A 54,531-nucleotide genomic window follows, 5' to 3' on the forward strand; every position below is an offset into this window, starting at 1 on the left:
CTCGCGGCCAGCCCTCGGGTTCAGCGCAGGGCCTTCAATCCCCCAGCGCTTCCCCTTCGCGCCGTGGATCGGCGCCGCCGGCCCAGGAGGTTTTGCCCTGGGCATCACGTACGCGAACGATGGCCTGGGTGCCGCTGGTCATGTCGATCTCGTTCAGTTCATGACCCTGGGCTTTCAGCGCTTGCTTCAGCCCCGGGCTGAACTGGCCGGTCTCCAGTTCGGTGGGGCCGTTGCGGCTGCCGAAGTTGGGCAGGCCGACGGCGGCTTGCGGGTCGAGGTTCCAGTCGAGCATGCCCACCAGCGACTTGGCCACGTACTCGATGATCTGCGAGCCGCCGGGGGAGCCGACGCTGGCCAGCAGTTCACCGCTGGCGCGGTCGAAGACCAGGGTCGGCGCCATGGACGAGCGCGGGCGCTTGCCCGGTTCGACGCGGTTGGCCACCTTCTGGCCGTTTTCCTCGGGGATGAAGGAGAAGTCGGTCAGCTGGTTGTTGAGCATGAAGCCCTGGACCATCAGGTGCGAACCAAAGGCCGCTTCCACCGTGGTGGTCATGGACACCGCGCCGCCCTGGTCGTCCACCGCCACCACTTGCGAGGTGGAAATGCGCATTGGCGAACGGTCCGGTGCGTAGGCCACCTGGATGCCCCGGGGCTTGCCCGGTTCGGCCTTGCCCAGGCTGCGCTCGCCGATCAGCGCGGCGCGCTGGGCCAGGTAGTCCGGGGCGATCAGGCCGGCCACCGGCACCGGTACAAAGTCGCTGTCGGCCATGTACAGGCCGCGGTCGGCGTAGGCCAGGCGCTCGGCTTCGGCGATCAGGTGCACCGCTTGTGGCGCTGGCTCAAGGCCGGCGGGCAGGTTGGTCTTCTGCGGCTTGAGCTGGGCCAGGGCGTAGCGCGGGTCGCGTTGTTCCAGGGCTTGCAGGGTGCCGAGTATCTGCGCCACCGCCACGCCACCGGAAGAGGGTGGCGGCATGCCGCACACTTGCCAGCGCTTGTAGTCGCTGCACAGCGGCGCGCGTTCCTTGGCGCGGTAGCCCTGCAGGTCATGGAGCGACAGGCTGCCGGGGTTGGCGTGGCCCTGGACCTTGGCGACGATTTCCGCTGCCACCGGGCCTTTATAGAGGGCGTCCGGGCCTTCCTGGGCAATGCGCTTGAGCACTGCGGCCAGCTGTGGATTCTTCAGCAAGGTGCCCACGGCTTTCGGTGTGCCGTCGGCATTGAGGAAGTACGCGGCCATGTCCGGCGAGCGGGCCAGAAACGGGTCGGCGCTGATCATGCTGTGCAGCCGTGGCGAGATGGCGAAGCCTTGTTCGGCCAGGCGGATCGCCGGCTCGAACAGCTGCGCCCAGGGCAGGCGCCCGTGTTTCTGGTGAGCCAGTTCCAGGGCGCGCAATACGCCCGGGGTGCCTACCGAGCGGCCGCCGATCTGTGCCTGGGGGAAGGACATGGGCTTGCCGTCCGCCTGCAGGAAGAGTTTTTCGGTGGCGCCGGCTGGCGCGGTTTCCCGGCCGTCATAGGTGCGTACGGCCTTGCCGTCCCAGAGCACGATCATCGCGCCGCCGCCGATCCCTGAGGACTGCGGCTCCACCAGGGTCAGCACCGCTTGCATGGCAATTGCCGCATCGATGGCCGAGCCGCCTTGGCGCAGCATCTCGCGCCCGGCTTCGGCGGCCAGCGGATTGGCGGCGGCCGCCATGTGTTTGTCGGCATGGCGGGTGTGCATGTCGGTGCGGTAGCCCGAAGCGATTTCCGGAGCGGCGGGCAGGGCAGTGGAAGAGGGCGGGGTGTGGCAGGCGCCGAGGCTGAGGGCGGCGGCCAGCAGGCCGACGCTGAGGAGTCGGGGGTGACGGGGAGGGAAGATCGAGAACACGCGTTGAGCTCCGTTCACTGGGAAATGAGGTGTCGTCCGTGGAGGGGAATGTACAGCAGTGGGACAGGCGGTTGGGGTGCGGGGGATTGTCGAGTGGGTGCGCGACAACGTCGCAACTCAGGAATCTGCCGGCTGTCGCTTGATCTGAGTCAGGGTAGCCGACGTCCATAGGGCACATGGTGAGGCAAACCATAAGCCTGATGAGAGGACGCCATGCACCGTTGTAAATGGTTACTTGTGTTCGGATTGCTGCTGGGGGGCGAGGTACGGGGAGAGACGCCGAGCGAGCCGATCCTGCCGGTACAGCCGGCGAAGATCACCGATGTGGCCAAGGTGGAACTGGGCAAGCAGTTGTTCTTCGACCCGCGCTTGTCCAAGTCCGGTTTCATTTCCTGCAACTCCTGCCACAACCTGAGCATGGGCGGCAGCGACAACCTGCCCACCTCCATCGGCCACAACTGGCACCAGGGGCCGATCAACTCGCCGACGGTACTCAACTCCGGCCTGAGCTTTGCGCAGTACTGGGATGGCCGTGCGGCCACGCTCCAGGAGCAGGCCAGCGGCCCGATCACCAACCCGGGGGAAATGGGCTTCAGCCATGAACTGGCGGTGGAGGTGTTGCGTTCCATTCCGCAGTACCGGGCTTCGTTCAAGCGCGTGTATGGCAACGATGAGATCAGCTTCGAAGACGCCACCAATGCCATTGCCGCCTTCGAAGACACCCTGGTAACGCCCAATGCGCCGTTCGACCGCTGGCTCAAGGGCGACAAGGCAGCCATCAGTCCCACCGCGTTCAAGGGCTACCAGCTGTTCAAGTCCATCGGCTGCGTGGCCTGCCACAACGGCGAGGCGGTGGGCGGTGGCTCGTTCCAGAAGATGGGCATGCTCGAACCCTATGTCACTAAGAACCCGGCCCAAGGCGTGGCCGGGCTGACCGGCAAGGATGCCGACCGCATGCTGTTCAAGGTGCCGACCTTGCGCAACGTGGCGTTGACCTATCCCTACTTCCACGACGGCGCCTACTGGAAGCTGGAAGAGGCGGTGGACGTGATGGCCCGTCTGCAACTGGGACGCCAGCTGGATACCGAGGAGGTCGGTCAGATCGTGGCCTTCCTTGAGACCCTGACCGGCGATCAACCGGACTTCAAGCTGCCGATCCTGCCGCCGTCCTCGGCGCAGACACCGCGTCCGCAGCCGTTCAATTGATCCGGGAATACACCGCAGCGTGCTGCGTTTTTTTAAGCCTCGTGTTGCGATCGCTGACGATGCTGGCCCGGCCTGTCGCCGGTTGCGCAATTGAACCGATCATCGATGGGGGCTTGGCGAGCTGGCTCGAAGTAGCCGGGCGTACGACTGCTATCAGCGCGTTGCCAGCGCTGTGGATAAGACAGCATCGAATAGGGCGAGTGGTCCTTGAGCGTCTCGTAGTTCAGGGACAGGTCAATCTGCACCGCGCCGTGCAGGAAGGGGCCTTCGAGCGACAGAATGGAGCCGGTCAGCCAGGTTCGCTCCGTGCTTTCCAGGTACATGGGCGCAGTGATGTGCAGCCAGGTGCGCCCGGCGTCCTGGGAAAAGTACAGGCGCGGCAAGCCGCCTCCACCGTTGCTGAAACCCGGCCCCTGGGCAATCGGAATGACCAGGTAGTTGGAGTTGGCGGCATCGATCATCAAGTGCGAACCACGGCCGTGCACGGTGATGCCGTTGAATGAGCCAAAGGGCGCTACCGGGGTATGGATGCCGAGCCTGGTGTCGGTGTAGTGCACCATGTCACCACTGCTGGCGATGACCGGCGAGGAACCGTTGCAGAGCTTGAAGGTGGTCTGGTCGACCTCGAAAAAGCGTGATGAGTCGATGCGGTAGATGACCCGGCCGGGCAGGTACTGGATTGGCTCGGGAGTGCTGCAGGCCCCAAGTACCCCGCACGAGATCAGCAACAGCAGCTTCCTTGCCCACATGAGAAAACGACTCCTTGTTCCTGCCTGAATGCAGGGGCTGGCGTTTATGACATCCCTGGGGGTGTGGCGCAACACTGGTCATGGCGGGCCAGCGTTGCGCTGATGTTGCGGCGCCCTGTCAGGGCTTCATCTGCCAGGCCGTCGAGCTAGCCGCGGCCTTGAACTTGGCCCGATTCTCCGGAGTGGCCGGCGGTTCGGAATCACCGAAGATCGCCTTCAGCCAATGGCCATCGGTGGGGTTGGGGAAGAGGATGAACTTGCGCCCGAACTGCTCCTTGTCCTCGGTCATCAGGCTGCTGCGCTGCTTGACGTCGGCCACGTAGTACTTGCGTTTGAAGTCGTTGAGGTTGTCACCCAGCATCACCACCACATCAAAATCCTTGGCAATCTCGGTTTGCCGCGGCTCCTTGTTGGAGCTGTCGCGATACACCGTCAGGTGCTGCTCATCGGCGAATGGCAGCTTGCTGTGGCGCAGGTTGGCCAGGGCGTACTCATAGGTTTTTTCGCCTTGGTCACGGCTGGTGACATAGAACACCTCGACCCCCTTGGACTGGGCGTAGTTGAGGAAGTCCACCGCTCCGGGCGTGGCGACGGGGCCGTTCTCGGCCACCCATTGATCCCAGGCCGCGTCGTCGAAGAACTCTTTCCCCGAGTTGATCATGTAGCCCCAGTAGCTGTTGCTGCTGAGCACGGTGTCGTCGATATCGCTGATGATTGCCAGGGGGCGATCCCCCGGCTTGTGTGCTTGCAGGGCTCGATCCAGCTGCATGCGCGCTACGTTGAAGCCCTGATAGTACAGCGCCTCGAATTCGGCGGCGGTCTGTCTCCAGGCTACGGCGGCGGTCAGCAGGTTGGAGGGCGGGGTGGCGGCCTGCTCGGCAAAGGCCGAGGTACAGGTCATCGCCAGGAGCGAGAACAGCCAGGGAGCGACCGCGGTTCGGGTGGTTTTTATTTTCATTTTCGAGCCCTTGAAGTGAGGATGGCGCAGCTCTCACAAACACTGCCGCAGTGTTCTATCCCAGCCAGTGGCGGTGCTCAATGCGGGTGTCGCGTTTGTGGATCAATGCGGCGTAATCCCCGGTACTTTTTCGCGGGCATAAAAAACGGCCTACCTTGCGGTAAGCCGTTTTTAGTACTTGGTGGCTACACAGGGACTTGAACCCCGGACCCCAGCATTATGAATGCTATGCTCTAACCAACTGAGCTATGTAGCCAAGTGGCGCGCATTATTCGCTCGGAACGACGATGCGTCAAGCGTTTTTATAAAAAAATTATCTACGCTATCAACCGTTTATCCCTTCCCCCCCGAAATCAGTGGCGATGGGCAGCGCTGGAACCAGCGGCTGGCCTGTTCGTAGGCGTGCGCCAGTTGCAGCACGGCGAAGTCGGCCTGGTGCCGGCCGATGATCTGCAGGCCCATGGGCAGGCCGTCGGTGTTGAAGCCGGCCTGTACGCTGGCCACCGGGCAGCCGGACAAGGTGCCGGGAATCACCACCTCCATCCAGCGGTGATAGGTGTCCATGGCCACGCCTTCGATGCTGCGTGGCCAAGGGGTGTTCTTGTCGAAGGGGAAGACCTGGGCGCTGGGCAGCAGCAGGTAGTCGAAGCGCTCGAATAGCCGGGAGAGTGCGCGATACCAATCGCTGCGGATCACCGAGGCCTCGAACACTTGGCTGGCGCTCAGCTTGAGGCCGTTCTCCACTTCCCAGAGGGCTTCTGTCTTGAGTTGGGCGCGCTTGTGCGGCTCGGCATAGGCACTGCCCAGGGAGCCGGCGACCATCCAGTGGCGCAAGGTGCGCCAGCTGCTCCACAGGCGCTCGGGGGCAAACTCCGGGCTGGCCGGCTCGACGCTGCAGCCCAGGCTGCGAAAATCGCCCAAGGCCTTCTCGCACAGTTCCAGCAGGCCCTTTTCCATCGGCAGGTAGCCGTTGAAATCCCCCAGCCAGCCCAGGCGCGTGCCCTTGAAGTCGCGCTCCAGTGGCGCGGCGAAAGCCTGGCCGGATTCGCGGATGGACAGCGGCGCCCGGGCATCGCCACCGGCTTGCACCGACAGCAGCAGGGCGGCGTCGCGCACGCTGCGGGCCATGGGGCCTTCGTAGCCCAGTTGGTCGATGAACAGGTCGCTGCTGTCGTCGAAGGGCACCCGGCCCTGGGACGGGCGGAAACCGAAGATGTTGTTGAAGGCCGCCGGGTTGCGCAGCGAGCCCATCATGTCGCTGCCGTCGGCCACCGGCACCAGGTGCAGGGCCAGCGCCGCGGCGGCGCCGCCACTGCTGCCGCCGGCGGTCTTGCCGGGGTCATAGGCACAGCCGGTGGCGCCGAACAGCGGGTTGTAGGTCTGCGAGCCGAGGCCGAATTCCGGGGTGTTGCTCTTGCCGATAATGATCGCCCCGGCGGCCTTGATCCGTTCCACCATGATGCCGTCGCGCTGGGGGATGAAGTCCCGGTACAACGGCGAGCCCAGGGTGGTGCGGATGCCCTGGGTCAGGGACAGGTCCTTGATCGCGTGGGGCAGGCCGTGCATCCAGCCGCGGTATTCGCCACGGGCCAGTTCGGCGTCGCGCTGGTCGGCCTGGGCCAGCAGGCTGTCGGCCGGTTGCAGGCTGACCAGGGCATTGACCAGGGGGTTGTAGCGCTCGATGTGGGCAAGGTAGGTCTGCATCACTTCCCGACAGGAAACCTGACGCAGGCGGATGCGCTCGGCGAGTTCGTGGGCCTGGAGCAGGACCAGCTCGCTGGGGGGATTGGCGATCATGGCAGGGGCCTTTCAAACGGCTTTAGAAACGCCCCGGCATCCAGGCCGGGGCGGCAGAAGTCAGTGCAGGTCAGCGCATCAGGTTGGTCCACAGGCGGTCGGCGAGGCGGATCGCGCCTTCGCCGCAGGTCTGGCTGAAGACCACCTTGGTGCCCTCGGGAATATGCAGCTCGGGGGCATCCTTCAGGCCGGCGTCGAGGAAGGGCTCGACGCCCTTGATCGGGCTCTGGTGCTTGAGGAAGTTCTGGGTCATGGCGGCGTTCTCAGGCTGGCTGAGGAAGGCGATGAAGGCCTTGGCGTTCGCCGGGTTCTTGCTGCCCTTGGGGATGACCATGTTGTCTACCCAGGCCAGTACGCCCTCTTTCGGGTAGAGGTATTTCAGGCTGGGTTTCATTTCCCGGGCGCGCATCGATGAGCCGCCCCAGAAGGTCGACATGTCGATTTCCCCGGCCGCCAGGTTCTCGCGGATCGCCCCGGCCTTGGAGCTGTAGGTCTTGACGAAGGGCTTCTGCGCCTTGAGCAGGGTGAGGATCTGCTGCATCTGCTTCGGGTCCTCGCTGCACAGCGGGATGTTCAGGTAGAGGCTGGCCATGTCGATCACTTCGCCCGCCGAGTCGAACATGTTGATTCGCCCCTGCAGCTCTTTTGGCGGCTCATAGAGTACCCGGTAGCTGTCGGTGGGGCCCTGGTAGCGGGCCGTGTCGAGCACCACGCTGGTGGTGCCCCAGATAAAGGGCACCGAGTAGGCGCCTTGCGGGTCCCAGGTGGGCTGCTTGAGGTTGTCGACGATGCCGCTGTAGTAGGGCTCCTGCACCGGGTCGAAACGCTCCAGCAGCTGTTCCTTGATCAGGATCGGGATGAACTGGTGCGACGGGATCGCCACGTCATAACCGCTGCCGCCCTGTTTCAGCTTGGCCAGCAGGGTCTCGTTGGAGTCGTAGGAGTCCACCGTGACCTCGATACCGGTCTGTTTCTGGAACTTGGCGAGGATCTCCGGCGAAAAGTAGCCGCTCCAGCTGACCACGTTGAGTTTCTCGGCGGCCTGTACGGCCAATGGCAGGCTCAGCAGCAGCGTGGTACCCAAACTTGCGATCAACTTGCTCATGGCATTTCCCCAAGGTCAGTGGAAGGTTCAAGCGTGTTTCTTGCTCAGCAGGTAAGAGAGGCTGACGAACAGCACCGAGACGCCGAGGATCAGCGTCGACACAGCGTTGACGTCGGGTGTCACACCCATGCGCAACAGGCCGAAGATGAAGATCGGCAGGGTAGTGGTGCCGGCCTGGGACACCATCATCGAGATCACGAAGTTATCCAGCGAGACGATGAAGGCCAGCATCAGCCCGGAGACGATCCCTGGCATCAGCAGCGGCAGGGTCACCTTGCGAAAGGTTCGCCAGGGCCCGGCATACAGGTCCGCCGCCGCATGCTCCAGGGACAGGTCCATGTCGTTGAGGCGGGCGCGGATCGGCAAGTAGGCGAAGGGGATGCAGAACACCGTGTGGGCGATGATCAGGTTGCCGTAGCCCAGGGACAGTCCCAGCGTGGAGAACAGCGCCAGGGTGGCCACGCCAACGACGATTTCCGGCAGCACCAGGGGCAGCATGATCGCGCCCATGGACAGTTGCAGGCCCTTGAATTTCGCCCCGCGCGAGGTGCCCAGGGCGGCCAGGGTGGCGATGGCGGTGGCCGCCATGCTGGCGCACACGGCGATCAGCAGGCTGTTGCCCGCCGCCTGGCGCAGGGCCTGGTTGGCGAACGCGGCGCGGTACCAGTCGAGGCTGAAGCCGCTCCACACCGTGGCCGACTGGTTGGCGTTGAAGGAGAACACCACCAGCACCAGGATCGGTGCGTAGAGGTACAGGTAGAACAGAAAACTGAAGCCGCCGAAGCCGGGAAAGTCCTGGACGCCGAGGCCGTTGCGTTTGAACAGGCTGATCATCATGCACCTTCCTGAAGGGTGCGCTGGCGCCGGGCGCGCAGGGCGTAGAGGGTCAGTACCAGCATCACCGCGGCCATCAGCACCAGCGACAGGGCGGCGCCGAAGGGCCAGTTACGGGCATCGCTGAACTGCCGGAAGATCAGGTTGCCGAGCATCATCCGGGTGCCGCCGCCCAGCAGCTCCGGGGCGATCATGGCCCCCAGGCAAGGCACGAAGGTGAGGATCGCCCCGGCGAATATCCCCGGCTTGGCAATCGGCAGCACCACCTTGCGCAAGGTGCGCCAGCGCCCGGCGTAGAGGTCCTGGGCTGCTTCCAGCAGGCGGATGTCCATCTTTTCCAGGGTGGCGTAGATCGGCAGCACGACGAAGGGCGCGTAGGTGTAGACCAGTCCCAGCAGCACCGCGCCGTCGGTGTACAGCAGTTGCAATGGCTCGTTGATCAGCCCCAGGCCCATGAGGCTGTTGTTGATCACCCCGGTGTTGCGCAGCAGCAGGATCCAGGCGTAGGTGCGGATCAGCAGGTTGGCCCAGAACGGCACGGTGATCAGGAAGATCAGCAGGCCCCGGCGCTGCACCGGCTGCATGGCCAGCCACACCGCCACCGGAAAGCCGATCAGCAGGGTGACGACGGTGGTCAACCCAGCGATGCCGATGGAACGCAGGGCGATCAGCAGGTAGGAGTCGGTGAAGGCCAGGCTGTCATCCAGTTGTCGTTCGAACAGCAGGGCGCTGTAGGCGTCGCTGCTGAAAACCTGGTTCACCCCGCCGTAGGGGTTGGCTTCCATCAGCGAATAGCCGATGACGATGAGGATCGGCACGATCAGGAACAGGCCGATGGCGATCAGCGCCGGGCTGACCCCGAGAACGCTGCGCAAGGCCTTGCGCCGTTCCAGGTGCTGGGAAATCGATGAGGCGTGCATGGCGGATCCTCGTGGTCAATCCAGCAGGACGCTGGCGCTGCCGCGTTCGAACAACAGCCCGGCGTTGCTGCCGACGCTCAGGCGCGGGTGGTGTTCGAGGCTGTTGGGCGTGCGTACGGTGAGGCGCGTGCCGTCGCCGAGGCTGACCTGGTACTGCAGGTCGGTGCCCAGGTAGATCAGCGCTTCGATGCGGCACGCCAGGGCGCCTTCCGAGGCGTCACCGCGCAGGTGCAAGCGCTCGGGGCGCACCGACAGGGTGACCTGCTGGCCGACCTTGGCGGTGGTGCAGGGTTGCGCCGGCAGTGCCTGCCCGGCGGGCCCGCTGAACCAGGCCAGGCCGGCTTCGATACGGTTGACCGTGGCCGGGATGAAGTTGGTTTCACCGATGAAGTCGGCGACGAAGCGGTTGCGCGGTTGCTCGTAGATTTCTTCCGGGCGGCCCACTTGCTGCACTTCACCTTCGGATAGCACGGCAATGCGGTCGGACAGGGTCAGGGCTTCTTCCTGGTCATGGGTGACGAAGATGAAGGTGATGCCGGTCTTGGCCTGGATGGCCTTGAGTTCTTCGCGCATGGCCTGGCGCAGCTTGAGGTCCAGGGCCGACAGCGGCTCGTCCAGCAACAGCACCTTGGGATGGGGCGCCAGGGCCCGGGCCAGGGCGATGCGTTGCTGCTGGCCGCCGGAGAGCTGGTTGGGCTTGCGCCCGGCGAAGCGTTCCATCTGCACCAGGGCCAGCATCTCGCGCACGCGCTCGGCGATCTGCGCCTTGCTCAGCACCTGGCTCATGGGCCGTGATTCCAGGCCGAAGGCCAGGTTCTCGGCCAGGGTCATGTGGGGGAACAGTGCGTAATGCTGGAACACGGTGTTCACCGGGCGCTCGAAGGGCGGCCGGTCGGCGATGTTCTCGCCGTAGAGGAGGATCTCGCCCTGGGTCGGGAATTCGAAGCCGGCGATCATCCGCAACAGGGTGGTCTTGCCGCAGCCGGAGGGCCCCAGGAGGGTGAAGAATTCGTTGTCGCGGATGTCCAGGTCGATGTGCTTCAGGGCCACCGGGCCGCTGTGTGGATCGCCGTAGACCTTGCGCACCGAGCGGATGGACACCGCCAGTGTTTGCAGCGAATGCAGGGCATTCATGCCTTACCTCCGATTCCCCCATGGGCTGTCGTGCAGGCCATGGATATTGTTTTTCTTAGGGCAGGATCGAGATGTGTTCGGATGCGTGAAAAGCCTGTTTCTACGGGCTTTGCGCGGGTTCTTATTGTTCTGCTGGGGCTGATTATCAGTGAGGGGTTGCGGGGGCGAAACTTCAATTTTAACATACCAGCTGTTAAATAATTTAATAGCAAGAGGCGACAAGACCATGGCCGAACAGCGTTTGCCACCGTTGAATGCGGTGCGGGCTTTTGATGCCGCGGCGCGCCTGGGCAGTTATGTCGAGGCTTCCAGGTCGCTGCATGTCACCCAGCCGGCCATCGGCCGTCATGTGAAGTTGCTGGAGGACTGGCTCGGGGTGCAGCTGTTCGAACGTACCTCGCGCGGGGTGATCCTGACCCCGGCGGGGGAGAAGTATCACCGCAAGATCGCCGCCGCCCTGCAGTTGATCATCGAGGCCGGGCGCGAAGCACAGCCCAAGGCCGCCGAGCGCTGGTTGCGGATCATGGTGGTGCCAGGGTTTGCCAAGCGCTGGCTGACCCCGCGTCTGGAGGCGTTGCGCCATGTGCGTCCGGGCCTGAAATTCGCCATCGAGCCCAACTCCACGTTCTCCGACGTCGATGCCAAGAGCGCCGATCTGGGAATCGCCTACGGCCTGGACGGGCAATATGCCCAGTCCCGGGTCAGCCTGATCTGCCCTCGGGTGTTTCCCATCTGCACCCCGGCCTACCTGGCCAGCATCGAGCCGATCAAGGGCCCGGTGGATCTGGCCCGCCACGAACTGATCCACTTCGATGACGGCGAGTGGTGGAACCTGTGGTTCGCCGCCAACGGCCTGGAAATCAACCTCACCTCCGACCTGATCTACGTGAACAACGACCACGCCCTGTCAGTGGCCGAAAGCGGCGGCGGGATCGCCCTGGCCAACGAGGTGCTGGTGCGTGAGGAGCTCAAGGCCGGGACTCTGGTGCGGGTGGTGGAGGATCAGGTGAAGCTGGAAAGCTACCGCGTACTGACCCCGGAAGCTGAATGGTCCGAGGACGTGGAATGGTTTATCCAATGGCTCAAGGCCGAGCTTGAAGCGGACTTCCCCGAGGCGCGGATGGCCGGTCGTTAGCAAGCTAATGGGATGGCGCGCACGCACTGAAAAATGGCACATTGGCGCACCTGCCCCTGTGCGCCCACCCGTTGTACGGAAAATCCTATGGCTAGCAGCAACCCTCAGACCGTCGCAACGACGGCCTCTCCTGCTTCGCAAAGCAGCCCACTGGTCCTGCGCATCATTGGCGCGGTGGCCCTGGCCCACCTGATCAACGACCTGATCCAGGCGGTACTGCCGGCGATCTACCCGATGCTCAAGAGCAACTACGGGCTGAGCTTCACCCAGGTCGGGCTGATCACCCTGACCTTCCAGCTCACCGCATCGCTGTTGCAGCCCTGGGTCGGCTTCTACACCGATCGGCGGCCTCTGCCGTTCCTGCTGCCGGCGGGCATGATCTGCACCCTGATCGGCATCCTGATGATGTCCCAGGTCGGCAGCTTTGCCCTGATCCTGCTGGCGGCCGCGTTGATCGGCATCGGTTCCTCGACCTTCCACCCGGAAGCCTCGCGGGTCGCCCGGCTGGCGTCCGGCGGGCGCTACGGCCTGGCGCAGTCGAGCTTTCAGGTCGGTGGCAATGCCGGCACCGCGTTCGGCCCCTTGCTGGCCGCGGCCATCATCATTCCCTACGGCCAGGGCAACGTGGCCTGGTTCGGCCTGTTCGCGCTGTTTGCCCTGGTGGTGCTTTACGCCATCAGTCGCTGGTACGCCAACCACTTGCGGTTGCACAAGCTCAAGCAGGGCCAGGCGGCGACCCACGGCCTGTCGAGGAACCGGGTGCTCAGCGCTCTGGTGGTCCTCGGCCTGCTGGTGTTCTCCAAGTATTTCTACATGGCCAGCTTCACCAGCTACTTCACCTTCTACCTGATCGAGAAGTTCGACCTGTCGGTGGCCAGCTCGCAGTTGCACCTGTTCCTGTTCCTCGGCGCGGTGGCGGCGGGGACCTTCTTCGGCGGGCCGATCGGCGACAAGATCGGACGCAAGGCGGTGATCTGGTTCTCGATCCTCGGGGTGGCGCCGTTCACCCTGTTGCTGCCCCATGTCGACCTGTTCTGGACCAGCGTCCTCAGCGTGGTGATCGGCTTCATCCTGGCCTCGGCGTTCTCCGCCATCGTGGTCTACGCCCAGGAGCTGGTGCCGGGCAACGTCGGCATGATCGCCGGGGTGTTCTTCGGCCTGATGTTCGGCTTTGGCGGCATCGGCGCGGCGCTGCTGGGGCATCTGGCGGACATCCATGGCATCGAATACGTGTACTTCCTGTGCTCGTTCCTGCCGCTGTTCGGGGTACTGGCGATCTTTCTGCCGCGCACCCGCAAAGCCTGAGCGCTTTACCGGCGCTGAAACAGCAACGCCCGGGGCACTGGCCTCGGGCGTTTTGTTTTGCGCCGGCCTCAGGGCGCTGGAGGGGCGTGCCCGGCACTCTGGCGGAAGGCGTTGGGCGTCTGCCCGCTGAGGCGCTTGAAGAAGCGCGAGAAGTAGGTCGGATCGCTGAATCCCAGGTTGTCCGAGAGCTGGCTGATGCTGATGTTGGTGTAGATCAGGCCGCGCTTGGCTTCCAGCATCAGGCGCTGATGCAGGATCTGCAGCGCGCTTTGCCCGGCCAGTTCCCGGCACAGGGTGTTGAGGTGCACGCTGGACAGACCGATGCGATGGGCCAGGGATTCCACCGTGGGGTGTTCCTGATAATGCCGCTCCACCAGCTTGATGAAATGCCCCAGCAGGTGCTGGTTGCGCTCGCCGCGATTGCTCGGCGGGGTGTTCTGCTGGCCACGGCGACTGATCCACACCACCAGCACGTTGACCAGCGAATGCAATAGCAGGTCGCGGGCGGCGGCGCTGCCTTCGTACTCATCCATCAGCGCCTTGAACAAGGTATTGAGGCTGTGCCGGTCACGGCCCACCGGATAGCAGGCGGCGCTGGCCAGTACCGCCAGTGGCGCCCCCAGTTGCGCTTCCAGCTGGGCCACCAGCGGTGCGCCCAGGGTCAGCACGTAACCCTGGATGTTTTCCGAGAACTGGAAGCCGTGGACCATCAGCGGCGGCACCACCTGGATCGATGCTTCGCGCACGTCCTGGCGCCGTCCCTCGACTTCCACCAGGGCCTGGCCGCGCTGCACATAGAGCAACTGGTAGAGGTCGGCGTGACGGTGCGGCTTGATCTCCCAATGGTGCAGGCTGCTGCGCTTGGGGATGGATTCGCAGTGCAGCAGGTCCGGAGTCGGCCAGGCCTGGTTTTCCCCATAGAGCTTGAACACCGGGATGCTGGAGCGACTGGCTTTCATCGGAGGCGACCTGTCTAAGCGGGCTGGCTGGAGTGCTCGATAATCGAACGCTGTTTGCAAAAGTGCATTTTTATGGCGGTTTATCACCATTTATTGCGATTTTTGTCGGCAAAAATGCAGGGGTACAACAATAACCATAAATTCCGGATTTCGCCTGCGCGGTGACTGGAATGCCCTTGAGAGACGACAACAATGAAAACTCAGGTTGCGATTATCGGTGCCGGTCCTTCCGGTCTTCTGCTGGGCCAACTGCTGCACAAGGCCGGCATCGACACGGTGATTGTCGAGCGCCAGACCCCGGACTATGTGCTCGGCCGCATCCGCGCCGGGGTGCTGGAACAGGGCACCGTGGACATGCTGCGCGAGGCCGGTGTGGCCCAGCGCATGGACGCCGAAGGCCTGGTCCACGAAGGGGTGGAGCTGCTGATGGGCGGCAAGCGTGTGCGCATCGACCTCAAGGCCCTGACCGGTGGCAAGACGGTGATGGTCTACGGCCAGACCGAAGTCACCCGCGACCTGATGGCGGCCCGCGCCGCCAGCGGGGCACCGATCATCTATTCGGCGGACCAGGTGCAGCCCCACGACATGAAGGGTGCGCAGCCCTATATCACCTACGAAAAGGATGGCCGGCAGCACCGGATCGATTGTGACTACATCGCCGGTTGCGACGGTTTTCACGGCGTGGCGCGCAAGAGCATCCCCGAAGACGTGCTGACCCACTACGAGCGCGAGTACCCCTTCGGCTGGCTGGGGCTGTTGTCCGATACCCCGCCGGTCAACCATGAGCTGATCTATGGCCAGCATGAGCGCGGATTCGTGCTGTGCAGCCAGCGCTCCCTGACCCGCAGCCGTTACTACCTGCAGGTGCCGCTGAGCGACAAGGTCGAAGACTGGTCCGACGAGCGCTTCTGGAACGAGCTCAAGGCCCGTCTGCCGGCGGAGGTGGCGGCGGATCTGGTGACCGGGCCGGCGCTGGAGAAAAGCATCGCGCCACTGCGTAGCTATGTGGTGGAGCCCATGCAGTACGGCAAGCTGTTCCTGGTCGGCGACGCCGCGCATATTGTCCCACCCACCGGGGCCAAGGGCCTGAACCTGGCGGCTTCTGACGTGTGCTACCTGTACCGGATCCTGGTCAAGGTCTACCGCGAAGGGCGTACCGAACTATTGGAGAAATACTCCGAGCTGGCGTTGCGCCGGGTCTGGAAGGGCGAGCGTTTCAGCTGGTTCATGACCAACCTGCTGCACGATTTCGGCGAGCAGCAGGACGCTTGGGAGCACAAGATGCAGCAGGCGGATCGCGAGTATTTCCTCAATTCCCACGCGGGGCTGGTGAACATTGCCGAGAACTATGTGGGCCTGCCTTACGAAGAAGTCTGCTGACCCAGGGGCCCTGGCCCCCCCACCCGTGAACAGGGGGGGCAGGGCAGTGTTCGCCAGCAGACTCGGAACGGAATGCCTGATACGAGAAACATTCCTGTTTATAAATGATATGCATTAGCGTTAATCTTCGATCCTCTCTCCCTTGATGCACCACCAAGGTGCATTGAATCGACAAGGATCGTTTGTCATGAAAGTCAGTTCCTGCCTGTTCAATTCGCTCATGCTCAGCGCCGGTGTCGGCCTGCTGGCCCCGCTGCTGCAGGCCGGCGAGCGTGTTGAAGAGGCTCAACCAGCGCCGGTGGAACTGGACACCGCGTTCGTTACGGCCAGTGGCGCTGCCACGGACCTTCGGGATGCGCCAGCCAGTGTCAGCGTCATCACCCGCGAGGAAATCGAGCGCCAGCCAGTCTACGACCTCAACACCCTGCTGCGCCGTGTGCCGGGGGTGACCGGAGGTTTCGGACCGGTGGGCGAGCAGTCGAAAATCAAGCTGCGGGGCCTGGACGACAAGTACACGCTGATCCTGGTGGACGGCAAACGGGTCGGCAGCTCCGCCGACCTGAGCTATCGCCGTGACCTGGCGCGCCAGGACCTGAACTGGATCTCGCCGAACATGATCGAGCGCATCGAGATCGTGCGCGGACCGATGTCATCGCTGTATGGCTCGGATGCCATGGGCGGGGTGATCAATATCATCACGCGCAAGGTGTCGCGGACCTGGACCGGTTCGGCCAGCACCCATATCACCGTGCCCAAGGATTCCGACCGCGGCCAGACCACCCAGTACAGTGTGAATTCGTCGGGCCCGTTGACCGAGTCCCTGGGGCTGCGCCTGGGGGCCAACGTCACCCGGCGGGCGGCGGATGAGGTCGAGGCGCGACGCGATGCCCGAGGCGACTTCATGTACGACGACGGCGCCGGCGGCTCCAAGGACCAGAGCATGAATGCGCTGCTGGACTGGCAGATCAACGAAGAGCAGAGCCTGTCGTTTGAGGCGGTGCATGGCGTTGAGCATTCCTGGTCGTCGAAGAAGACCTTTGGTGATTGGGGCGAAACCGTAGGTGGCGCCTTCGGCCCCAGCCGCCTGACCCGCGACAGCTACATCCTGTCCCACAGTGGCGACTGGAGTTTCGGCACCTCGAAGCTCGATGCCTACCTGAACAGGTACCGCAACGACCTTGAGGTGGGTAAAGCCAACTCCGAAGAGAAGATCGTCGAAGGCAGCCTCAACCTGCCCTTCGAACTGCTGGTGGACCAGCGCCTGACGCTGGGCGGGCAATGGAAGCGTGAGGAACTGACCAACACCGATACCCTCGGCACTGTGCCGGTGGATTACCGGGGCACGCCGGTCAGTGGCTCGACCTTGAAGGGTGATTACTCGGCGGCCTTTATCGAGGACGAGCTGTTCCTGCTGGACAACCTGTCACTGACCCTGGGCAACCGTTTCGACCACAGCGACAAGTACGGCAACCACAACAGCCCGCGGGCGTATGTGGTCTATCACCCGCACCCGGACTGGACCGTGCGTGGCGGTGTGTCCAAGGGCTTTCGTGCGCCGAGCCTGAAGGAGGGCAGTGCGGGGGCGGCGACCGAGTCTGGTGGCCGTGGTTGTGGTTCGTTGCGTCCGTTGGGCTATGTCACTGGCAGTTGCTGGATGGCGGGTAATCCGAACCTGAGACCGGAAACCAGCACCAACAAGGAAATCGGCGTTTCGTTCGACCATGACGGCTGGGAGGCCGGCCTGACCTACTTCCACACCGACTTCACCGACAAGATCGAATATGGCCCGCTGGGTCAGTATCAGGGGCGCTGGTGGACCATGCTGGAAAACGTCGACAAGGCCCGCACTCGTGGCTGGGAAGGCACCGCCCGGGTGCCGCTGGGGGATTCCGTGACGTGGCGCAGCAACGCCACCTACATGCTGGAAAGCAGGAACCTGAGCACCGGCGAAGATCTGATCAGCTCGCCCAAGCTGTCGGCATTCAGCGCGCTGGACTGGCAGATCAACGACCGCGTGAGTACCGAACTGTCGGCGCAGCACGTCGGCAAGCAGCGGGGCATGGGCAATGACTTCGTGCAGTCCTACACCACCTACGACCTGACGGCGAACCTGGCGCTGACCAAGTGGCTGACCTTGAACGGTGGGGTACAGAACCTGATGGACAAGGACCTGCGGGACGGATCGACCAACTTCTACGTGCCCGGTCGGGCGTTCTTCGCGGGGGCGACCACCTATTTCTAGGGGCGCGGGATAGAGCGGGGGAGTTCAGCCCCATTGCGCGGCAATGGGGCTGAGGGGGATTACACGTTGAAGCGGAAGTGCATCACGTCGCCGTCCTTGACGATGTATTCCTTGCCTTCCAGGCGCCATTTGCCGGCTTCCTTGGCACCGGCTTCACCCTTGAACTGGATGAAGTCGTTGTAGGCGATGACTTCGGCGCGGATGAAGCCCTTTTCGAAGTCGGTGTGGATCACGGCGGCTGCTTGTGGCGCGGTGGCGCCGACGCGCACGGTCCAGGCGCGAACTTCCTTCACCCCGGCGGTGAAGTAGGTCTGCAGGTTGAGCATTTCGTAGCCCGCGCGGATCACCCGGTTCAGGCCAGGCTCTTCCAGGCCCAGGGCTTCGAGGAACATGTCCTTTTCTTCGCCGTCTTCAAGCTCGGCGATTTCCGCTTCGATCTTGTTGCAGACCGGCACCACCACGGCGCCTTCTTCTTCGGCGATGGCCTTGACCACGTCCAGCAGCGGGTTGTTCTCGAAGCCGTCTTCGGCAACGTTGGCGATGTACATCACCGGCTTGGTGGTCAGCAGGTGGAAGCCGCGGATGATCTGCTTCTCGTCGCTGCTCATGTCCTTCATCAGGCTGCGGGCCGGCTTGCCTTCGGTGAAGTGGGCGATCAGCTGTTCCAGCAGGGCTTTCTGGGCCACGGCATCCTTGTCACCGCCCTTGGCGTTGCGGGCGACTTTCTGCAGCTGTTTCTCGCAGCTGTCGAGGTCGGCGAAGATCAGCTCCAGGTCGATGATCTCGATGTCGCGCTTGGGGTCGACGCTGTTGGACACGTGGATCACGTTGTCGTCTTCGAAGCAGCGGACCACGTGGGCGATGGCGTCGGTTTCGCGGATGTTGGCCAGGAACTTGTTGCCCAGGCCTTCACCTTTCGAGGCACCGGCCACCAGGCCGGCGATGTCGACGAACTCCATGGTGGTCGGCAGCACGCGCTCCGGCACGACGATCGCCGCCAGGGCGTCCAGGCGCGGGTCGGGCATCGGCACGATGCCGCTGTTGGGCTCGATGGTGCAGAAGGGGAAGTTCTCGGCCGCGATCCCGGACTTGGTCAGGGCGTTGAACAGGGTGGACTTGCCGACGTTAGGCAGGCCGACGATGCCGCAATTGAATCCCATGGTGTATTCCCCGAGGAGTAGAGTCAGGCCTTCTGGCTGTGCAGGTTTTTCATCGCGCGGTTCCATTCACCGGCGAAGATATCCGGCAGCACGCCGAGGGCAAAATCGATGCTGGCATCGAGTTTTTCCTGTTCGGCGCGTGGCGCACGACCCAGGACAAAGTTTGAAACCATACTGGCAACACCTGGGTGGCCGATGCCGAGCCGCAGGCGGTGAAAGGTATTCTGATTGCCGAGCTGCGCGATGATGTCCCGCAGTCCGTTGTGCCCGCCATGCCCGCCGCCGGTCTTGAGTTTGGCTGTGCCTGGTGGCAAGTCGAGTTCGTCGTGGGCCACCAGGATTTCTTCCGGCTTGATGCGGAAGAAGCCAGCAAGCGCCGCCACGGCCTGGCCGCTGCGGTTCATGTAGGTGGTGGGAATCAACAGACGAATGTCCTGACCCTGGTGACTGAAGCGCCCGGTCAGGCCGAAATATTTGCGATCGGCGACAAGGTTCACACCTTGTTTTTCGGCGATGCGCTCAACAAAAAGGGCCCCTGCGTTATGCCGGGTCTGTTCGTATTCGGCGCCTGGATTACCCAGGCCAACGATCAGTTTGATGGCAGTCACGATAGGGGCCCTTCTTTGGAGTGGTGGATAACATCGCCGCAACCGGTGCTACGGCGAAAGGGGACGACAAGAGCTTGGTTGCCTTGCGGCAAACTTCGCGTTCTCGCCCGCTTTCTCGCTACGTTCCAGTCCGCGATGTATTCCGCTCAACTCCGGCGTCAGAGTGAATTACTCTGCTGCGCCTTCTTCTTTCTCAGAAGCAACACGTGGTGCGTAGACGTTGGCTACTGCCAGGTCGTTGCCGTGTGCCAGAGCTACAAACTCAACGCCTTTAGGAGCGGTGAGGTTGGACAGGTGGATCACGGTGCCGATGTCGGTTTCTGCCATGTCGACTTCGATGAACTCAGGCAGGTCTTTCGGCAGGCAGGAAACTTCGATCTCGGTGGCTGCGCGGAAGATCTCGCCGCCTTTCTTGATCGGTGCCGCTTCGTTGATCAGGTGTACTGGAACCATGGCGGTCAGTTTCTGACCGGCAACTACGCGAACGAAGTCAGCGTGCAGTACGTGGCCTTTGGCTGGGTGACGTTGCAGGGCCTTGATCACGACGTTCTGCTTGGTGCCACCAACGTTCAGTTCGATGATGTGGCTGTAGGCAGCTTCGTTTTCCAGCAGCTTGGCGATTTCCTTGGCCAGCATGCTGATGGATTCAGGGGCTTTGTCGCCACCGTAAACTACAGCTGGAACCAGGCTTGCGAGACGACGCAGGCGGCGGCTCGCACCTTTCCCCAGGTCGGAACGCACTTCAGCATTCAGAGTAAAATCGTTCATGTTGTATCTCCAAAATAACCACATTCGCCCCAGCGTTTGCGACCAGCGCTAAAGGCGATATGGGCAAAAAAGCCCCGTCCCAACACAGGTTGGGACGGGGCGCTTTTCGTCATCGTGATGTCTTGCCAGGGATGAGCCCTAGCGGAACATCGCGCTGATCGATTCTTCGTTGCTGATACGGCGAACCGCTTCGGCAACTACCGGTGCGATATCCAGTTGGCGGATACGCGCACAGGCTTGTGCTGCAGCGGACAGCGGGATGGTGTTGGTCACCACCAGTTCGTCCAGCACGGAATTTTCAATGTTCTCGATGGCCCGACCCGACAGCACAGGGTGTGTGCAGTAGGCAAAGACCTTGGCTGCGCCATGCTCTTTCAGGGCCTTGGCCGCGTGGCACAGGGTGCCGGCGGTATCGACCATGTCATCGACCAGAATGCAGGTGCGTCCTTCGACGTCGCCGATGATATGCATCACTTCGGAGTGATTGGCTTTCTCACGACGCTTGTCGATGATCCCGAGATCAACGCCCAGGGACTTGGCCACGGCACGTGCACGCACGACGCCGCCAATGTCCGGGGACACGATCATCAGGTTTTCGAAACGCTGGTCTTCGATGTCATCCACCAGAACCGGGGAGCCGTAGATGTTATCTACCGGAATATCGAAGAAGCCCTGAATCTGGTCAGCATGCAGATCAACCGTGAGAACACGGTCGATGCCGACTACGGTAAGCATGTCAGCGACGACTTTCGCGCTGATAGCCACACGTGCGGAACGCGGACGGCGATCCTGACGGGCATAACCAAAGTAAGGAATAACAGCAGTGATACGAGTCGCTGAGGAGCGGCGGAAGGCATCAGCCATCACCACGAGTTCCATCAGGTTATCGTTGGTCGGAGCGCAAGTCGGCTGAATAATGAAGACGTCTTTACCGCGGACATTTTCATTGATCTCGGCAGTAATTTCGCCGTCGGAGAATTTTCCAACAGAGATGTCACCGAGAGGGATATGCAGCTGACGTACTACACGCCGAGCCAGATCGGGGTTAGCGTTCCCCGTAAAGACCATCATCTTGGACACGCGCAGTACCTGAAGGCTGAGGGTATACCTGGATGAGTATAGGAAAATGGCAGGGGCGGCTGGATTCGAACCAACGCATGGCAGGATCAAAACCTGCTGCCTTACCGCTTGGCGACGCCCCTGTATCTGTTGCTTCGAGTACCTGATACTCGATTCCGTTAGAGCAGACCTTGCAGCTTGCGATGCAACATCGAAACGTTGCTTCCTTTTGCTACAAACCCTGTAAGGGTCTCTGTAAGAAGGGCCGAGACTTTATCAGCTTCAGCTTTGCTTGGGAAGCCCCCAAACACACAACTTCCAGTTCCAGTCAGTTTTGCTTCGGTAAATTTACCTAACAAATTCAATGCGTTACGTACTTCTGGATAACGCCTTGCGACTACCGGAAGGCAGTCATTTCTGCTGTTTCCCTTGGGAACGGGGCGCACTTTAATGGGCGGAGTGTCACGTGTCAACAGCGGATCTGAAAAAATTTCTGCTGTACTTACAGACACTTGCGGGACCAGTACCAGATACCAGGGTTCTTCGGGATATTCAGGGGTGAGTTTTTCCCCTACACCTTCAGCGAACGCTGCACGGCCGCGTACGAAAACCGGAACGTCGGCCCCCAGGGTCAATCCCAGTGCCGCCAGGCGGTCTTCATCCCAGCCCAGTTGCCAGAGATGATTCAGTCCCAGCAGGGTCGTGGCCGCGTTGGAACTGCCGCCGCCGATACCGCCACCCATGGGCAGGATCTTGTCGATCCAGATATCGATGCCCAGGGCGCAACCGGATTGTTCCTGCAGCTTCTTGGCCGCCTTGACGATCAGGTTGCTGTCGTGAGGCACCCCCGGGAAGTCGGTATGCAGGCGAATGACACCGTCGTCACGCAGGGCGAAGGTGATTTCATCGCCGTAGTCGAGGAACTGGAACAGGGTCTGCAACTCGTGATACCCGTCTTCACGACGACCGAGGATGTGCAGCATCAGATTGAGCTTGGCCGGGGACGGCAGGGTCAGTTTTTCCATGGTCGTCACTGCCCCAGCTTACGCGGCTGCCATTCCTTGATCACAAGGGTGACGTCAAGGTCGCTGCCATGCAGTTTGATGCGTTCGGGCAGCCAGTAGCCGTTCTGCTCGGAATAGCTGCTGTATTCCACTTGCCAGCCATCTTGTTCCAGGCTGGCCAGGTGGCTGTCGCCGTCCAGGGTCAGGCGGCTCTTGCTGTCCGGGGCGGGCAGGCCGCGAACCCACCAGGCCAGGTGGGAAACCGGCAGTTTCCAGCCGAGCTGTTCTTCAAGCAGGGTTTCCGGGCTGGTGGCTTCATAGCGGCCCTGGTTGGCCACTTCCAGGCTGACCTGGCCGGGGCGCCCGGTCAGGCGAGCCGCGCCGCGACCCAGCGGGCCGGACAGGCGGATGTCGTAGTAATCCTGGCGTTGCAGCCAGAACAGCGTGCCGCTACCGGAATCCTTGGGCGCGCGAATGCCGATCTTGCCGTTGATCTGCCAGCCATCGAGGCCGGTCAGCTGATCCTTGTGCAGGCGCCATTGGGCGGGGTTGCCCTGGCCCTGGACCGACTCACGGGCGCCAAAGCCGGCGCAGCCGGCCAGCAGGGCGATGAAGCTGAAAACAATGAAGTGGCGCAAAAACATGGTCTTAAAGAGTCTCTGATCCGGTCAGGCGTTTGATGGTGTCGCGCAGGACAGGGCTATCGGGCTGGCCCTTGATGAACTTGCTCCAGATCTGCTTGGCCTCGCGCTGCTTGTCGTTGTTCCACAGTACTTCGCCCAGATGCGCGGCGACTTCCTGGTCGGGAAAGCGTTCCAAGGCCTGGCGCAGCAGGCGCTCGGCCTCGTCGAGGTTGCCCAGACGGAAGTTGACCCAGCCCAGGCTGTCCATGACCGCCGGGTCGTCCGGGGTCAATTGGTGGGCCTGTTCGATCAGCACCTTGGCCTCGGCGTAGCGAGTGGTGCGGTCCGACAAGGTGTAGCCCAGGGCGTTCAAGGCCATGGCGTTGTCCGGCTCGCGCTGGATGATCAGGCGCAGGTCTTTTTCCAGTTGCGCCAGGTCATTGCGTTTTTCCGCCTGCATGGCGCGGGTGTAGAGCAGGTTCACGTCATCGGGATATTGCTGCAGGGCTTGCTGGATGGCTTTCCAGGCACGGTCCCCCTGATTGTTCGCCGACAGGGTTTCGACTTCGACCAGGTACAGCTGGATGGCGTAGTCGGGCTGGGCATCGCGGGCGGCTACCAGGCGCTTCTGCGCTTCGTCGGTACGACCGTTGCTCATCAGGATATCGGCCTGGCGCAGTTGTGCAGGCAGGTAGTCGTTGCCCGGGCCGACCTGGGCGTACTCGATCAGGGCCCCTTGCGGATCGTTCAGCTCTTCGGCGATCCGTCCCAGGTTCAGGTGGGCGGAATCCTCGTGGCTTTCCCGGGCAATCAGGTCTTCCAGGTAGCCCTTGGCCTCTTCCCAGGCCTTGGCCTCCAGGCACACCAGAGCCAGGGAGTAACGCAGTTCGTCATCTTCCGGATACTGCTGGACCAGGCTGGAGAACTGAGTCTTGGCGTCTTCCATGCGGTCCTGCTCCACCAGCATGCGGGCGTAGGTCAGGCGCAGGCGCTTGTCGTCCGGGTACTTGCGGATGCTTTTTTCCAGCAGCGGCAGGGCTTCCTTGCCGCGGTTCAGGCTTTGCAACAGGCGGGCACGCAACAGCAGTGGAGCGACTTCGCCGTCTTCCGGCGGGTTCTGCTCCAGCAGAGTCAGGGCGTCCTTGGCGTCACCGTCCTGTTGCATCAGCAGCGCCTTGCCGAAGATCAGCTGGCTGTTGTGCGGGTGTTTCTGCAACAGCCGGTCGAAGCTTTTCATCAGGCCGTTGCGGGTGTCCTGATCGGTGTCGGCCGCCGACAGTGCAAGAAAGTCGAAATGAGTATCGCCCTTGCCCTGCAGGACCTTCTCCATATAAAGCAAGGAGTCGTCATAACGACCCGCGCGGGCCAGCTGGATGGCGGCAGCCCGTTGTGCTTCCAGGTCGTCGGGGGCGTTCCTGGCCCAGATCAGCGACGTGTCCAGGGCCGCCTGATCGGCGCCCAGGTATTCGGCGATGCGAAAGGCTCGCTCGGAAATCCCCGGATCCTGGGTGTTGATGGCCTGGGTCACGTAATTGTCCAGGGCAATGTCGAAACGATTGCGCTGACCCGCCAGTTCAGCGCTCAGCAGGCTGAAGATGGTGTCTTCACTGAACGAGGAATAAACCTTGGGCTTTTCAGGGGCGGGGGTGCTGTCTTCCACCGGCGACGTAGCGTCCGATGAAACGGGGGCCAGTGACTGGCAACCACTGAGGAAGACAAGGGCGAGGAGCAACGCGGAGGATCTATTCATATAGGAAGAGGGCGACTAACCTGCGGTCGGATCATCATGACACAAGCCTTCGGCCAAACATAACCGAGACTCAACGGGATGCCAGAACAGAGGCAGTCTATTAGGACAATAGTCGGCGGTAGTTGTTCTGCGTCGGTCGAAGTAGGACAATTGCCGGCTTCTCGACATCATCAGCGACCTTGAATGGCCTTCCTTGCACTCGGTATTAACCACAAGACTGCTTCTGTAGACGTCCGCGAGCGCGTGGCCTTTACCCCTGAGCAGTTGGTTGAGGCCTTGCAGCAGCTCTGCCGACTCACCGACAGCCGCGAAGCTGCGATCCTCTCCACCTGCAATCGCAGTGAGCTCTATGTAGAACAGGATCATCTTTCTGCGGATGTGGTGCTGCGCTGGCTGGCGGACTATCACCACCTGAGCCTAGACGAGCTGCGCGCCAGTGCCTACGTACATGAGGACGATGCGGCAGTTCGTCACATGATGCGGGTGGCCTCGGGGCTCGATTCGCTGGTGTTGGGCGAGCCGCAGATCCTTGGTCAGATGAAGTCCGCCTACGCCGTGGCCCGCGAGGCCGGCACCGTCGGCCCGCTGCTGGGGCGGCTGTTCCAGGCCACCTTCAGCGCCGCCAAGCAGGTGCGAACCGATACTGCCATTGGTGAGAACCCGGTGTCCGTGGCCTTTGCCGCGGTAAGCCTGGCGAAACAGATTTTCAGCGATCTGCAGCGCAGCCAGGCGTTGCTGATCGGCGCGGGCGAGACCATTACCCTGGTGGCCCGGCACCTGCACGACCTGGGGGTCAAGCGCATCGTAGTCGCCAACCGCACCCTGGAGCGCGCCAGTCTCCTGGCGGAGCAGTTCGGCGCCCACGCGGTGCTGCTATCGGACATTCCCCAGGAACTGGTGCACAGCGATATCGTCATCAGTTCCACCGCCAGCCAGTTGCCGATCCTTGGCAAGGGCGCAGTGGAAAGCGCGCTGAAGCTGCGCAAGCACAAGCCGATTTTCATGGTGGATATCGCCGTTCCCCGGGATATCGAGCCTGAAGTCGGCGAGTTGGACGACGTTTACCTCTACACCGTCGATGACCTGCACGAAGTGGTCGCGGAAAACCTCAAGAGCCGTCAGGGCGCGGCCCAGGCCGCCGAGGAACTGGTGAACATCGGCGCCGAGGACTTCATGGTGCGCCTGCGGGAGTTGGCGGCGGTTGACGTGCTCAAGGCCTATCGTCAACAGAGCGAGCGCCTGCGTGACGAAGAACTGCAGAAAGCCCTGCGCCTGCTGAACAATGGCTCCAGCGCCGAGGACGTACTGGCCCAACTGGCCCGCGGCCTGACCAACAAGTTGCTGCACGCGCCGAGCGTGCAGTTGAAAAAGCTTTCCGCCGAAGGTCGCCTCGATGCGCTGGCCATGGCTCAAGAACTCTTTGCCCTCGGTGAGGGCTCATCGGATAAAACCCCGTAATGAAAGCGTCACTGCTCAGTAAGCTGGACATTCTCCAGGATCGTTTCGAGGAACTGACCGCCTTGCTCGGCGATGCTGAGGTCATTTCCGATCAGGCCAAGTTCCGCACCTACTCCAAGGAGTACGCGGAAGTCGAGCCGATCGTCGCTTCCTACAAACAGGTACTCAAGGTCCAGGCTGACCTCGAAGGCGCCCAGGCGCTGCTCAAGGACAACGACCCGGACCTGCGGGAAATGGCCGCCGAGGAAGTGCGCGAGGCCAAGGAGCAATTGGCCGAGCTGGAAAGCGCCTTGCAACGCATGTTGCTGCCCAAGGACCCCAACGACGGGCGCAACGTGTTCCTGGAAATCCGTGCTGGCACCGGCGGTGACGAGGCGGCGATCTTTTCCGGCGACCTGTTCCGCATGTATTCGCGCTACGCCGAACGGCGCGGCTGGCGGCTGGAGATCCTCTCGGAAAACGAGGGAGAGCATGGCGGCTATAAGGAAGTCATTGCCCGGGTCGAAGGCGAGAACGTCTACGGCAAGCTCAAGTTCGAGTCCGGCGCGCACCGAGTGCAGCGGGTGCCGGCCACCGAATCCCAGGGCCGCATCCACACCTCGGCCTGTACCGTGGCGGTGTTGCCCGAGCCGGACGAACAGGAAGCCATCGAGATCAACCCGGCGGACCTGCGCATCGATACCTATCGCTCTTCGGGCGCCGGCGGCCAGCACGTGAACAAGACCGACTCGGCGATCCGCATCACCCACATTCCTTCGGGCATCGTGGTGGAGTGCCAGGAAGAGCGTTCCCAGCACAAGAACCGGGCCCGGGCCATGTCCTGGCTGTCGGCCAAGCTCAATGACCAGCAGACCAGTGCCGCGGCCAATGCCATCGCCAGCGAGCGCAAGCTGCTGGTGGGCTCGGGGGATCGCTCCGAGCGTATCCGCACCTACAACTTCCCTCAGGGCCGGGTCACCGATCACCGGATCAACCTGACCCTGTATTCCCTGGACGAAATCCTCGCCGGGGGCGTCGAGGCCGTGATTGAACCGCTGCTGGCCGAGTATCAGGCCGATCAACTTGCGGCATTGGGTGAGTAAATGACCATCATCGCCAGCCTGCTGCGTGCAGCTCAATTACCCGATTCGCCGACGCCGCGCCTGGATGCCGAGCTGCTCCTGGCGGCGGCCCTGGGCAAGCCCCGCAGCTTCCTGCACACCTGGCCGGAGCGCATCGTGCCCAGCGAAGCCGCGCTGCTGTTCGCCGAATACCTGCAACGACGTCGTTCCGGCGAGCCGGTGGCCTACATCCTCGGGCAACAGGGCTTCTGGAAGCTGGATCTGGAAGTGGCACCGCACACCCTGATTCCGCGTCCCGACACGGAGCTGCTGGTGGAAGCAGCGTTGGAGTTGCTGCCCGCGACTCCGGCCAAGGTCCTCGACCTGGGCACCGGTAGCGGCGCGATCGCCCTGGCCCTGGCCAGTGAGCGTCCGGCCTGGAAGGTCACTGCCGTGGATCGGGTGCTGGAAGCCGTGGCTCTGGCCGAGCGCAACCGCCAGCGCCTGCAGCTGGACAACGTCACGGTGCTCAGCAGCCACTGGTTCAGCGCGGTCGAGTCCCAGCGTTTCCAGTTGATCGTCAGTAATCCTCCCTACATCGCCGAGGCCGATCCTCATCTGGCGGCCGGCGATGTGCGCTTCGAACCCGAAAGCGCCCTGGTGGCGGGCAAGGACGGTCTGGACGATCTGCGCCTGATCGTCGACCAGGCCCCGCGGCACCTGGAGGCCGGTGGCTGGCTGATGCTCGAGCATGGCTACGATCAGGCTGGCGCGGTGCGCGAATTGTTGACGGCCCGAGGCTTTGTCGAAGTCCACAGCCGGGTCGACCTGGGTGGTCATGAACGCATCAGCCTCGGGTGCCTGCCGTGCTGACCGATCAGGAGCTGTTGCGCTATAGCCGGCAGATTCTGTTGCAACACGTCGACATCGACGGCCAGTTGCGCCTCAAGCAGAGCCGGGTACTGATAGTCGGCCTCGGTGGCCTTGGGGCCCCGGCGGCGCTGTACCTGGCGGCGGCCGGGGTCGGCGAGTTGCACCTGGCCGACTTCGACAGCGTCGACCTGACCAACCTGCAACGCCAGATCATCCACGACAGCCAGAGTGTCGGGGTCGGCAAGGTGGATTCGGCCATCAGCCGGTTGTCCGCCCTCAACCCGGAAATCCGCCTGGTGCCCCATCGCCAGGCGCTGGATGTCGACAGCCTGGCCGCCGTCGTGGCCGCGGTGGACCTGGTGCTTGATTGCACCGACAACTTCAGCACCCGCGAGGCGGTGAACGCCGCGTGCGTGGCAGCCGGCAAGCCCCTGGTCAGCGGCGCGGCGATTCGCCTGGAAGGGCAGTTGTCGGTGTTCGACCCAAGGCGTCAGGAAAGCCCTTGCTACCACTGCCTGTACGGGCATGGCAGCGAAACCGAACTGACCTGCAGCGAGGCCGGAGTGCTCGGTCCGCTGGTGGGCACCGTGGGCAGCCTGCAAGCGCTGGAAGCCCTGAAGCTGCTGGCCGGGTTTGGCGAGCCTCTGGTGGGCCGACTGTTATTGATCGATGCCCTGGGCACGCGTTTTCGCGAGCTGCGCGTCAAGCGTGATCCCGGTTGCAGCGTCTGCGGAGTTCAGCATGAGTGAAGCGCCCATTGCGGTGTTCGATTCCGGTGTCGGCGGTCTGTCGGTGCTGGCGGAAATACAGCACCTGCTGCCCAACGAATCGCTGCTGTACTTTGGCGATTGCGGGCATATCCCCTACGGCGAAAAGACCCCGGAGTTCATTCGTCAGCGTTGTGCCCTGATGGCGCGCTACTTTCGCGAACAGGGCGCCAAGGCTCTGGTCCTGGCCTGCAACACCGCGACCGTGGCTGGGGTGGCCGACCTGCGCGGCGATTACCCGGATTGGCCCATCGTCGGCATGGAGCCTGCGGTCAAGCCCGCGGCGGCGGCGACCCGCAGCGGGGTGGTCGGGGTGCTGGCCACCACCGGCACCTTGCAGAGTGCCAAGTTCGCCGCCTTGCTCGATCGCTTCGCCGCGGATGTGAAAGTGGTCACCCAGCCCTGTCCCGGCCTGGTGGAAATGATCGAAAACGGCGACCTCGACAGCAGCGCTCTGCGGCAACTGTTGCAGGGTTATGTCGAACCGCTGCTGGCGGCCGGGTGCGACACCATCATCCTGGGGTGCACCCACTATCCGTTTCTCAAGCCGGTGCTGTTGCAGATGCTGCCGGCCCATATCAGCCTGATCGACACGGGCGGCGCCGTTGCCCGGCAGTTGCAACGCCTGCTGGATGAGGGCCAGCTGCGGGCCCGGGGCCCGGCCCGCGAGACACGTTTCTGGACCAGCGGCGACGTCCCGCACTTTGTCCAGGTATTGCCGCTGCTGTGGAAAGGCCCTGGCAGCGTTCAGCGTTTCCAATTGTGAAGAAAACGTGAAAAACCCTCGGCCGTAGCTGAACTTCTGAGCGCGTGTGGGCTTCTATAACTTTTCCAGAAGGTTGTACAAGACCATACGTAACCGTTGAAAAAGGATGTTCCTGATGAAGCGACTGTTGTGTTTGGCCGCGCTGGCGGCCGGGTTGTTGGGGCACAGTTTTTCCGCACAGGCGGCCGGAGTCGAGTTCTCCGTGGGACAAACCGGCGATTCGACCCAGGCCTACCGGCTGGGTATGCAATGGGACTGGGACAAGAGCTGGCTGCAAAGTGATGTCGGTCGCCTGACCGGTTACTGGAGCGGCGCCTACACCTATTGGGATGGCGACAAGAAATCGAGCAATCACAGCCTGTCGTTCTCGCCGGTGCTGGTTTACGAATTCGCCGGGGCCAGCATCAAGCCCTACATCGAGGCGGGGATCGGGGTGGCGGCCTTTGCCCACACCGAGGTCGAGGACAACAGGCTCGGGTCATCCTTCCAGTTCGAAGACCGCATCGGTTTCGGCCTGCGTTTCGCTGGCGGGCATGAAGTCGGTATTCGCGCCACCCATTACTCCAACGCCGGCATTCAAACCCCCAACGACGGTATCGAAAGCTACGCGCTGCATTACACGATGCCGCTCTGAGGCCGCTATCAGCGATACGCCGTGGCGATTCCCCGGCGTTCGCTCAAGCAATCGGCCTCTCCCAGCTCGAACTCGCGACAGATCAGTGGCCGCAGCTCATAGATGCTGCAGCGCATGCTGTCGCGGTCCAGGGCCGCGCACCAGCCGTCGTCCAGGCGGCGCATGACTTCCCCGCCCCAGTCATCGGTGTCGATAAAGCGTTCGGGCACCCCGGTGTCGGTGATCAGCATCACTTCCAGCTGGCAGCAGCAGGCGGCGCAGGTCGAGCAACTGATGGCCGGTTCGGGGACGGGGACAACGGGAATGGTGATCATAGGCGCGCAGTGTAAGGCAGTCGGCCCGTGCTGTGGGAAAGCCCGGACGGACGCTCAGTCCGGGATGGCCGCCTGTGGTTCTTCCGCAGTGGGGCGTGCCAGCACGTGCAGCAGCGGCAGCAGCAAGCTCCACAGCAGTCCCAGCCCTAGCAGGGTTGGCCACAGGCCATAGGCAAACGTCACCCCGGCCAGGCGGCCCCCGGCGTAATAGGACAGCGGTCCGCACAGTGCGCCAACCAGGCAGGTCAGCCACCAGGGCCGGGCGGTCCACGCCAGGCAGTGACGCAGCGTGGTTCCCAGCAAGGCCCAGAGCACGATCAGCCACAGGGGAATCAGCAGGCTCACTTGCTGGAACTGGAACACCCCCAGCCAGTGCAGGAAGCTGTCCAGGGTAATGCCGGTCAGGGCGACCCCGAAAATCATCCGGCTTTCTGCGGCCCAGCTGCCGATCCAGCGAAAATGCGCCAGCAGGATCGCCACCCCCAACAGCAGCCAGGCGCTGTCGCCGGACAGCACGCAGATAAACCAGCCCAGCTGGAACAGCAGGGCGTTGGCCAGTTGTTTACGCATCGAAACGTCCCAGCAGGGGTTGCGGCACCGCCGAGGGTTTGGCCAGGAGCATTTGCGCGGTGCCGATGCTGCGCTCTAGGAAGCCGCCTTCGCAGTAGCACAGGTAGAACTCCCACAGGCGCAGGAAGTAGGCGTCATAGCCCAGCTCGCTGAGGCGGCCGTGGGCGCGGCGGAAGTTTTCGTGCCACAGGCGCAGGGTGCGGGCGTAGTGCAGGCCGAAATCCTCCATGTGCAACAGGTTCATGTCGGTGTCGCGGCTGACCACTTCGAGCATCTTCTGCACGCTGGGCAGGGCGCCGCCGGGGAAGATGTAGCGCTGGATGAAGTCCACGCCGTTCTTCGCCTGTTCATAGCGCTGGTCACGGATGGTGATGGCTTGCAGCAGCATCAGGCCGTTGCTTTTGAGCAACTTCGCGCACTGCTTGAAGTAGGTGGGCAGGAAGCGGTGGCCCACGGCTTCGATCATTTCGATGGACACCAGCTTGTCGTACTGCCCGTCCAGATCGCGGTAGTCCTCCAGCAGCAGGGTGACCCGGTCCTGCAGGCCGGCGGCATCGATGCGTTGCCGGGTATAGGCGAACTGTTCCTTGGACAGGGTGGTGGTGGTGACGCGGCACCCGTAATTTTTCGCCGCATACAGCGCCATGCTGCCCCAGCCGGTGCCGATCTCCAGCAGGTGATCCTCGGGCTGGAGGGCGAGTTTCTGGCAGATGCGTTCCAGTTTGTTCAACTGGGCCTGCTCCAGGCTGTCGTCCTCGCTGCGAAATTGCGCGGCTGAGTACATCATCGTCGGGTCGAGAAACTGCTCGAACAGCTCATTGCCGAGGTCGTAGTGGGCGGCGATGTTTTTCTGCGAGCCCTTGCGTGTGTTGCGATTGAGCCAGTGCAGGCCGCGTACCAACGGCCGGCCGAGTCGCGCCAGGCCACCTTCCATGGCATCCAGTACCTCCAGGTTGCTGACGAAGACGCGGATCACCGCGGTCAGGTCCGGGGTGCTCCAGTAGCCGTGGATGAACGCCTCGCCGGCACCGATCGAGCCGCTGCTGGCCACCAGCCCCCAGGCGCTGCTGTCGTGGATATGGATTTCACCCACCAAGGCCGCCGAGCGGTCGCCGAAGACCAGGCGCTCGGCGTTTTCGATGACCAGCAGTTGGCCGTGCTTGAGATGCGCCAGTTGTCGCAGCACGCCGCGACGCAACAGGTTGGCGGTCAGGCTGTGGGTGCTGAACAGGGCATTTCTGGCCGATACGCTAGAGGATTTCATGGCGGCGATCCTTGGGTTGTACAGCGGCTGTGCGATAGGCGCCGTCGGCGGCCTCATGGGGAAAGAAAGTGATGCCCTTGGCGTTCAGGCGCAGGGCCTGCCAGTAGATGGCCAGGCAGGTCTTGGCGGTCATCCATGGGAAACTGCGCAGGTACTGGTGCAGGCTGCGGCGATCCAGGGCCTGGCGCTGCAGGCTGAGGGTGGCGTCGAACACCTTCAGATCACCCTGCCAGTCGGCCATGTGCACGCCCAGGCGTTCGGCCGGCGGGCTGAAGCTCATGCGGTATTCAAGGTCACGGGGCAAGAATGGCGAGACGTGGAAGGCCTTGGCCACGGCAAAGTGCTGGTGTTCGGGCGTGCTGGCACTGTCCGGGCGGGCCGGCAGCACGTAGTGATAACGCTCGCGCCATGGGGTGTTGGTGACTTCACAGAGGATCGCTGCCAGTTGCCCGTCGGCCTCGAAGCAGTAGAAGAAGCTCACCGGATTGAACGCCAGGCCCCAACTGCGCACCTGGGTCAACAGGCGCACCGCGCCGCCCGGCACGTGGCCGATGGCTGCGGCCACTTGCTGGCGTACCGCGTCGATCAGGCGCATGCCCTGGCCGGTGAAGTCTTTCAGGTAGTCGCTTTCGCGGAAGGCGAAGGCGGCGAAACGGCTGCGCCCCGCCAGGGGCGAGAGCCCCAGCACCGCCTCCTGCTCGTCCAGGTCCAGGTACAAGAGGCCGATCCGATAGCGGAAGGCATGGTCCTTGGGGGCGAAGCGCCGATGGCTGATCCAGCCGCTGTACAGGGCACTGTTCACAGTTGTTCACCAAAGGCCTGGGCCACGCGCAACGCGCTGACCACGCCGTCTTCGTGAAAGCCGTTGGCCCAGTAGGCGCCGCAGTAGAAGCTGTGCTGGGCGCCTTGCAGTTCGCTCCAGCGGGCCTGGGCCGCCACCGCTTCGATGCTGTACTGCGGATGGGCGTAAGTGAAGCGGGCAAGGATTTGCGTCGGGTCGATGACCGCGGTCTGGTTGAGGCTGACGCAGAAGGTGGTATCGCTCTTCAGGCCTTGCAGGATGTTCATGTCGTAGGTCACGGCGGCGGCTTTGTCGCCGCTGGCGTCCAGGCGGTAGTTCCAGCTGGCCCAGGCCAGGCGCCGGCGCGGCAGCAGCCGGGTATCGGTGTGCAGTACCACGTCGTTGTCGGCGTAGGGCAGGGCCTGGAGAATCTCCCGCTCGGCGCGGCTGGGGCTGGCCAGCAGTTGCAGGGCCTGGTCGCTGTGACAGGCGAATACCACCTTGTCGAAGCGCTCGCTGCCGGCGGCGCTGTGGATCAGCACGCCGGATTCGTCGCGTTCGACCCGTTGCACCGGGCAGTCGAGGCGGATGTGCTGGCGGAACGAGGCAGTCAGCGGTTCGATGTAGCGGCTTGAGCCACCTTCGATCACGCACCACTGGGGACGATTGTTCACCGACAGCAAGCCGTGGTTCTTGAAGAAGCGCACAAAGAACTGCAAGGGGAAACCGAGCATCTGCACCCGTGACATCGACCAGATCGCCGACCCCATGGGCACGATGTAATGCTGGATGAAGCGCTCGCCATAGCCTCGTTTTTTCAGGTAATCGCCGAGGGTGGTGTCGGCGGCGATGCGTTGTTGCTGGAGATCGAGCAAGGCGGCTTTATTGAAGCGCAGAATGTCCCGCAGCATGCCCCAGAACCCGGGCGACAGCAGGTTGCGCCGCTGGGCGAACAGGCTGTTGAGGTTGTTGCCGTTGTACTCCAGGCCCGAGACCGGGTCGCACACCGAGAAGCTCATCTCGGTGGGTTTGAACTTGACCCCGATCTGGCCCAGCAGGCGGATGAAGTTGGGGTAGGTCCAGTCGTTGAAGACGATGAAGCCAGTGTCCACGGACTGGGTTTCGCCGTTGTGGCTGACCTCCACGGTGTGGGTGTGACCGCCGATCCAGCTGCCGGCCTCGAAGACCCGGATGTCATGGCGACGGTTGAGAACGTAGGCGCAGGTCAGGCCGGCGATGCCGCTACCGATGATGGCGATTTTCACGATGCACTCCCCGTGCGGGCCAGGCGCTTGGCGATGGCCAGTTGCAGGCGACCGGGCAGCCAGGACAGCAGCTTGAGGCCGAAGATGAACGGGGCGGGGAAAGCGATCTCCAGATCCCGGTGTGACAGACGCTTGTGGATATGTCGGGCGGCCTTGGCGGCGGGCCAGCTCATGGGCATGGCAAAGTCGTTGCGCGCGGTCAGCGGGGTATCGACGAACCCCGGGCTGACCACGGTGACGTCGATGCCCTCGGCGGCCAGGTCGATGCGCAAGGATTGCAGCAGGTAACGCAGGGCGGCCTTGGAGGCACCATAGGCGCCGGCCCGGGGCAGCGGCAGGTAGGTCACGGAACTGGCCACGCCCACCAGGTGGGGTTGGTTACCGGCGCGCAGCAGGGGCAGTGCGGCTTCGATGCAATAGCCGGCGGACAGCAGGTTGCTGTTGAGCACGCGCTGGATCAGCGCCGCGTCGAATTGCTGCACGTCGATGTATTCGCAAGTGCCGGCATTGAGAACCGCCGTGTCCAGGGCGCCCCAGGCCTGGGCGATGCGCTTGCCGATCTCACGCACCTGCAGGGCGTCGGTGAGATCGCCGGGCACCACCAGCACCCGCCCCGGATAACGCTGGGCCAGGGCCTCCAGGGGCTCGCGCGAACGGGCGCTGACGGCCACCTGGGCGCCGGCCTTGAGCAGCTCCTCGGCCAGTGCCGCGCCGATGCCGCTGCTGGCGCCGGTGAGCCAGATCCGCCGTGGCATTGCCGGGTTCATCCGAGCCTCCTTTTCAACCAGGCGATCACCGTGCCTATCAGCGGCAGGTGTTCGTAGAGCAGTGCGCCGGCGTCGAAATAGTCGCGATGCCGATAGACCTTGTCGTCACGCCAGTGCAGGTGCGAGCAGCCGGCGACCCGGATCAGCTGGCCACCGCGCAGGCGCGGGTGGCGGTAGCTCATGGTCCAGCGCAGGTAGCCCTGGCCTTCGCCGCAGGTGTCGATGCCGTGGAAGTCGAAGCGCAGCTCGCTGACATTGCTGTACAGCTCGGCGAAGTAGTGCCGCAGGCGCGGCAAGCCATTGACCTCATGCAGCGGGTCGGTGAACTGGATGTCCTCGCTGTAGAGCTGATCCAGGCGCTGCAGGTTGTGCTTGTCGAGGCTGGCGAAGTCCCGGGCAAAGCGCTCAAGGAAATCACTCATGGGGCATCTCCCACGTCCGGCCGCGCAGGCAGGGCCTTGAAGGCGGCCAAGGCGCGATCTCGTGACATCGACAGGTCGACCATGGGCGCCGGATAGCCGGCGACCGCGAACAGGCCGCCCATGGCGCCGGGATTGTGGATATCCCTTTTGTTCAACCCCGCCAGTTGCGGCAGCCAGTGCTTGATGAAGCGCCCCTCGGGGTCGAAGCGTTCCGATTGGCTGATCGGGTTGAAGATGCGGAAGTACGGTGCGGCGTCGGTGCCGGTGGAGGAACTCCACTGCCAGCCGCCATTGTTTGCTGCCAGGTCGCCGTCGATCAGGTGGCGCATGAAGAAACGCTCGCCCTCACGCCAGTCGATCAGCAGGTTCTTGGTCAGGAACATCGCCACCACCATTCGCAGGCGGTTGTGCATCCAGCCGGTTTCCAGCAGTTGGCGCATGGCGGCGTCGATGAGCGGCAGGCCGGTGCGGCCTTCTTGCCAGGCCGCCAGGTCTTCGGGGGCATCGCGCCAGGCCACCGCTTCGGTTTCCGGGCGGAAGGCGCGGTGCCGGGAAACCCGTGGGTAACCCACCAGGATGTGTTTGTAGAACTCGCGCCACAACAGTTCGTTGATCCAGGTGACGGCGCCGGGATTGCCGCTCTCGAACTCTCCCTGATTGCAGCGCAAGGCGGCGTGTAGGCATTGCCGCGGCGAGATCACTCCGGCGGCGAGGTAGGGCGAAAGCTGGCTGGTGCCGGGCTTGGCCGGGAAGTCGCGCTCGCTCTGGTAGTAGTTGATTTGCTCGTCGGTGAACCGTTCCAGACGGCCCAGGGCTTCATCTTCACCGGCCGGCCAGAGGTCGCGCAGTGATTGGCTGGGCAGCGGGAAGCCGTCGATATGGCGGGGCACGGGATCGGCCTGGATCGACAGTGGCAATTGCGCCTTGGGGCTGGCGATCAGCGCCGGCAGTGCGCTGTGCAGGCGGCTGTAGCAGACCTTGCGGAACTGGCTGAAGACCTGGAAGTAGCCGCCGCTCTTGGTCAGCACGCTGCCGGGCTGGAACAGCAGTTGATCGAGATGGCCCTGGACGCTGATATCGGCCTCTTCCAGAACTCGGGTCACCGCGGCATCGCGACGGCTCTCGTGGATCCCGTATTCCTGGTTGAAGTGCAGCATGCGGACTTGCAGTTGCCGGCACAGTTCCAGCAGGACCTGGGGCGCCTGGTCCCAGGTCGCGGCGCTACGGATCAGCAGGGGGATGTTCAGGCGGCCCAGGGCCTTGCTCAACGGCTGCAGATTGCGCAGCCAGAAGTCGACCTTGCACGGTGCATCGTCGTGGGCCTGCCACTGCTCCGGGCTCAGCAGGTACACCGCCACGGTGGGGCCACGCTGGGTGGCGGCGCAGAGGGCGGTGTTGTCATGTAGGCGCAGGTCGCTGCGCAGCCAGATCAATTGCATGCTGATTTCCGGTTCAAAAGAGTCCTCGCTCAAGCAACGCCTGGCAGGCCGTTATCGGGTCCTGAGCCAGGTGCAGATCGGCGATTTCAGAGAGACATACGGACCACTCGGCGGGATGGATGCACACCGCGGGTCCGGCGATGAATTTTTCGCAGCTAATGCCGTTGAGCAGCCTGGGCAGCTGCGCAGGGTTGAGGGCCTTGCTTGAATACAACAGCAGGCCCCGGGCCTGCAGGCGCTCGACGGCCAGGGCCAGTTCCGCGCCGGGTAGCGGCCAGTCGAAGACTTCCACCGGGCAATCGGCGCTGCTGGCCAGCCAGGCGGTCAGCCACAGGTGGGGCTCCAGCGCCAGGTCCGACTGGTTGACCAGCAGCAGCGGTGGGGCCTGCAGTTGCCTGTTGTTGTGGTAGATCCGCGCCCCCAGCTTGCTGCGCAGCCAGGAGTAGAAGAACACCTGTTCCATCTGGCTGCCGAACTGGCCCTGCCAGCGCTGCTCCAGCTCTGCCAGCAAGGGCATCAGCAGGTGCTCGCACAGGGTGCGCGGCGGGTACAGGGCCATGGCCTGGTTGAGGGTGTCGTCGACCTTGCGCTCAGCCAGTTGGCTGATCGCCAGACCGAGGGTCTGGCGCAGGCGCTGCCAATCATTCTCGGCCGGTGTGCTGGCGCTTGGGGCGCTGTCCAGCAGGTGCTTGACCTGGCTGACCGCCACCCCGCGATTGAGCCAGGTGAGGATGGTGAGGATTTCCTGCACCTGGTCCTGGGAGTACAGGCGGTGACCCTTGGGCGTGCGCAGGGGCACGATCAGTCCGTAACGGCGCTCCCAGGCGCGCAGGGTGACGGCGTTGACTCCGGTCTGGCGCGCCACTTCGCGAATCGGCAGCCAGCCCTCATCCAGGGCGCGCCGGTAGTGGGCGCTGTTGTCTTCGGCCTGTTGATCGAGTCCTTTCATGGCTCAGATCGCGTTGCGCAGGCTGAGGTTTTCCGGATGCGGCTGCAGGTACAACTGCTGGGCAATGTAGGGATCGGGGTGTTGGCGGAAGTGGTGCTTGAGCAGGGTCAGGGGCACTACCAGCGGCACGATGCCGTGACGATACTGACCAATGACATGTTGCACTTCCTGTTTATCCGCGCTGCTGATGGCCTGCTTGAGGTAGCCGCTCAGGTGCAGCAGCACATTGCTGTGGGTGCCGCGGGTCGCGCATTTGCTCAGCGCCGTCATCAGCTCGCTGAAGTAGCGCGGACCGATCAGATTCGGATCGCTCTTGCCCATGCTGCCCAGCAGATTGCCCAGGGTCTTGTACTGCACCGGATGGTGGGCCATCAGCAGGTATTTGCAGCGCGAGTGGAAGTCGGTGAGGGCGCGGCGAGTCAGGCCTTGCTTGAGCAGCGCCTGCCAGTCGCGATAGACGTAGACCCGAGTCAGGAAGTTTTCCCGCAGCACCGGATCATTTAGGCGCCCGGCTTCTTCCACTGGCAGATCGGGATGTTTCTGGCAGAACGCCTGGGCATAGATACCGCGACCGCCGTTGCGGTGGGGAATGCCGTTGGCCTGGTACACCTTGACCCGCTCCAGGCCGCAGGAGGGCGAGTTCTGCATGAAGATGTAGCCGCAGATGTCATCGACCTCGGCGGCCATGCGTTGGCCGTATTCGGCCAGGGGCTGGGTGACGTCCAGGCTGGGGTCTACGGTGCCTACGGCCCGTGGCTGTTCGGGGTCGCCGACCAGTCGGATAGGTTCGCGGGGGGTGCCCATGCCGATGGCGACTTCCGGGCACAGGGGCACGAAATCGAAGTGTTCGCTGAGGACTCGACTGCACAGGCGGGACTCTTTGTGTCCTCCGTTGTAGCGGACTTCTACGCCCATCAGGCAGGCGCTGATGGCAATTTTCGGCTTGGCGGACATGCTGCAACCTCCAGGGCTTACCTGTACAAAAACGCAACGTTGTACAACTTGTCTTCATCATAGAATTAAAGTTGTACAAGTCAAATTGTTTGTATAGGTATTGCCCTGCAGTCGGGCCGGTTACCGCCAGCCCATTCGCCACTCGCTATCGTTCTGCAGGACTTGCCAGCTCAATCGCTGGCAGCGTCGGGTGAGCACCGCTTGCAGTTCGATGTCCAGCACGGTGCCTTCTTCATCGCAGAAAAGTTCGGTGACCAGAAAATGCTTCTCGCGGCGTTGCGGGTGGGCTGCTGTCCACTTCGACAGCAGCAGTTTGCGGGGGTTGAGTCGATTCACTGCAGGCTCTCGTGCAGCCGGCGCGCGGCCTCCTGGCCACTGAGCCAGGCGCCTTCGACCCGACCGGAGAGGCACCAGTCGCCGCAGGCATACAGCCCCAGGTCGGCGTCGGCCAGGGCGCCCCATTCATGGCTGGTGGCCGGGCGGGCATAGAGCCAGCGATGGGCCAGGCTGAAGGTCGGGGCGGGCATGACGCTGTGCAGCAGCTCGGCGAAGGCCCCGTGCAATTGTTCGGTCACGGCCTCCTTGGAGAGGTCGATGTGCTGCCGACTCCAGGTGCTGGTGGCATGCAGGATCCAGGTGTCGAGGTGGCTATCGCGTCCAGGCTTGCTGCGGTTGCGGGCCAGCCAGTCCAGTGGGCTGTCCTGGACGAAGCAGCCTTCCATCGGGGTTTCCAGGGGGGTATCGAAAGCCAGGGCCACGGCCCAGGTCGGGTCCATTTTCACCCCGGCGGCCACCCCGGCGAGCTTCGGCGCGGCGGCCAGCAAAGCGGTGGCTTGCGGCGCCGGCGTGGCAATCACCACATGGCTGAAGGGGCCATGGGTAAAGCCTTCGGCGTCTTGCAGGTGCCAGTGTTGTTCGCCACGGAAGACCTCGGTGATGCGGCAGGCGAAGTGCACTTCGACATCGCCGATCAGGGCGCGGGTGATGGCGCTCATGCGTGGTGTGCCCACCCAGCGGGTCTGCTCGTCGGGGGAGGGGCTGAGCTGGCCGCCGTGGGAGTTGTAGAGTTGCGGTGCCCATTCGGCGACCCAGCCCTTGGCTTGCCAGCGCTGGACTTCGGTGACGAAACGACGGTCGCGGGCGGTAAAGTACTGGGCTCCCAGATCCAGGCTGCCGGCATCGCTGCGTTTGCTCGACATGCGCCCACCGCTGCCGCGGCTCTTGTCGAAGAGTTGGATGCTGTGCCCGGCATCTCGCAGTGCCTGGGCGGCGGAGAGTCCGGCGATGCCGGTACCAATGATTGCGATGGGTACTGTCATAGGGGCCTCGTTTACCAGTCTGTACAGATTACGCCGCTACTAAAACCTGTACAATATTGTTTTTTGGTATAGCTTTCGGCGTCATCGGTTGTGCAGGTTGTCTATCGTTAAATCACAGCCTGTCCGATTGAAAAGATCCCTGCTTATAAAAATAGACTAGTGATTCGGGTAAAACGCCACGCGAGGAAGATGTCATGCATATATTGCTGACCGGCGGTACTGGTTTGATCGGGCGTGCGCTGTGTCGTTACTGGCAGGCCCAGGGTCACCAATTGAGTGTATGGACGCGCCATCCCGAAAAAGTGGCCGCTTTGTGCGGCCCCCAAGTGCGGGCCATCAGAACTTTGCAAGACCTGGACCAGGCGCCGCTGGATGCGGTGATCAACCTGGCCGGAGCCCCGATCGCCGATCGGCCCTGGACCCACAAGCGCAAGGCGCTGCTGTGGGGCAGCCGTATTGCCCTCACCGAAACCCTGCTGACCTGGCTCGAAAGTCGGGAGCACAAGCCCAGGGTCCTGGTTTCGGGATCGGCGGTAGGTTGGTACGGCGACGGCGGGGAACGGGAACTGAGTGAGGATTCGCCACCGGTCAATGAAGACTTTGCCAGCCAGCTGTGCATCGCCTGGGAAGAAACGGCCCAGCGTGCCGAAGCCATGGGGGTGCGTGTGGTGCTGGTGCGCACCGGTTTGGTGCTGTCTGCCGAGGGCGGCTTTTTGTCGCGCCTGCTGCTGCCATTCAAGCTGGGACTAGGCGGCCCTATCGGTAGCGGTCGGCAGTGGATGCCGTGGATTCATATCGACGACCAAATTGCCCTGATTGATTTTCTTGTGCATCAGGATGAGGCACGGGGTCCTTATAATGCCTGCGCGCCGAAGCCGGTGCGCAACCGCGAATTCGCCAAGAGCCTGGGGCGGGTGCTGCACCGGCCGGCGCTGATGCCGCTGCCGGGCTTTGTCTTGCGCCTGGCCCTGGGTGAGTTGTCGTTGCTGTTGCTGGGCGGCCAGCGTGCCGTTCCCGCGCGTTTGCTGGAGGCGGGATTCACTTTCCAGTTCACTGATTTGTCCGCGGCCCTGGACGATATTGCCAGCCGCCTTTGAAATAGGACGTTGCATGACCGATCACGCGTTGCTCCTGGTCAATCTCGGTTCGCCGGCCTCCACTTCGGTGGCAGATGTGCGCCGCTACCTCAACCAGTTCCTCATGGACCCCTATGTCATCGACCTGCCCTGGCCGGTGCGGCGGTTATTGGTGTCGCTGATCCTGATCAAGCGCCCGGAGCAGTCGGCCCATGCCTACGCCTCGATCTGGTGGGAGGACGGTTCGCCGCTGGTGGTGCTCAGTCGCCGCTTGCAGCAGGTGATGAGCGAGCAGTGGAAGCAGGGCCCGGTAGAGCTGGCGATGCGTTACGGCGAACCTTCGATCGAGTCGGCGCTGCTCAAGCTGGTGGCCCAGGGGCAGAAGAAAATCACCCTGGCCCCGCTTTATCCACAGTTCGCCGACAGCACCGTGACCACGGTGATCGAAGAGGCCCGGCGCGTGGTGCGCGAGCGCAAGCTGGATGTGCAGTTCAGCGTGCTGCAGCCGTTCTACGATCAGCCCGAGTACATCGAGGCCCTGGCGGCCAGTGCCAGACCTTACCTGGCCCAGGAGCATGATCATCTGCTGCTGAGCTTCCACGGTCTGCCGGAGCGGCACCTGACCAAGCTCGACCCTACCGGTCAGCATTGCTTCAAGGATGCCGACTGTTGCCGCAACGCTTCTCCCGCGGTGCTGGCCACCTGTTACCGCGCCCAGTGCCTGCGAACGGCATCGGCCCTGGCCGAGCACCTGGGGTTGGCGGATGGCACATGGTCGGTGTCGTTCCAGTCGCGCTTGGGCCGGGCCAAGTGGATCGAGCCCTACACCGAGACGCGCCTTGATGAACTGGCCAAGCAGGGCGTGAAGAAGCTCATGGTCATGTGTCCGGCGTTTGTCGCCGATTGCATCGAGACTCTGGAGGAGATCGGTGATCGCGGGCGCGAGCAGTTCCGTGAGGCGGGGGGCGAGGATCTGCTGTTGATCCCGTGCCTGAATGACGACCCGCAATGGGCGCAGGCCTTGAACACCTTGTGCGCGCGGGCGCCGTTGGCGTTGTAAGCGGCTTCGCCGGCAAGTCGACTCCTGCGAGGCGACGGCTTGCCGGCGAAGGTGCTTTAGATCAAAGGCTCGTCGGCCTTCTTGTTCTTCCAGCTGTCATTACCCGGCAGTACCAGGTTCAGCGCGATGGCGACGATGGCGCACAGGGCGATGCCCTTGAGGCCGAAGTCGTCCGGACCGGTGCCGGTTCCCACCAGCACGCCGCCAATCCCGAACACCAGGGTCACCGAGACGATCACCAGGTTGCGGGCTTCGCCCAGATCGATCTTGTGGCGGATCAGGGTGTTCATGCCCACCGCGGCAATCGACCCGAACAGCAGGCAGAGAATCCCGCCCATCACGGGCACCGGAATGCTTTGCAGCAGGGCGCCGAACTTGCCGATAAAGGCCAGGGAGATGGCGAAGACCGCCGCCCAGGTCATGATTTTCGGGTTGTAGTTCTTGGTCAGCATCACTGCGCCAGTGACTTCGGCGTAGGTGGTGTTGGGCGGGCCGCCGAACAGGCCGGCTGCGGTGGTGGCGATGCCGTCACCGAACAGGGTGCGATGCAGGCCGGGCTTCTTCAGGTAGTCGCGACCGGTGACACTGCCCACGGCAATCACCCCGCCGATGTGTTCGATGGCCGGAGCCAGGGCCACAGGAACAATGAACAGGATCGCCTGCCAGTTGAACTCCGGTGCGGTGAAGTGTGGCAGTGCCAGCCAGGGCGCGGCGGCGATCTTCGCGGTGTCCACCACGCCGAAGTAGAAGGACAGGGCAAAGCCCACCAATACCCCGGAAATGATCGGCACCAGGCGGAAGATGCCCTTGCCGAACACCGCCACGATCAGCGTGGTGAGCAGCGCCGGCATGGAGATCATCATGGCCGTCTGGTAATGGATCAGTTCGCTGCCGTCACCGGCCTTGCCCATGGCCATGTTGGCGGCGATGGGGGCCATGGCCAGGCCGATGGAGATGATCACCGGGCCAATGACCACCGGTGGCAGCAGGCGATCGATGAAGCCTGTGCCCTTGATCTTCACTGCCAGGCCGAGAAAGGTGTAGACGAAGCCGGCCGCCATCACGCCGCCCATGGTCGCCGCCAGGCCGAACTGGCCCTTGGCAAGAATGATCGGGGTGATGAAGGCAAAGCTCGACGCCAGGAATACCGGCACCTGGCGCCCGGTTACCAGTTGGAACAACAGAGTCCCGAGACCCGCCGTGAACAGCGCCACGTTCGGGTCAAGACCGGTAATCAGCGGCATCAACACCAGGGCGCCAAAGGCCACGAAAAGCATCTGCGCGCCAGACAGCACCTGGCGCCAGAGCGGATCGTTGAACTCGTCCTGCATGATCAGGAGTCCTTCTGCTTGGTGCCGAAGATCTTGTCACCGGCATCACCCAGGCCAGGAATGATGTAGCCATGTTCGTTGAGCTTCTGATCGATGGACGCGGTGTAGATGGTCACGTCAGGGTGCGCCTGTTCCACGGCGGCGATGCCTTCGGGAGCGGCAACCAGGACCATGGCGCGGATGTCGCGGCAGCCGGCTTTTTTCAGCAGGTCGATGGTGGCGACCATGGAGCTGCCGGTGGCCAGCATCGGGTCGATGATCATCGCCAGGCGCTCGTCGATCTCCGGTACCAGTTTTTCCAGGTAGGTATGGGCCTGCAGGGTTTCCTCGTTGCGGGCCACGCCCACGGCGCTGACCTTGGCGCCCGGGATCAGGCTCAGCACGCCTTCGAGCATGCCGATACCGGCGCGCAGGATCGGCACCACGGTAATCTTCTTGCCGGCGATCTTTTCGACCTGGACCGGGCCGCACCAGCCTGGAATCTCGTAGCTTTCCAGGGGCAGGTCTTTGGTGGCTTCGTACGTCAACAGGGCACCGACTTCCTGAGCGAGCTCGCGAAAGTTCTTCGTGCTAATGTCTGCGCGGCGCATAAGGCCAAGTTTGTGTCGGATCAGCGGATGGCGGATCTCACGGATGGGCATAGGGAAAGGCTCCGGCGGCGGGCAAAAAAAACGGCCTAGATTAATCTATCCGGGGTGGTTGTCCTATAGACATAAAGTACGTTAGTCCAGAAACGCTTGATCTGATCGGGCCGGATGCGTACCTTTGCCCGCTTTTCCGAAACTGCCACCCCCTTGGAGAGCGCCATGTCCGCTGATCTCGAGCATATCCGTCAAATCATGCGCGAGGCTGACTGCCTGTACACCGAAGCTGAAGTCGAAGCGGCCATCGCCCGTGTCGGTGCACAAATCACTGAAGAACTGGCTGAGCGCAATCCGGTGGTGTTCTGCGTCATGAATGGTGGCCTTATCTTCGCAGGCAAACTGCTGACTCACCTGCAGTTCCCCCTGGAAGCCTCCTACCTGCACGCCACCCGTTATCGCAACGAAACCAGCGGTGGCGAGCTGTTCTGGAAGTCCAAGCCGGAAGTCTCCTTTATTGACCGCGACGTGCTGATCATCGATGACATCCTCGATGAAGGTCACACCCTGGGCGCGATCATCGACTTCTGCAAACACGCCGGTGCTCGCGCCGTGCACACGGCGGTGCTGATCGACAAGGAACACGATCGCAAGGCCCGTCCGGACCTCAAGGCCGACTACATGGGCCTGCCTTGCGTCGACCGTTACGTCTTCGGCTACGGCATGGACTACAAGGGCTACTGGCGCAACGCCGCCGGCATCTATGCCGTGAAAGGGATGTAAGACATGACCGGGCCAAGCTTTCTCGATCAAGCGTTGTTCAGCGACCTGGCTGAGAAGGCCGCGGCCAATCCCCGTGGGCGCCAGCACCACAACTTCCACGCCATGGAAGAGCCTTGCCATCGCATGGCGGTGGCGCTGCAACCCTCGACCTATGTTCCACCGCACCGGCACCTGAGCGCCGACAAGGCCGAGACACTGCTGGTGCTCAAGGGGCGGCTGGGCGTGCTGATTTTCGATGAGGCGGGCCAGGTAATGGGCAAGCGCGTCTTGCAGGCCGGTGGTGACTGTGTCGGGGTCGATCTGCCGGCCGGAGTCTTCCATGGCCTGGTGGCGCTTGAAGCCAACAGCCTGATGTTCGAATGCAAGGCCGGTCCTTATCGTCCGGTCAGTGAAGGCGAACAGGCCGCTTGGGCGCCCCGGGAAGGTGATCCCGGGGTCGCCGAATACCAGGCCTGGATGCGCGCTCAGTTCGACTGACGGTGTCTGCATCGCCTGCGTTGCGATCACAGGTCGTGAGGATTTGCAGCAAAAACCCGTGCTAGAGTGCTCAGCCCTTGATTGGAGCCTGTCATGAGCCTGTTGATTCGCACTAGCGCGGCCCTTCTTCTGAGCTTGAGCCTGCCCCTGGCAGCTGCCCCGGCGCCTCTGCACGGGCAGTTTCTGCCGCCTGATGACCTGACTCTGCGCGACTCGGTTCCTGAACAGCAGCAGCTGTTGCAGGTCACCGAGTATTCGGTGGTGATTGGCAGCCAGCGTCAATCCAATCAGCAGCCGATTCCGGTGACATCGCCGGTGTGGGTGCGGCTCAAGGGCAAGCCGCTGAACAAGGGCGCCAGCATCAGCCAAGTGCTGGTGAATTTCGACGGTGAGAGCAAAAGCCTGAAAAAGCCCCAGTACGACGCCAAGACCAGGACCCTGACCCTCTATTACCCCCTGGCTCAGTATCGGGCGGTGATGGACCTGTTGCGTAACGACACTGTGTATTGCCAGTTCCTCAGCTACGCCAATGGCCATATCTGGGCCGACTTGCATACCGGCAGCGTGCGTCCGCGTTGAGGCCCGAGGCAGGCTGAGGGTAAACTGCCGGCCCCGTGTAATGTCTGCGAGCTGGAGTCGGCAATGCGTAAAGATAAGAAACAAGTGATTGGTGACGAGATCAGCGACGAGCAGATCAAGTTGTTCCTCGATTTCGAGCCGGTCGACGCCACTTCGCCGTCCCTGCACAAGCTGATCAAGGCCTATCGTGGCCTGCGCATCGACGATTTCGAGCGTTTCCTGGTCTTCTTCCTCGCCGCCGGCCTGGATCTGGACGGCAAGGATGAGCACGGCCAGACCTTCGTTGACCTGATCAAGGATCAGCGCAACGCCGCCGACTACATCGAGCTGATCAACAACGCTCGCGGTTGAGTCGTTCAGCAGGCGAAAAAAAACGCCCCGTCCTTTGCAGGCCGGGGCGTTTTTTATGGGCGGCAGATCAGGCGCAGCTTTCGGTTTCCTTGCTTGGCTCGACCAGCTCCAGGCTCAGGTTATTTTCGCTGTTGATCTTGTGATACAGCGCCGCGTCGGTTTCCAGGGCCTTCTCCCGCGCCGGGAAAATTTCCTTGAGCTTGGCGGCCCATTCGCCGCTGGCCTTGGCCGGGAAGCAGCGTTCGATCAGTTCCAGCATGATCGACACGGTCACCGAAGCGCCCGGAGATGCGCCGAGCAGGGCGGCCAGGGAGCCGTCCTTGGCTGCCACCAGTTCGGTGCCGAACTGCAGGATGCCGCCTTTCTTCGGGTCTTTCTTGATGATCTGTACCCGTTGCCCGGCCACTTCCAGGCGCCAGTCCTCGGCCTTGGCCTCGGGGTAGAAGCGGCGCAGGGATTCCAGGCGCTGTTCCATGGACTGCATGACTTCGCTGACCAGGTACTTGGTCAGGTCCATGTTGTCCCGGGCCACGGCCAGCATCGGGCCGATGTTGCCGGCGCGAACCGACATCGGCAGGTCGAGGAACGAGCCGTGCTTGAGGAACTTGGTGGTGAAGCCGGCATAAGGTCCGAACAGCAGGGACTTCTTGCCGTCGACCACGCGGGTGTCCAGGTGCGGCACCGACATCGGTGGCGAACCCACGGCGGCCTGGCTGTAGACCTTGGCCTGGTGCTGCTTGACCACTTCCGGGTTGTCGCAACGCAGCCACTGGCCGCTCACCGGGAAGCCGCCAAAGCCCTTGCTTTCTTCAATGCCGGAAGCCTGCAGCAGCGGCAGGGCCGCGCCACCGGCGCCGAGGAACACGAACTTGGCGTCGACTTCGCGGCTGTTGCCGCTGTTGACGTCCTTGATGCTCACGGTCCAGCCGTTGTCCTTGTTGCGCTTGAGGCCGGTCACGCGCTTGCAGTACTTGACCTGGGCATCGGGGGCGCTGGTCAGGTGCTTGAGCAACTGGTTGGTCAGGGCGCCGAAGTTGACGTCGGTGCCATTGATCACGCGCGTGGCGGCGATGGTTTCGTCCGCCGGGCGGCCCGGCATCATCAGCGGCATCCACTCGGCCATCTTGGCCTTGTCTTCGGTGTATTCCATGTCGGCGAAGGCGTGGTGCTGGCTCAGCACTTCAAAGCGCTTCTTCAGGAAGGACACACCCTTGTCGCCCTGCACGAAGCTCAGGTGCGGCACCGGGCTGATGAAGGACTTGGACGAGCCGAAGGTGCCTTTCTTGGTCAGGTAGGACCAGAACTGTTTCGACACTTCGAACTGGGTATTGATGTGCACGGCTTTCTTGATGTCGATGCTGCCATCGGCGGCCTGTGGCGTGTAGTTCAGCTCACAGAGGCCTGCGTGGCCGGTACCGGCGTTGTTCCACGGGTTGGAACTCTCCGCGGCACCCGAATCCATCAGCTCGACGACTTCCAGCTTGATTGCGGGGTCGAGCTCTTTGAGCAGTACAGCGAGGGTGGCACTCATGATGCCGGCCCCGACCAATACGACGTCTACTGCTTCGTTATGCGCCATTAACGCGTCTCCAAAATCTGCAGCACCAAATTGACGGCATGGCTGCCAGGAGTGACGGGGCGGTTCACGTTATGCCCCAGGTTACCCATGGCCAGGATCGCCATGTCCGAATCTTCGCAATTCTTTGCAACTACTGCGGACGCTGCCAACCGGGCCTCAAGGTGCATATGAACGCATCTCGGGGCGCCTGGGGCAATTCGACTTATGGTCGATACATCCGCTCGTGCAACCAAATCCGTCAGCGGACAGGCTTCAAGCACCAGTTCTTGAGGAGTGCTCGGTCCTGTGTAATCGGGCTGTTGTAGAGGCCAATGGTGCCAGTTCAGACGCAAAACTATTCATTTGCTCGCCACACTCTTGTGAAGTTGTGAAAACCCGTTTTTTCACGCTCTTTTGAAGACGTGAACCTCAAAAAAGGGCTGCCTTGGCCTGGCACCTGGCCCGAGCGGTGTTGCCGGCATGCAAGGCACGCGGGCACAACGGGCAAATTTCAGTGGCCGAGCAATGGCAGCTCTGCAGATTCGCGAAAAGTGGAGGTTTGCAAGGTGGTACAGCAAGCACGCCAGCTTCACTCGATCTGTGTGGGCGGCTCTCTGTGGGCGGTGCGGGGTGCCAATGCAGTGGCGTTGGCGGTACTGCGAGGCCCGATCAGGAGACGTCCTTATAATCGGGGGGAGATTGTAACGAAGAAATGCGCAGAAATGATCCTGTTTCGTGACTTTTATTAGGCTGTTGGTCAGGTGGCCAGTATCGGTTGCACCACAGGGCCGGCGCTGTGTGGGCTGATCCGGGCGCTGGCGGGCAATGGCTGGTGCAACCAATTCAGGCGAACTTCCTGGATTTCCACCCAGCCGTCGCCCACCGGGACGGCGAGACAATGCTTGAAGGCCTGGCAGCGTCCCTGGCTGTCGAGCAAGGCGAAGCTGCGAAATGATTGACGCGGGGCGAACAGGGAGCGAAGGAAGTTCATGACCAGGCACCTGATTGTGTCATTGACGATAAGAATGTCCTTGAATCGTTGCATCCTGATGTATCGCGGGTGAAAGGCAGGTTACAGGAACCCGCTTGTACGGCACCTGTCTGAGTCTTGACTAACTCGTGCCTGACGCTGGTTCGTCGCGGTTGTGCACCGCTATACTGCGGGCCTGTTTGTGCCTGATTCCTGGAGAGATGAGCATGTTGCAACGCCTGTTGTTCGGTTTGATCACTGTGACCAGCCTGTCGCTGGTGGGTTGCGCCCACAGCCCGCAACAACTGAGCCCGGAGCCGAAGCTCACCACTCAGCTGGCGCCCGTCGGCCATGGTCAGCCGGTGGTGGTGAAGGTGGTTGATGGACGTCCTTCGCCGACCCTGGGCACCCGTGGCGGCCTGTATCCGGAAACCAGCGCCATTACCGTGCAGAGCGCGCAGATCCTGCCGAAGCTGCAGGCCCAGGCCGAAGCGGCGGTGCGCCTGCTGGGCTTCACCCCGACGGCTGGCGGCAGCAACGCTCCGCAATTGACCGTGACCCTGGCCGAGCTCAAGTACCAGTCGCCTAAAGAAGGCCTGTACGTGACCGAGGCCACCATCGGCGCGACCTTCCGTTCCGATGTGCAAAACGCCAACCGCCGCTACAGCGGTCGCTATGGCGCGTCCCTGGACCAGCGTTTCGGCATGGCGCCGAACCAGGACACCAACACCAAGCTGGTGGGGGATGTGTTGAGCGATGCGCTGACTCGCCTGTTCAAGGACCCGACCATCGGTCAGATCCTCGGCGAATAAGGCGCTGCAACGGACCTGGGGCCGTTGCCGACCCAGTCGACAGAAGCCCGGTTGCCCTTCAGGGAACCGGGCTTTTTGCTGGTCGTGTTTCAGGCTGCCTCGACGTAGAAGTCCAGCATGCTGATGCCCGTCAGCAGGTCGGTTTCCGGGAGATCCGCGTGCTGATGCCCACCCAGTGCGCAATACACCAGCCAGTGCCGGTCCTGAACATTGAAGGCCAGGGCGCCCACCAGCGCCTGCTGCTCTTCGCTGGGGGTGATCAGGTAGAGGCGATCCTGGTTTTCTGCGTGCAGCATGACAAGCTCCGTGGGTTTCGAGGGGCGCCAGACTGGCTTGTTTGGATGACGAAAAGATGACGCTTTAAATTAATTGCCCCGTGCCTCGTTACTGGTCGGAAAGGCCCCCGCGATTCGACGGGGATTGAGTAGAATCCGCGCGCGGGTTCACTCGACGACCCGAATGCGGTTTTCTTTCGAGGTTCATGATGTCGCTGCAACTGATCTGGTCGATGTTCAACGCCCACCCCGCCAAATTGATCAACCTGCTGGCCCTGTTATTCGCCTGCCCGGGGAGCTGGTTGCTGCATGCCACCCGCCGCCGCGAGCAGCGGGCCCTGGCCAACCTCGCCACCCAGAGTGAAGACCGGGCCGTGGATCAGCCGCTGCTGATGCTGGATCCCGCCACTTTGCGCATCAATCGTTTCTTCTATCGTTTCGGTTTCGCCTGCCTGGGGCTGGCGCTGCTGGTGTCCTGGATCAGTACGCGTTTCTGATCCAGCCTGCACTGCAGAGACGACAACGGCGCCCATGGGCGCCGTTGTGCGTTGCGGGGCCGCGCCTACAGCGGCAGGCCGGCCTTGACCCGGTACTGGTTGCGTACCGGGTTGGCGTACTGCAGCACCAGATAAGGGCGGTGCTCCGGCGGACAGGCATCCAGTCGGCGCTGCCATTCTTCCTTGGCCTTGGCCAGTTCCTGCGCCGGGAACACCTCGGCGGCGGCCGGAACCTGCAGTTGCGGGTCGGCGTCGCTCCACTGGGCGTAGGCCAGGTAGTGCACCGGGAACAGGCGGTAGCCGCCGAGAATCTGCCGGTCCATTTCCATCGCCAGTTGCTTGGTGTCTTCGAACAGGGCGCTGACGGGAGCGGCGAAGTTCACGTGGACCCGGCCCTTGTAGCCGGTGATGCCCTTGGCAATGCTCACGTCGTCCTCGCCCGGGGCCTTGGTGTAGCTGCCGGTGGTGGCGCGGATAAACAGCTCGCGAGCCTTGGCCTGGTCGCAAGGGTCGTATTCGTAGCTGATGGACACCGGGGTCAGGTTCAGCGAGCGGATCACCTCGCCAAACGGCTCGTCCTTGCGGCTCATGTGGAACATCTTGAGGATCGCCGACTCGGTGCGGTCGTCGCCATCCTTGGCCCGGCCTTCGGCCTGGGCGATCCAGATCGACTGGCCGTCGTTGCGGATCGAGTGGTTGATATAGGCCGAAAGCAACTGGTAGGCCGCGAGTTTTTCCCGGCGCCCGCTGATGGAGCGGTGCACGATGAAACTCTTGTTCAGGCGCATCAGGTCGCTGACAAACGGCTTCTGCAGCAGGTTGTCGCCAATGGCGATGCGTGGCGTCGGCAGGCCGGCGTGATACACCGCGTAGTTGACGAAGGCCGGGTCCATGACGATGTCGCGATGGTTGGCCAGGAACACATAGGCGGTGCCCGATTTGAGCTGCTCGACGCCGGTGTAGGTCACGCCGTCGGTGGCGCGCTCGATGGTGTGGTCGACATAGAACTCGACCTTGTCCTGCAAGGTCGCCACCGAAGTGACTCCGGCGAACTCGCGGCGCAGGCGATGGGCGATCAGGGGTTTTAGCAGCCAGCCGAACGTGTTGGCAAAACGCGGGAAGCGAAAGTGGGTGAGGATATCTAGAAACGCCTTGTCGCTGAGCAGCCGGGCCAGCACCGCTGGTACTTCGCTGTCGTGGTAAGGTCGGATGGCATCGAATTCGCCCATCATGCTCTCTTGTTAGAAACGGCTAGGGTAAGTAAAGGTTCGGATCGAAAAAAAGCCGGGCGCGGTCTGAAAATGCGGATCAGACAAAAAAGCCCTGCAAATAGACCGGCGATTATACGCATAAGTCACTCTGGAGACGGCGATGCTGGAAACCGACCATTATCAGTGCCCTTACTGTGGCGAACAGGCGGAAGCGGTCCTGGACCTGTCCGCTGGCGACCAGACCTACATTGAAGACTGCCCGGTATGCTGCCGGCCGATAGTCTTCACGCTGCAGACCGATGGCCGGGAATGGATGCTCGACGTCCACAGTGAAAACGACTGACGGGGAGAGGCTCTCATGCAGCGCATCTACGAGCCGGAAAACCTGATGGAAGGCGAGTTGCTCCAGGGCATGCTGGCCAGCGAGGGCATCGAGTCCCACCTCCAGGGGCGCGATCTGCTCGGCGGGGCCGGGGAACTGCCGTTGTTCGGGTTGCTGGGGCTGTCGGTGCACGACCATCAGGCGCAGCAGGCACGCGCGCTGATCGCTGCGTACAATGCGGCCCTGCCATTGCCCTTTGACGAACCGGACAGCTTCGCCGGGGTGCTGGTCTGTTAGCCTGAGCGCCGATTTGCCGAGAGTTGTATTGCCCCATGTGTGGACGTTATGCCCTGTTTCGCTGGAACCCCGCCTTTGCCGCCTTGCCGGGATTTCCCGAGGATCAGCGCGCGCAGTGGAATATCTCGCCCAATGATTCGGTGTTGATCCAGCGCGCTGAAAACGGCCAGCGCACCCTGGCCCGGGCCCGTTGGGGGCTGACGCCGGCGTGGCTCACCGATCTGTCGCGTACCCCGGCCCATGCCCGGGCGGAAACCCTGGCCGAGCAGCCGATGTTTCGCCAGGCGTTTCGCGAGCGGCGTTGCCTGCTGCCGGCCAACGGTTTCTATGAGTGGCGTGGCGGCAGTCGCAAGCGGCCTTACTGGCTGACGCCGGGGGAGGGTTCGTCGATCTTCTTTGCCGCGATCTGGGAGGCCTATCCGGTGCAGGAGCAGGTCTGGTTGAGTACGGCGGTGGTGACCCAGGCCGCAGCCAATCTGCGCCGCCCGCTGATCCTCGACGCCGCCGGCCAGGACGCCTGGCTCGATCCGCAGACTCCTCTGCATGTGCTGCAGGCCTTGCTTGCCAGCCCGCCCGCCGCCTTGCGCGAGCGGGTGCTGGCCAATCTGGTCAACGACCCCAAGCTCAACGGCCCCGAGTGCCTGACCCCCGCGTAGGAGCAGACTTGCCCGCGAAGAGATCTCCTGGTTCCTGTCCAAACCCAGAGCGCTTTCGCCGGCAAGCCGGCTCCTACAGGTTCGTGGGTTACACCTTGAACTGATTGATCAGGCGTCGTTGTTGCTCCGCCAGCTTGGTCAGCCCGGCGCTGGCTGCGCTGGACTCGTCGGCGCCGCCGGCCACTTCGTTGGCCACCTGGCCGATGTTGATCACGTTGCGGTTGATGTCTTCGGCCACGGCGCTCTGCTCCTCGGCGGCGCTGGCGATCTGGGTGTTCATGTCGTTGATCACCGACACGGCCTGAGTGATGGTTTCCAGGGCCTGGGCGGCCTTGGCCGCATGCTCCACGCTCTGGTCGGTCTTGTGCTGGCTGTCTTCCATGACCCTTACCACTTCCCGGGTGCCCTGCTGCAGTTGCTGGATCATCGACTGGATTTCTTCCGTGGCCTGCTGGGTCTTCTGCGCCAGGTTGCGCACTTCGTCGGCGACCACGGCGAAGCCGCGACCCTGTTCGCCGGCCCGGGCGGCCTCGATCGCCGCGTTGAGGGCCAGCAGGTTGGTCTGTTCGGCGATGCCGCGAATGGCGATCAGGATGGCGTTGATGTTCTCGCTGTCCTTGGCCAGGGTTTGCACCACGCCTACCGCGCGGCCGATTTCCTCGGCCAGGGCGCCAATTGCGCTGGAGGTGTCGCGTACGATCTGCATGCCCTGGCTGGCGGCCTGGTCGGCATGGCTGGCGGCTTGTGCGGCCTGGGTCGCGTTGCGCGCCACATCCTGGGCGGTGGCGGTCATCTCGTGCACCGCGGTGGCCACCTGATCGATTTCCACCATCTGTTTATGCACGCCCTGGTTGGTGCGAATGGCGATGTCGGCGGTGTGTTCCGAGGAGTCGCTGACGCTCTGCACCGAGGTCACCACCTGGCTGATCATCGCCTGCAGCTTGGCCAGGAAGGTATTGAAACCCTTGGCAATGGAGCCCAGCTCGTCGGCGCGGTCGCTGGTCAGGCGCCGGGTCAGGTCGCCTTCGCCCTGGGCGATGTCGTCGAGCATGGCCACCATCTGCCGCAGTGGCCGGGCGATGCCATGGCCCACCAGCCAGATCACCAGCAGGCCGAGGCCGGCTATGAGCAGGCCGACCATGGCCATGCCGAACGTGTCGGCCTTGCGCTGTTCGGCCAGATCATTCTGCAGGGTGTTCAGATCAGCCATCACCGCCCCAAGGGGCAGTTGCAGCATCAGGGTCCAGTTGGCGTCGGTCTGGCCGATGCCGAACGGCAGGTACAGGGCAATCTTGCCGTTGGCCTGGTCGACGTTGTAGGTCACTTCGCCGCGCTTGAGGCCGGACAGCCTGGTCACCGTGTCCGGGGGCAGCACATCGCTGACTTTCTCGCCGAACTTGCTCGAATCCTTGGTGTAGGCCACCAGGCGACCGTTGCCGCCAATCAGCGCCATCTCACCGGCTCCGCCGTAGAGCTTCTGATTGGCGCCCACCAGCATGTCCTGGATGAAGTTCACCGACAGGTCGGCGCCGACGATGCCCTGGAAC

General features: G+C 62.9%; 57 protein-coding genes, 2 tRNA genes and 1 pseudogene (1 of these 60 only partly in view). 22 read left to right on the forward strand and 38 right to left on the reverse strand.

Annotated elements, in window-relative coordinates:
• Positions 1-34 precede the first annotated feature (34 nt).
• Entirely contained in the window at positions 35-1,870 is a 1,836-nt protein-coding gene (ggt, locus tag DNK59_RS00280) for a gamma-glutamyltransferase (RefSeq protein ID WP_110721929.1), read from the reverse strand.
• A 213-nt stretch (positions 1,871-2,083) separates the two neighbouring features.
• Here ggt and DNK59_RS00285 point away from each other — a divergent pair, with 213 nt between their 5' ends.
• On the forward strand, positions 2,084-3,076 hold the full coding sequence (locus DNK59_RS00285) for a cytochrome-c peroxidase (RefSeq protein WP_110721930.1): 993 nt from the start codon (positions 2,084-2,086) through the stop codon (positions 3,074-3,076).
• Positions 3,077-3,108: 32 nt separating this feature from the next.
• Here DNK59_RS00285 and DNK59_RS00290 read toward each other — a convergent pair whose 3' ends face one another.
• The 8 genes from DNK59_RS00290 to DNK59_RS00325 form a co-directional block, all read right to left on the reverse strand.
• Positions 3,109-3,825, reverse strand: a complete 717-nt coding sequence (locus tag DNK59_RS00290; protein ID WP_110721931.1) for a hypothetical protein — start codon at positions 3,823-3,825, stop codon at positions 3,109-3,111.
• 118 nt (positions 3,826-3,943) lie between these two features.
• Positions 3,944-4,783 carry a 5'-nucleotidase, lipoprotein e(P4) family gene (locus DNK59_RS00295; RefSeq protein WP_110721932.1) on the reverse strand — a complete coding sequence of 280 codons (840 nt, stop codon included), beginning with the start codon at positions 4,781-4,783 and terminating at the stop codon, positions 3,944-3,946.
• Between the two features lie 179 nt (positions 4,784-4,962).
• Positions 4,963-5,039: transfer RNA gene (locus tag DNK59_RS00300), tRNA-Met, on the reverse strand.
• A 77-nt stretch (positions 5,040-5,116) separates the two neighbouring features.
• Entirely contained in the window at positions 5,117-6,580 is a 1,464-nt protein-coding gene (locus DNK59_RS00305) for an amidase (protein ID WP_110721933.1), read from the reverse strand.
• Between the two features lie 70 nt (positions 6,581-6,650).
• A complete protein-coding gene (locus DNK59_RS00310) occupies positions 6,651-7,685 on the reverse strand; it encodes an extracellular solute-binding protein (RefSeq protein WP_110721934.1) in 1,035 nt (344 codons plus the stop codon).
• A 27-nt stretch (positions 7,686-7,712) separates the two neighbouring features.
• A complete protein-coding gene (locus tag DNK59_RS00315) occupies positions 7,713-8,519 on the reverse strand; it encodes an ABC transporter permease subunit (RefSeq protein ID WP_025131815.1) in 807 nt (268 codons plus the stop codon).
• Positions 8,519-9,439 carry an ABC transporter permease gene (locus DNK59_RS00320; protein ID WP_110721935.1) on the reverse strand — a complete coding sequence of 307 codons (921 nt, stop codon included), beginning with the start codon at positions 9,437-9,439 and terminating at the stop codon, positions 8,519-8,521. Before DNK59_RS00320 ends, DNK59_RS00315 begins: the two co-directional genes overlap by 1 nt.
• A gap of 15 nt (positions 9,440-9,454) precedes the next feature.
• Positions 9,455-10,573 (reverse strand): ABC transporter ATP-binding protein, encoded by a 1,119-nt coding sequence (locus DNK59_RS00325; RefSeq protein WP_110721936.1) that lies wholly within the window; start codon positions 10,571-10,573, stop codon positions 9,455-9,457.
• Positions 10,574-10,799: 226 nt separating this feature from the next.
• Here DNK59_RS00325 and DNK59_RS00330 point away from each other — a divergent pair, with 226 nt between their 5' ends.
• Positions 10,800-11,708 carry a LysR substrate-binding domain-containing protein gene (locus DNK59_RS00330; protein ID WP_110721937.1) on the forward strand — a complete coding sequence of 303 codons (909 nt, stop codon included), beginning with the start codon at positions 10,800-10,802 and terminating at the stop codon, positions 11,706-11,708.
• Between the two features lie 87 nt (positions 11,709-11,795).
• A complete protein-coding gene (locus tag DNK59_RS00335) occupies positions 11,796-13,013 on the forward strand; it encodes an MFS transporter (RefSeq protein ID WP_092310280.1) in 1,218 nt (405 codons plus the stop codon).
• 68 nt (positions 13,014-13,081) lie between these two features.
• Here DNK59_RS00335 and DNK59_RS00340 read toward each other — a convergent pair whose 3' ends face one another.
• Positions 13,082-13,972 carry a helix-turn-helix domain-containing protein gene (locus DNK59_RS00340; RefSeq protein ID WP_092310284.1) on the reverse strand — a complete coding sequence of 297 codons (891 nt, stop codon included), beginning with the start codon at positions 13,970-13,972 and terminating at the stop codon, positions 13,082-13,084.
• A 192-nt stretch (positions 13,973-14,164) separates the two neighbouring features.
• Here DNK59_RS00340 and pobA point away from each other — a divergent pair, with 192 nt between their 5' ends.
• Together pobA and DNK59_RS00350 are read left to right on the forward strand one after the other, a co-directional pair.
• Positions 14,165-15,352, forward strand: a complete 1,188-nt coding sequence (gene pobA / locus DNK59_RS00345) for a 4-hydroxybenzoate 3-monooxygenase (RefSeq protein WP_110721938.1) — start codon at positions 14,165-14,167, stop codon at positions 15,350-15,352.
• Positions 15,353-15,539: 187 nt separating this feature from the next.
• Positions 15,540-17,594 (forward strand): TonB-dependent receptor domain-containing protein, encoded by a 2,055-nt coding sequence (locus DNK59_RS00350; protein WP_110721939.1) that lies wholly within the window; start codon positions 15,540-15,542, stop codon positions 17,592-17,594.
• A gap of 59 nt (positions 17,595-17,653) precedes the next feature.
• On the opposite strand, the gene ychF is transcribed toward DNK59_RS00350, so the two are convergent.
• From ychF to DNK59_RS00390, 8 genes are all read right to left on the reverse strand, one after another.
• The gene (gene ychF / locus DNK59_RS00355; RefSeq protein WP_092310326.1) at positions 17,654-18,754 is read right to left on the reverse strand and encodes a redox-regulated ATPase YchF; all 1,101 of its coding nucleotides are present in this window, start codon (positions 18,752-18,754) and stop codon (positions 17,654-17,656) included.
• A gap of 23 nt (positions 18,755-18,777) precedes the next feature.
• On the reverse strand, positions 18,778-19,362 hold the full coding sequence (gene pth, locus DNK59_RS00360; protein WP_092310330.1) for an aminoacyl-tRNA hydrolase: 585 nt from the start codon (positions 19,360-19,362) through the stop codon (positions 18,778-18,780).
• A 168-nt stretch (positions 19,363-19,530) separates the two neighbouring features.
• Positions 19,531-20,130 carry a 50S ribosomal protein L25/general stress protein Ctc gene (locus DNK59_RS00365; RefSeq protein ID WP_110721940.1) on the reverse strand — a complete coding sequence of 200 codons (600 nt, stop codon included), beginning with the start codon at positions 20,128-20,130 and terminating at the stop codon, positions 19,531-19,533.
• A gap of 138 nt (positions 20,131-20,268) precedes the next feature.
• Positions 20,269-21,210: a ribose-phosphate pyrophosphokinase gene (locus DNK59_RS00370; RefSeq protein ID WP_003171603.1), complete on the reverse strand. Its 942-nt coding sequence runs from the start codon at positions 21,208-21,210 to the stop codon at positions 20,269-20,271.
• Between the two features lie 47 nt (positions 21,211-21,257).
• A tRNA-Gln gene (locus DNK59_RS00375) sits at positions 21,258-21,332 on the reverse strand.
• Between the two features lie 36 nt (positions 21,333-21,368).
• Positions 21,369-22,214, reverse strand: a complete 846-nt coding sequence (gene ispE / locus DNK59_RS00380) for a 4-(cytidine 5'-diphospho)-2-C-methyl-D-erythritol kinase (protein ID WP_092310336.1) — start codon at positions 22,212-22,214, stop codon at positions 21,369-21,371.
• 5 nt (positions 22,215-22,219) lie between these two features.
• A complete protein-coding gene (lolB, locus tag DNK59_RS00385) occupies positions 22,220-22,837 on the reverse strand; it encodes a lipoprotein insertase outer membrane protein LolB (protein ID WP_092310339.1) in 618 nt (205 codons plus the stop codon).
• 4 nt (positions 22,838-22,841) lie between these two features.
• Positions 22,842-24,566 (reverse strand): tetratricopeptide repeat protein, encoded by a 1,725-nt coding sequence (locus tag DNK59_RS00390; protein ID WP_110721941.1) that lies wholly within the window; start codon positions 24,564-24,566, stop codon positions 22,842-22,844.
• A 183-nt stretch (positions 24,567-24,749) separates the two neighbouring features.
• On the opposite strand from DNK59_RS00390, the gene hemA reads away from it, so the two are divergent.
• From hemA to DNK59_RS00420, 6 genes are all read left to right on the forward strand, one after another.
• On the forward strand, positions 24,750-26,024 hold the full coding sequence (hemA, locus tag DNK59_RS00395) for a glutamyl-tRNA reductase (protein ID WP_092310344.1): 1,275 nt from the start codon (positions 24,750-24,752) through the stop codon (positions 26,022-26,024).
• Positions 26,024-27,106 carry a peptide chain release factor 1 gene (gene prfA / locus DNK59_RS00400; RefSeq protein ID WP_060841025.1) on the forward strand — a complete coding sequence of 361 codons (1,083 nt, stop codon included), beginning with the start codon at positions 26,024-26,026 and terminating at the stop codon, positions 27,104-27,106. Before hemA ends, prfA begins: the two co-directional genes overlap by 1 nt.
• A complete protein-coding gene (prmC, locus tag DNK59_RS00405) occupies positions 27,107-27,937 on the forward strand; it encodes a peptide chain release factor N(5)-glutamine methyltransferase (RefSeq protein WP_110721942.1) in 831 nt (276 codons plus the stop codon).
• Positions 27,931-28,686, forward strand: a complete 756-nt coding sequence (locus DNK59_RS00410; RefSeq protein WP_092317034.1) for a molybdopterin-synthase adenylyltransferase MoeB — start codon at positions 27,931-27,933, stop codon at positions 28,684-28,686. The genes prmC and DNK59_RS00410 overlap by 7 nt, the downstream gene beginning before the upstream one ends.
• Complete coding sequence (murI, locus tag DNK59_RS00415; protein WP_110721943.1) at positions 28,679-29,470, forward strand: glutamate racemase; 792 nt, start codon at positions 28,679-28,681, stop codon at positions 29,468-29,470. Before DNK59_RS00410 ends, murI begins: the two co-directional genes overlap by 8 nt.
• Positions 29,471-29,585: 115 nt before the next feature.
• A complete protein-coding gene (locus DNK59_RS00420) occupies positions 29,586-30,104 on the forward strand; it encodes an acyloxyacyl hydrolase (protein ID WP_110721944.1) in 519 nt (172 codons plus the stop codon).
• An 8-nt stretch (positions 30,105-30,112) separates the two neighbouring features.
• Here the strand turns inward: DNK59_RS00420 and DNK59_RS00425 are convergent, their stop codons facing one another.
• The 12 genes from DNK59_RS00425 to DNK59_RS00480 all read right to left on the reverse strand — a co-directional run bounded on the left by DNK59_RS00425 (position 30,113) and on the right by DNK59_RS00480 (position 40,148).
• The gene (locus DNK59_RS00425) at positions 30,113-30,418 is read right to left on the reverse strand and encodes a YkgJ family cysteine cluster protein (RefSeq protein WP_047306050.1); all 306 of its coding nucleotides are present in this window, start codon (positions 30,416-30,418) and stop codon (positions 30,113-30,115) included.
• Positions 30,419-30,472: 54 nt separating this feature from the next.
• The gene (locus tag DNK59_RS00430) at positions 30,473-30,988 is read right to left on the reverse strand and encodes a DUF2878 domain-containing protein (RefSeq protein ID WP_110721945.1); all 516 of its coding nucleotides are present in this window, start codon (positions 30,986-30,988) and stop codon (positions 30,473-30,475) included.
• A complete protein-coding gene (locus tag DNK59_RS00435; RefSeq protein ID WP_110721946.1) occupies positions 30,981-32,252 on the reverse strand; it encodes a cyclopropane-fatty-acyl-phospholipid synthase family protein in 1,272 nt (423 codons plus the stop codon). The genes DNK59_RS00430 and DNK59_RS00435 overlap by 8 nt, the downstream gene beginning before the upstream one ends.
• Entirely contained in the window at positions 32,239-33,054 is an 816-nt protein-coding gene (locus DNK59_RS00440) for a DUF1365 domain-containing protein (protein ID WP_110721947.1), read from the reverse strand. The genes DNK59_RS00435 and DNK59_RS00440 overlap by 14 nt, the downstream gene beginning before the upstream one ends.
• On the reverse strand, positions 33,051-34,298 hold the full coding sequence (locus tag DNK59_RS00445) for an NAD(P)/FAD-dependent oxidoreductase (RefSeq protein WP_110721948.1): 1,248 nt from the start codon (positions 34,296-34,298) through the stop codon (positions 33,051-33,053). The genes DNK59_RS00440 and DNK59_RS00445 overlap by 4 nt, the downstream gene beginning before the upstream one ends.
• The gene (locus DNK59_RS00450; RefSeq protein ID WP_110721949.1) at positions 34,295-35,065 is read right to left on the reverse strand and encodes an SDR family oxidoreductase; all 771 of its coding nucleotides are present in this window, start codon (positions 35,063-35,065) and stop codon (positions 34,295-34,297) included. Before DNK59_RS00450 ends, DNK59_RS00445 begins: the two co-directional genes overlap by 4 nt.
• Positions 35,062-35,487 carry a nuclear transport factor 2 family protein gene (locus DNK59_RS00455; RefSeq protein ID WP_110721950.1) on the reverse strand — a complete coding sequence of 142 codons (426 nt, stop codon included), beginning with the start codon at positions 35,485-35,487 and terminating at the stop codon, positions 35,062-35,064. The genes DNK59_RS00450 and DNK59_RS00455 overlap by 4 nt, the downstream gene beginning before the upstream one ends.
• Complete coding sequence (phrB, locus tag DNK59_RS00460; RefSeq protein WP_110721951.1) at positions 35,484-36,926, reverse strand: deoxyribodipyrimidine photo-lyase; 1,443 nt, start codon at positions 36,924-36,926, stop codon at positions 35,484-35,486. The genes DNK59_RS00455 and phrB overlap by 4 nt, the downstream gene beginning before the upstream one ends.
• Positions 36,927-36,939: 13 nt before the next feature.
• Positions 36,940-37,875, reverse strand: a complete 936-nt coding sequence (locus tag DNK59_RS00465; RefSeq protein ID WP_110721952.1) for a MerR family transcriptional regulator — start codon at positions 37,873-37,875, stop codon at positions 36,940-36,942.
• A gap of 3 nt (positions 37,876-37,878) precedes the next feature.
• The gene (locus DNK59_RS00470; RefSeq protein ID WP_110721953.1) at positions 37,879-38,829 is read right to left on the reverse strand and encodes a DUF523 and DUF1722 domain-containing protein; all 951 of its coding nucleotides are present in this window, start codon (positions 38,827-38,829) and stop codon (positions 37,879-37,881) included.
• Between the two features lie 120 nt (positions 38,830-38,949).
• Positions 38,950-39,165 carry a TIGR02450 family Trp-rich protein gene (locus DNK59_RS00475; protein WP_092310385.1) on the reverse strand — a complete coding sequence of 72 codons (216 nt, stop codon included), beginning with the start codon at positions 39,163-39,165 and terminating at the stop codon, positions 38,950-38,952.
• The gene (locus DNK59_RS00480; RefSeq protein ID WP_092310388.1) at positions 39,162-40,148 is read right to left on the reverse strand and encodes an NAD(P)/FAD-dependent oxidoreductase; all 987 of its coding nucleotides are present in this window, start codon (positions 40,146-40,148) and stop codon (positions 39,162-39,164) included. Before DNK59_RS00480 ends, DNK59_RS00475 begins: the two co-directional genes overlap by 4 nt.
• A 194-nt stretch (positions 40,149-40,342) precedes the next feature.
• Between DNK59_RS00480 and DNK59_RS00485 the strand changes: the two genes are divergently transcribed.
• The gene (locus DNK59_RS00485) at positions 40,343-41,245 is read left to right on the forward strand and encodes a TIGR01777 family oxidoreductase (protein WP_110721954.1); all 903 of its coding nucleotides are present in this window, start codon (positions 40,343-40,345) and stop codon (positions 41,243-41,245) included.
• Between the two features lie 13 nt (positions 41,246-41,258).
• Positions 41,259-42,284, forward strand: a complete 1,026-nt coding sequence (gene hemH / locus DNK59_RS00490; RefSeq protein ID WP_092310394.1) for a ferrochelatase — start codon at positions 41,259-41,261, stop codon at positions 42,282-42,284.
• 56 nt (positions 42,285-42,340) lie between these two features.
• Here hemH and DNK59_RS00495 read toward each other — a convergent pair whose 3' ends face one another.
• Positions 42,341-43,615, reverse strand: a complete 1,275-nt coding sequence (locus DNK59_RS00495; RefSeq protein ID WP_092310397.1) for a uracil-xanthine permease family protein — start codon at positions 43,613-43,615, stop codon at positions 42,341-42,343.
• 2 nt (positions 43,616-43,617) lie between these two features.
• Positions 43,618-44,256, reverse strand: coding sequence for a uracil phosphoribosyltransferase (gene upp / locus DNK59_RS00500; RefSeq protein ID WP_011063386.1), 639 nt, complete (start codon positions 44,254-44,256; stop codon positions 43,618-43,620).
• A gap of 165 nt (positions 44,257-44,421) precedes the next feature.
• Between upp and DNK59_RS00505 the strand changes: the two genes are divergently transcribed.
• The 4 genes from DNK59_RS00505 (at position 44,422) to DNK59_RS00520 (ending at position 46,386) form a co-directional block, all read left to right on the forward strand.
• Complete coding sequence (locus DNK59_RS00505) at positions 44,422-44,979, forward strand: hypoxanthine-guanine phosphoribosyltransferase (protein WP_042941423.1); 558 nt, start codon at positions 44,422-44,424, stop codon at positions 44,977-44,979.
• Between the two features lie 3 nt (positions 44,980-44,982).
• Complete coding sequence (locus DNK59_RS00510; protein WP_110721955.1) at positions 44,983-45,456, forward strand: WbuC family cupin fold metalloprotein; 474 nt, start codon at positions 44,983-44,985, stop codon at positions 45,454-45,456.
• A 93-nt stretch (positions 45,457-45,549) separates the two neighbouring features.
• Positions 45,550-46,035, forward strand: coding sequence for a hypothetical protein (locus tag DNK59_RS00515; protein WP_110721956.1), 486 nt, complete (start codon positions 45,550-45,552; stop codon positions 46,033-46,035).
• A 63-nt stretch (positions 46,036-46,098) separates the two neighbouring features.
• Positions 46,099-46,386: a PA4642 family protein gene (locus tag DNK59_RS00520; protein WP_092310403.1), complete on the forward strand. Its 288-nt coding sequence runs from the start codon at positions 46,099-46,101 to the stop codon at positions 46,384-46,386.
• 67 nt (positions 46,387-46,453) lie between these two features.
• On the opposite strand, the gene mqo is transcribed toward DNK59_RS00520, so the two are convergent.
• Both mqo and DNK59_RS00530 read right to left on the reverse strand, forming a co-directional pair.
• On the reverse strand, positions 46,454-47,965 hold the full coding sequence (gene mqo / locus DNK59_RS00525) for a malate dehydrogenase (quinone) (protein WP_110721957.1): 1,512 nt from the start codon (positions 47,963-47,965) through the stop codon (positions 46,454-46,456).
• Between the two features lie 736 nt (positions 47,966-48,701).
• A complete protein-coding gene (locus DNK59_RS00530; RefSeq protein WP_110721958.1) occupies positions 48,702-48,935 on the reverse strand; it encodes a hypothetical protein in 234 nt (77 codons plus the stop codon).
• Between the two features lie 206 nt (positions 48,936-49,141).
• Between DNK59_RS00530 and DNK59_RS00535 the strand changes: the two genes are divergently transcribed.
• Positions 49,142-49,726 (forward strand): YajG family lipoprotein, encoded by a 585-nt coding sequence (locus DNK59_RS00535; RefSeq protein ID WP_060841003.1) that lies wholly within the window; start codon positions 49,142-49,144, stop codon positions 49,724-49,726.
• Positions 49,727-49,815: 89 nt separating this feature from the next.
• Here DNK59_RS00535 and DNK59_RS00540 read toward each other — a convergent pair whose 3' ends face one another.
• Positions 49,816-50,022, reverse strand: a complete 207-nt coding sequence (locus DNK59_RS00540) for a hypothetical protein (RefSeq protein WP_016964398.1) — start codon at positions 50,020-50,022, stop codon at positions 49,816-49,818.
• Between the two features lie 188 nt (positions 50,023-50,210).
• Between DNK59_RS00540 and DNK59_RS00545 the strand changes: the two genes are divergently transcribed.
• Entirely contained in the window at positions 50,211-50,498 is a 288-nt protein-coding gene (locus DNK59_RS00545; protein ID WP_177431187.1) for a hypothetical protein, read from the forward strand.
• 65 nt (positions 50,499-50,563) lie between these two features.
• Here the strand turns inward: DNK59_RS00545 and DNK59_RS00550 are convergent, their stop codons facing one another.
• On the reverse strand, positions 50,564-51,730 hold the full coding sequence (locus DNK59_RS00550) for a 1-acyl-sn-glycerol-3-phosphate acyltransferase (RefSeq protein ID WP_092310415.1): 1,167 nt from the start codon (positions 51,728-51,730) through the stop codon (positions 50,564-50,566).
• A gap of 139 nt (positions 51,731-51,869) precedes the next feature.
• On the opposite strand from DNK59_RS00550, the gene DNK59_RS00555 reads away from it, so the two are divergent.
• Genes DNK59_RS00555 through DNK59_RS00565 form a run of 3 tightly spaced genes read left to right on the forward strand, consistent with a single transcriptional unit; the run spans position 51,870 to position 52,984 of the window.
• Entirely contained in the window at positions 51,870-52,052 is a 183-nt protein-coding gene (locus tag DNK59_RS00555; protein WP_016967048.1) for a CPXCG motif-containing cysteine-rich protein, read from the forward strand.
• A gap of 15 nt (positions 52,053-52,067) precedes the next feature.
• Positions 52,068-52,328, forward strand: a complete 261-nt coding sequence (locus DNK59_RS00560) for a putative signal transducing protein (RefSeq protein WP_092310418.1) — start codon at positions 52,068-52,070, stop codon at positions 52,326-52,328.
• Positions 52,329-52,363: 35 nt separating this feature from the next.
• On the forward strand, positions 52,364-52,984 hold the full coding sequence (locus tag DNK59_RS00565; protein ID WP_092310421.1) for an SOS response-associated peptidase: 621 nt from the start codon (positions 52,364-52,366) through the stop codon (positions 52,982-52,984).
• 88 nt (positions 52,985-53,072) lie between these two features.
• Here DNK59_RS00565 and DNK59_RS32315 read toward each other — a convergent pair whose 3' ends face one another.
• A complete protein-coding gene (locus tag DNK59_RS32315; RefSeq protein WP_371261320.1) occupies positions 53,073-53,915 on the reverse strand; it encodes a methyl-accepting chemotaxis protein in 843 nt (280 codons plus the stop codon).
• A 12-nt stretch (positions 53,916-53,927) separates the two neighbouring features.
• Positions 53,928-54,531, reverse strand: a pseudogene (locus DNK59_RS32320) (HAMP domain-containing protein) (its annotated part continues 746 nt past the right edge of the window); the annotation flags it as partial.

It is taken from the genome of Pseudomonas sp. TKO26 (assembly GCF_003225665.1).
GTDB lineage: Bacteria > Pseudomonadota > Gammaproteobacteria > Pseudomonadales > Pseudomonadaceae > Aquipseudomonas > Aquipseudomonas saponiphila.

Coding starts and splice junctions, on each gene's coding strand:
- DNK59_RS00285 (WP_110721930.1), top strand. CDS start 2,084: ATGCACCGTTGTAAATGGTTACTTGTGTTCGGATTGCTGCTGGGGGGC.
- DNK59_RS00290 (WP_110721931.1), bottom strand. CDS start 3,825: ATGTGGGCAAGGAAGCTGCTGTTGCTGATCTCGTGCGGGGTACTTGGG.
- DNK59_RS00295 (WP_110721932.1), bottom strand. CDS start 4,783: ATGAAAATAAAAACCACCCGAACCGCGGTCGCTCCCTGGCTGTTCTCG.
- DNK59_RS00305 (WP_110721933.1), bottom strand. CDS start 6,580: ATGATCGCCAATCCCCCCAGCGAGCTGGTCCTGCTCCAGGCCCACGAA.
- DNK59_RS00310 (WP_110721934.1), bottom strand. CDS start 7,685: ATGAGCAAGTTGATCGCAAGTTTGGGTACCACGCTGCTGCTGAGCCTG.
- DNK59_RS00315 (WP_025131815.1), bottom strand. CDS start 8,519: ATGATCAGCCTGTTCAAACGCAACGGCCTCGGCGTCCAGGACTTTCCC.
- DNK59_RS00320 (WP_110721935.1), bottom strand. CDS start 9,439: ATGCACGCCTCATCGATTTCCCAGCACCTGGAACGGCGCAAGGCCTTG.
- DNK59_RS00325 (WP_110721936.1), bottom strand. CDS start 10,573: ATGAATGCCCTGCATTCGCTGCAAACACTGGCGGTGTCCATCCGCTCG.
- DNK59_RS00330 (WP_110721937.1), top strand. CDS start 10,800: ATGGCCGAACAGCGTTTGCCACCGTTGAATGCGGTGCGGGCTTTTGAT.
- DNK59_RS00335 (WP_092310280.1), top strand. CDS start 11,796: ATGGCTAGCAGCAACCCTCAGACCGTCGCAACGACGGCCTCTCCTGCT.
- DNK59_RS00340 (WP_092310284.1), bottom strand. CDS start 13,972: ATGAAAGCCAGTCGCTCCAGCATCCCGGTGTTCAAGCTCTATGGGGAA.
- pobA (WP_110721938.1), top strand. CDS start 14,165: ATGAAAACTCAGGTTGCGATTATCGGTGCCGGTCCTTCCGGTCTTCTG.
- DNK59_RS00350 (WP_110721939.1), top strand. CDS start 15,540: ATGAAAGTCAGTTCCTGCCTGTTCAATTCGCTCATGCTCAGCGCCGGT.
- ychF (WP_092310326.1), bottom strand. CDS start 18,754: ATGGGATTCAATTGCGGCATCGTCGGCCTGCCTAACGTCGGCAAGTCC.
- DNK59_RS00365 (WP_110721940.1), bottom strand. CDS start 20,130: ATGAACGATTTTACTCTGAATGCTGAAGTGCGTTCCGACCTGGGGAAA.
- ispE (WP_092310336.1), bottom strand. CDS start 22,214: ATGGAAAAACTGACCCTGCCGTCCCCGGCCAAGCTCAATCTGATGCTG.
- lolB (WP_092310339.1), bottom strand. CDS start 22,837: ATGTTTTTGCGCCACTTCATTGTTTTCAGCTTCATCGCCCTGCTGGCC.
- DNK59_RS00390 (WP_110721941.1), bottom strand. CDS start 24,566: ATGAATAGATCCTCCGCGTTGCTCCTCGCCCTTGTCTTCCTCAGTGGT.
- hemA (WP_092310344.1), top strand. CDS start 24,750: ATGGCCTTCCTTGCACTCGGTATTAACCACAAGACTGCTTCTGTAGAC.
- prfA (WP_060841025.1), top strand. CDS start 26,024: ATGAAAGCGTCACTGCTCAGTAAGCTGGACATTCTCCAGGATCGTTTC.
- prmC (WP_110721942.1), top strand. CDS start 27,107: ATGACCATCATCGCCAGCCTGCTGCGTGCAGCTCAATTACCCGATTCG.
- murI (WP_110721943.1), top strand. CDS start 28,679: ATGAGTGAAGCGCCCATTGCGGTGTTCGATTCCGGTGTCGGCGGTCTG.
- DNK59_RS00420 (WP_110721944.1), top strand. CDS start 29,586: ATGAAGCGACTGTTGTGTTTGGCCGCGCTGGCGGCCGGGTTGTTGGGG.
- DNK59_RS00425 (WP_047306050.1), bottom strand. CDS start 30,418: ATGATCACCATTCCCGTTGTCCCCGTCCCCGAACCGGCCATCAGTTGC.
- DNK59_RS00430 (WP_110721945.1), bottom strand. CDS start 30,988: ATGCGTAAACAACTGGCCAACGCCCTGCTGTTCCAGCTGGGCTGGTTT.
- DNK59_RS00435 (WP_110721946.1), bottom strand. CDS start 32,252: ATGAAATCCTCTAGCGTATCGGCCAGAAATGCCCTGTTCAGCACCCAC.
- DNK59_RS00450 (WP_110721949.1), bottom strand. CDS start 35,065: ATGAACCCGGCAATGCCACGGCGGATCTGGCTCACCGGCGCCAGCAGC.
- DNK59_RS00455 (WP_110721950.1), bottom strand. CDS start 35,487: ATGAGTGATTTCCTTGAGCGCTTTGCCCGGGACTTCGCCAGCCTCGAC.
- phrB (WP_110721951.1), bottom strand. CDS start 36,926: ATGCAATTGATCTGGCTGCGCAGCGACCTGCGCCTACATGACAACACC.
- DNK59_RS00465 (WP_110721952.1), bottom strand. CDS start 37,875: ATGAAAGGACTCGATCAACAGGCCGAAGACAACAGCGCCCACTACCGG.
- DNK59_RS00470 (WP_110721953.1), bottom strand. CDS start 38,829: ATGTCCGCCAAGCCGAAAATTGCCATCAGCGCCTGCCTGATGGGCGTA.
- DNK59_RS00480 (WP_092310388.1), bottom strand. CDS start 40,148: ATGACAGTACCCATCGCAATCATTGGTACCGGCATCGCCGGACTCTCC.
- DNK59_RS00485 (WP_110721954.1), top strand. CDS start 40,343: ATGCATATATTGCTGACCGGCGGTACTGGTTTGATCGGGCGTGCGCTG.
- hemH (WP_092310394.1), top strand. CDS start 41,259: ATGACCGATCACGCGTTGCTCCTGGTCAATCTCGGTTCGCCGGCCTCC.
- DNK59_RS00495 (WP_092310397.1), bottom strand. CDS start 43,615: ATGCAGGACGAGTTCAACGATCCGCTCTGGCGCCAGGTGCTGTCTGGC.
- upp (WP_011063386.1), bottom strand. CDS start 44,256: ATGCCCATCCGTGAGATCCGCCATCCGCTGATCCGACACAAACTTGGC.
- DNK59_RS00505 (WP_042941423.1), top strand. CDS start 44,422: ATGTCCGCTGATCTCGAGCATATCCGTCAAATCATGCGCGAGGCTGAC.
- DNK59_RS00510 (WP_110721955.1), top strand. CDS start 44,983: ATGACCGGGCCAAGCTTTCTCGATCAAGCGTTGTTCAGCGACCTGGCT.
- DNK59_RS00515 (WP_110721956.1), top strand. CDS start 45,550: ATGAGCCTGTTGATTCGCACTAGCGCGGCCCTTCTTCTGAGCTTGAGC.
- DNK59_RS00520 (WP_092310403.1), top strand. CDS start 46,099: ATGCGTAAAGATAAGAAACAAGTGATTGGTGACGAGATCAGCGACGAG.
- mqo (WP_110721957.1), bottom strand. CDS start 47,965: ATGGCGCATAACGAAGCAGTAGACGTCGTATTGGTCGGGGCCGGCATC.
- DNK59_RS00530 (WP_110721958.1), bottom strand. CDS start 48,935: ATGAACTTCCTTCGCTCCCTGTTCGCCCCGCGTCAATCATTTCGCAGC.
- DNK59_RS00535 (WP_060841003.1), top strand. CDS start 49,142: ATGTTGCAACGCCTGTTGTTCGGTTTGATCACTGTGACCAGCCTGTCG.
- DNK59_RS00540 (WP_016964398.1), bottom strand. CDS start 50,022: ATGCTGCACGCAGAAAACCAGGATCGCCTCTACCTGATCACCCCCAGC.
- DNK59_RS00545 (WP_177431187.1), top strand. CDS start 50,211: ATGTCGCTGCAACTGATCTGGTCGATGTTCAACGCCCACCCCGCCAAA.
- DNK59_RS00550 (WP_092310415.1), bottom strand. CDS start 51,730: ATGATGGGCGAATTCGATGCCATCCGACCTTACCACGACAGCGAAGTA.
- DNK59_RS00555 (WP_016967048.1), top strand. CDS start 51,870: ATGCTGGAAACCGACCATTATCAGTGCCCTTACTGTGGCGAACAGGCG.
- DNK59_RS00560 (WP_092310418.1), top strand. CDS start 52,068: ATGCAGCGCATCTACGAGCCGGAAAACCTGATGGAAGGCGAGTTGCTC.
- DNK59_RS00565 (WP_092310421.1), top strand. CDS start 52,364: ATGTGTGGACGTTATGCCCTGTTTCGCTGGAACCCCGCCTTTGCCGCC.
- DNK59_RS32315 (WP_371261320.1), bottom strand. CDS start 53,915: ATGATCAGCCAGGTGGTGACCTCGGTGCAGAGCGTCAGCGACTCCTCG.